Genomic DNA, 57,186 nt, shown 5'->3' on the forward strand with positions numbered 1-57,186 from the left:
GACCCAGATCCACCTCCCCGGCTTCCACGGCAGACACAATGGCCTGCGTAGGCAAGTCGATGACACGCACGACCATCCCCGGGTGGCTGCTGCGAAAGTCATGCACCAGCGATGGCAGCAAGGAGCCCGCCAGACCCGACGTCGCCGCCACAGTGATCTCGCCACGCCGCATGCCCTTGAAGTCGGCAATGCGCTCGCGCAGCGCTGCATGTTCGCGCAAGGTGCTTCGCACATGGGTCAGCACCATCTCACCCAGAGGCGTAAGACGCAGGCGGTTGTGGATGCGGTCGAACAGCGGCGCTCCCAGTTCGGCCTCCAGATCGAGAATCTGCCGGTTCACGGCCGTAGGAGCCACATGCAGGTGCTCGGCCGCCTTGCGGATGGAGCCGCGGCGAACCACTTCATCGAGATAGCGCAAAACTCTGGCGTGCATGCGCGCAGCCTACAGGGTTTGACTGGGCGCGCAAAGCGCCGGCACAGCACCTAGTTCTGGCGCAGCCTGTCCACCTCGGTGTGCAAGTCCTTGGCCCAGGCGCGGCGGTCGCGCCCTTGTGCGCTCTGCGCCTCGCCATAGTGCACCACGGCAATCAGCTGCTCCGAACAAAGCACGCGCCAGATGGAGCCCAGCAAGGTCTCGTCCCCGACATAGGTCGCAGCATAGCTGGTGCTGCCTGTCTTGCCATCGACAAAGCGCAGCCCCACGGGCTGTACCGGCGCATCGCATTGCACGGCGGCTTCGAGCAGATTGGAGTGAAACGAGAGCAGGCTGCGTCCATCGCCCGTCGTCCCTTCAGGAAAGACGGCAAGGATTTCGCCGCGCTTGAAGGCCTCTTCCATGGCTCCCACCATGCGCACCGCATCGCGGCGCGAGCTGCGCTGGATGTAGAGCGTGCCTGCAGCCGTCGCCAGCGTGCCGATGATGGGCCAGCCCTTGACGTCGGATTTGGAGATGAAGCGGCAATGGCGCGCCGCGTGGAGCAGCGGAATATCGAGCCAGGAGATATGGTTGCTGACCATGAGTACCGGCCCCTGGGCCGGTGGTTGCCCCTTGACCTGCAGTTGCACCCCGGCCCGCAGCAGCAGCGTTGCAGCCCAGGCCTGCACATGCTCGTGCTGCTGCAGGTAGTGCAGCTGCGGAAAGCGAAACGCCACGATCCAGGCGCCCTTGGCCACATGGGCCAGCAGACGCAGTCCGCGCCATACCGCACGCGAGCCGGTTTTGATTTTGTGCAAGCCGTTTGCCATGATTCTCAAACAGTGTAGCGGCTCGTTGTGACTCAGTTGCTGCAACTTGAAACCGGCAAGCGCCTAAGACTGGCGCAATGCAAAGTCAGAGGCACCTAGGAAGCGCCGCCGCGCACCGAGGGTGTCGTCCCCCTCCCGATGCAACGCATCGAGAGAGGGGGAAGCGGCAAAGCCGCTCAGGGGGAGCCTATCGTTGATAAGCGACAGCGCCGTCAACGATAGTCGTTACCACGCGCGCAGGCAGCTCATAGCCGTTGAATGGCGTGCTCTTGCCCTGGCTTTGCAGCGCCTTGGGATCGACCGTCCACTCCGCCTCGGGGTCGACGATGCACAGATCTGCCACGCCGCCCACCTTGAGCTGCCCCAGCAGGGACTGCTGCTCGCCCAGGGCGCTACCCAGCACGGCCACGGGAGCCGAAGTCACGACAGCCAGTGCGCGGTTCAGCGGCACCTTGTAGTCGCGGCTCCACTTCACGGCAATGGACAGCAGCAGCTCCACGCCGGTCGCACCGGGTTCGGCTTCGGCAAAAGGCAGCACCTTGGCGTCTTCGTCCACTGGGCAGTGATCGGAAACCAGCGCATCGATGGTGCCGTCAGCCAGCGCGGCAGACAGCGCATCGCGATCGCGCTGCTGGCGCAGCACGGGCACCACACGGGCACTGCTGTCGAAGTAGCCGATATCGTTCTCGGTCAGCAGCAGCGAGTTGATGGACACGTCGGCGGTCACATTCAGGCCTTCGGCCTTGGCTCGGCGCACCAGCTCCACGCCGGCGGCGCTGGAGATGCGGCACAGGTGAACCCGGGTCTGCGAGCCACGGATCAGCTCGAAGATGGTGTGCAACGCAATCGTCTCTGCCGCCACGGACACCCCGGCCAGACCCATGCGGGTGGCCAGCGCGCCGCTGGCGGCAACGCCCCTGCCCAGATCCTTGTCCTGCGGGCGCAGCCACACGGCATAGCCAAAGGTGTTGGCGTAGCTCAGTGCACGGCTCAGCGTGGTGATGCTGGACAGCGGCACATCCGCCTGGCCGAAGGCCACGCAGCCGGACTCGGTCAGCTCGGCCATCTCGGTCAGCGTTTCACCCTTGAGTCCCACGGTCAGCGCGCCCATGGGGAACAGACGCGACTTGTGCTGCTTCTCGGCACGGAACTTGAGCATTTCCAACAGGCCCTGCTCGTCGAGCACGGGCTCGGTATCGGGCGGGCAGACCAGGCTGGTCACGCCACCGGCCACGGCAGCCGCCATCTCGGACTGCAGCATGCCTTCATGCTCGTGACCGGGCTCGCGCAGGCGCACGGCCAGGTCCACCAGACCAGGCAGCACCCACTGGCCGGAGGCGTCGATTTCACGCTCGGCCACAAAACCATCGGGCACCGTGCCGATGGCGGCGATCACGCTGCCATCGATGGCGATATTGGCCTGCTGGTCGAAACCTCGTGCCGGGTCCATCACCCGGCCATTGCGAATCAGAATCTTCATGGTTTGGCACCAAATTGGCTTCCAGCCCTTGCCACACAAGCGCTAAAAGCTATAAAAATATCTCTAAAAACCGTCACCACCAGCAACTGCAGTTTGCTTCGTCGACTTTCGCATGGGACACCAAGCTAGGGCCGCCCCGACGCGAGGGTGTCGTCCCCCTCCCGCATCGCGAGAGAGGGGGAAGCGGCGCAGCCGCTCAGGGGGTGTTCAAGCCTCATTCCCCGCGACGATCGACATGACAGCCATGCGCACGGCGATACCGAAGGTCACCTGAGACAGGATCACGGCCTGCGGGCCGTCCACCACGGCGGAGTCGATCTCCACACCGCGGTTGATGGGGCCGGGGTGCATGACGATGGCATCGGGCTTGGCCAGTTCCAGGCGCTTTTCGGTCAGGCCGAAGCTCTTGAAGTATTCCTGGCTCGAAGGCAGCAGCGCGCCACTCATGCGCTCGTTCTGCAGACGCAGCATGATGATGACGTCGCAGTCCTTGATGCCTTCCTCCAGATTGTGGAAGACGCGTACGCCCATGCTGGCCATGTCCGAGGGCACCAGGGTACGCGGGCCGACCACGCGCACCTCGGCAGCGCCGAGTGTGGTCAGGGCGTGGATGTCCGAGCGCGCCACGCGCGAATGCAGCACGTCGCCCACGATGGCCACGCGCAGATTGGAGAAGTCCTGCTTGTAGTGGCGGATGGTGTACATGTCCAGCAGGCCCTGTGTGGGGTGGGCATGGCGACCGTCGCCGGCATTGACCACATGCACATGGGGCGCCACATGTTTGGCGATCAGATAGGGAGCCCCCGACTCGCTGTGGCGCACGACAAAGATGTCGGCCGCCATGGCCGAGAGGTTGTCGATGGTGTCCAGCAGGGTCTCGCCCTTGCTGGCCGAGCTGCGCGCGATGTCCAGGTTGAACACGTCGGCCGACAGGCGCTTGGCCGCAATCTCGAAGGTGGTGCGGGTGCGCGTGCTGTTCTCGAAGAACAGATTGAACACGCTCTTGCCGCGCAGCAGAGGCACCTTCTTGACTTCACGGTCGTTGACGCTGACGAAGTTGCTGGCCGTGTCGAGAATCTGGGTCAGGATGTCCTTGGACAGGCCTTCGGTGGAGAGCAGGTGGATCAGCTCGCCGTTCTTGTTGAGTTGGGGGTTGCGCTTGTACAGCACGATCAGGCCTCTTGAATGCGGAAGTGGAAAACACCGCCCTCGTCGCGCGCCAGCGCCAGGGAACGGTCGGCCGGCAGCGCCACGCGCGCTGCGGCAAAGTCGGCCTGGATGGGCAGCTCGCGCCCTCCCCGGTCCACCAGGACGGCCAGTCGCACGCTGGCGGGACGGCCGTAGTCATAGAGTTCGTTGAGCACGGCGCGCACGGTGCGGCCGGTGTAGAGCACATCGTCGAGCACCAGCACATCGGCGCCGTTCACATCGAAGGCGATCTGGGTCTGGGCGCTGGAAGCCATGCCGCGCTGGGCAAAATCGTCGCGGTGCAGCGAGGAGGACAGCACGCTGGGCTTGCCCTTGAGGTTCAGATCCTTGTGCAGGCGCTCGACCAGCCAGGCACCGCCCGAGGTGATGCCCGCCAGACGGGTATTGGGGCCCATGATGCGCTGCACGCCGCGCAGCAGCTCGCTATACAGGGCTTCGGCGTCCAGGATCAGGCTGCCTTGTCCCGGCTGGTTTCCTGCAATGGTTTCACTCATGGGAGACTCCTCAAAAACTGTTCAAGAATGATGCAGGCCGAAGCCGCGTCGGCGTCGCGTGCGCCACCCGCCAGGGCTTCGGTCGTGCTGTAGCGTTCGTCCACCTCGTACACCGGCAGCTTGAAGCGACTTCTGAGCTGGCGGCCGAATTTCAGGGCCCGGGCCGTGTTCTCGTGCGCCGCACCATCGGGGTGGTAGGGCACGCCTATCACCAGGGCATTGGGCTGCCACTCGCGGATCAGCTTTTCCACCGCGGCCAGGCGTGCATCCGCCGCTTCGGCCTTGATGGTGGGCAGCGGGTTGGCTCCGCCCAGCACGCGGTTGCCCGAGGCGCATCCCGTGCGCTTGATGCCGAAGTCAAAGCCCAGGAACTGCTGGAAATGGGCCGGCACCTCGGGCTTTTGCGGTGCGGGTGCCGCTGCAGGCTTGGCAGCCGCATTTTCGGCCGAGGAAAAAGTCGAGGAAAAGGCCGCATCGGCGGCCTTGTTGGAAGAGGAAATATCGTTCATGCGCGACCCGACTCTGGGGACAACATCCAGCGCTGCAGACCCAGCAGGCCCAAAGCGCGGTCATAGCGCTCGTCCACCGGGGTGCTGAAGATCACCTCGGGGTCGGCTTCCACGGTCAGCCAGGCGTTCTCGCCGATTTCGGATTCGAGCTGGCCTTCATCCCAGGAGGAATAGCCCAGCGTGACCAGCACGCGCCTGGGGCCGGCACCGTCAGACAGGGCTTCGAGCACATCCTTGGACGTGGTCATCTCCAGACCGCCTGGAATGGTCATGGTCGAGGCATAGGCCGATTCGTTCTCGGGTGCGCCTTCGATGACCATGGGCTCATGCAGCACAAAGCCGCGATCGGTCTGCACCGGGCCACCGGTAAAGACCTGCTGATCGCGCAAATCATCGCGCTTGAGACCCAAATCCACTTTTTGCAGCAGGCCTTGCAGGCTGAGCTTGGAGGGCTTGTTGATAATCAGACCGAGCGCGCCACGCTCGCTATGCTCGCACAGGTAGACAACGCTGCGCGAAAACGACTCATCTTCCAGGCCGGGCATGGCAATCAGGAAGTGGTGCGTCAAGTTGATAGGCGCAGATTCTGCAGACATGCAGCGATTTTAATGGCGATCCATGACTCCTTCTTACCCTGTGGGCTTGATCTGGCTGCGGCGCGACCTGCGTCTGGCCGATAACGCGGCCCTGTATCACGCATTGCAGCAATGTGAAGAGCTGTATTGCGTCTTTGTCTTCGACGACAGCATTCTTGCCGCCCTGCCCCGCGCCGACCGCCGCGTGGAATTCATCTGCCAGAGCCTGACCGAGCTGGATGCGGCCCTGCGCGAGACCGCGGGACGTCCGCAGACAGGGCTGATCACGCGGCGCGGCCTGCCCCAGGACCTCATCCCTGCCCTGGCCCGGCAGCTGGGCGCGGGCGCCGTCTTCTGCAACGACGACGACGAACCTGCGGCCATCGCCCGCGACGCCCAGGTGGCGCGCAGCCTCAAGAGCCAGGGGCAGTTGCTGCTGCGCTTCAAGGACCACCGCATCTTTGCGCGCGACGAGGTGCTGACCCAGAGCCTGTCGCCGTTTTCGGTCTTCACGCCCTACAAGAACGCCTGGCTGCGAAAGATCACGCCGTTCTATCTCTCGGCCTACCCCAGCGAGCGCAATCTAGCGAGCAAGCTGGCCGATCTGCCGGACACCGAGCGCTGCCCGATTCCCACGGCCGCCGAGCTAGGCTTTGCCCCGGACACGCTGGCCGGCCTGCGCCTGCCCACCGGCGTCAGCGGCGCACGCCAGCTGCTGGCCGATTTTCTGCCGCGCCTGCCGCAGTACAAGACGGCGCGCGACTTCCCGGCCCTCAAGGGGCCCAGCTATCTCAGCGTACATCTGCGCTTTGGCACCGTGTCGATACGCGAGCTGGCCCGCCTCGCCCATGAGGCGGCGCACAATGAGGACTGGTCTGCCGCGGCGCGCGAAGGGGCGGCCACCTGGCTCAGCGAGCTGATCTGGCGCGACTTCTACTTCCAGATCCTGGCCCACCAGCCCTATGTCGTGGAACGCAGCTTCAAGCCGGCGTATGACGCCATCGAATGGGAGACGGGAGCCGAAGCCGACACCCTCTTCGCCGCCTGGTGCGAGGGCCGCACCGGCTACCCGCTGGTCGATGCCGCCATGCGCCAGCTCAATTCCAGCGGCTATATGCACAACCGGCTGCGCATGGTCACGGCCAGCTTTCTGGTCAAGGACCTGGGCCTGGACTGGCGCCGGGGCGAAGCCTATTTCGCCGAAAAGCTCAATGACTTCGATCTGGCGGCCAATAACGGCGGCTGGCAATGGGCGGCCTCCACGGGCTGCGATGCCCAGCCCTGGTTCCGTATCTTCAACCCGGTGACCCAGAGCGAGAAGTTCGATCCGGACGGCAAGTTCATCGTGCGCTACGTCCCCGAGCTGACGCCCTTGCCGGCCAAACTGCGGCATGCCCCCTGGCTGGCCAAGCCGCTGGAACTGGCCGAAGCAGGCATCACACTGGGGCGCGACTATCCCTTGCCCGTCGTGGATCATGCGGCGGCGCGGGAGAAAACCCTGGCGCGCTACGGAATCCTCAAGAAAGAAGCTTGAGCTTTCCTGGCTCCAGGCCCTGTGGAGGTCCATATCCCCGAGTGCCTGGCTGCCAACCGTCCAATAGGCTGTCACTCAAAAAAAGAAGCGGCTTGCGCACGTTCTTCATACATTTCAGATCAATATCAGTCTGAAATGCAATCCAGATCGGCGCAAGCCGCTTTGTTATAAGGAGCAAACCTTATTCGACAGCCACTCCCGGCTCCTCGACCGCAAGCCCGTTGAGCGGGCTGCGCTCAGGCGCGGGGCCGCTGCGCTGCAAAGCGTAATGCTGGATCAGCCCCAGCAGTTCCTCATCGGAATAGGGCTTGCCCAGATAGTGATTGGCTCCCAGGTCGCGGGCCATTTCGCGATGCTTCTGGGCAATGCGCGAAGTGATCATGACCACCGGCATGCCTTCGAGCGTCTGATCGGCGCGGATATTGCGCAACAGGTCGAAGCCGTCCATGCGCGGCATTTCGATGTCCGACAGCACCAGGGTCGGGCGCTCGTCCTGCAGACGCTCCATGGCTTGCAGGCCGTCAGCGGCCAGCGTGACACGGTAGCCTTCGCGCTGCAGCAGACGCTGGGTGACGCGGCGCACGGTGATGGAGTCATCCACCACCAGCACCAGTGGCACCGTGGTCTGCGCAGCTTCGGCGCCCAGCAGATCGGCACCGCCTGAGAGAGCCTGCAGTTCGCCATCGACTGCGGCCTGCTCGGCCCTGGCCAGCATGGCACGCACCTGCTCGCCATGGACGTTGGCCAGCGCCACCGGGTTGTAGATCTGCACCACGGCCCCCGAGGGCAGCACGGACATGCCGGTAAGGCCTGGCAGACGCGACAACTGCGGGCCCAGGTTCTTGATCACCACTTCCTGGTTGCCCAGCACTTCGTCCACATGCAGCGCCACACGCTGCGAGGCACTGCGCACAATCACCACGGGGCGCGTGCGACCGAGGTTTTCCTCGCTACGCAGCGAGGTTTGCCACAGCGCGCCGGCCCAATAGAAAGGCATGACTTCGCTGCCGTCCTGGAACTCCTGCTTGCGGTAGCTTTCCTCCAGCACATCGACGGACACGCGGCGCACGATTTCCACCAGGTTGGCGGGCACGCCCATGGACACGGCGCCCATGCGCAGCATCACCACCTGGGTCACGGCCGTGGTCAACGGCACAACCAGACGGAAGGCGCTGCCGCGGCCTGGCTCGGTATGGGTTTCGATACGACCGCCCAGAGCATTCACTTCGGAACGCACCACATCCATGCCGATGCCGCGGCCGGCAACACCTGTCACCTCGGCGGCCGTGCTGAAGCCCGGCTCGAAGATCAGGCGCCCCGCATCTTCCAGCGTCATGGGACGCTCGTCGGTCCACAGCTTGAGGCTGATGGCCTTGGCGCGAATCCGCTCCAGGTCCAGACCGGCCCCGTCGTCTTCCACGGACAGTGCCACGTCGTTGCGCTCCTGACTCAGCACAATCTCGATGGTGCCGACAGCCGGCTTGCCCAGCTCCTGGCGCCGCTCGGGCGACTCGATGCCGTGAGCCACGCAGTTGCGCAGCAGATGCTCGAAGGCCGGCATCATGCGCTCCAGCATGCCTCGGTCCATTTCGATGGTGCCGCCCAGGATGTTCAGGCGCACCTGCTTGCCCATTTCCTTGGACGTCTGGCGCACCACGGCGTACAGACGCTCGGCAAAGGAGTCGAACTCCACCATGCGCGTGCGCAGCAGATCTCGCTGCAGATCACGTGCCTGCCGGCCCTGGGCCACCAGATCGTCTTCGGCAGCGGCCAGATCCCGCTGCAGATTGCGCTGCACGGTGGCCACGTCGTTGACCGATTCGGCCATCATGCGCGTGAGTTCCTGCACGCGGGTGAAGCGGTCGAACTCCAGCGGATCGAAACCGGCTGCCGTGTCCTTGGACAGGGCCAGACGCGACTGCATCTGACTTTCGGCCTGCACCTCGATGTCGCGCAGCTGCATGCGCAGGCGCTCCAGGTTGCCCGTCAAATCATTGAGCGCCGAACGCGCCTGCGACAGCCGCGCATCGACACGCGAGCGGGCAATCAGCACTTCACCGGTCTGGGAAATCAAGCGGTCCAGCAACTGCGCCCGCACACGCACGGTCTGCTGCGACGCAGGACGCGGCACCACCGGCGCCGGCAGCTCAATGGCCTGCTCAAAATCTGCGGCAGTCTTTTCTCCGGCTTGAGCATCCGCTGCTTGCTCTACAGCAGACTCCGCTGCACTCAGATGCAGAGGCGCCTGAGCAAGAAGATCGTCCAGTTGAGCCAGCGGCTGCTCGGGCTCCTGCTCACCGGCCATGCGCAGCACATCGAAGCTGGCTTGCAAAGCGTCAAAGCTGCTCAGCAGCGGCTCGATCGCTTCGGCTGCGGGACGCTCCTGGTCAATACGCTCCACCGCCGACTCCAGGCGGTGGGCCATCTCACCCATGCGCATGGCGCCCGCCAGGCGGGCACTGCCCTTGATGGTGTGCAAAGCGCGCAGAGCTTCGTTGCGAGCCTCATCCAGCGTCGGGCGCCCATGCCAGCGGCGCAGTGCAGCACCGAGCTTGGGCAGCAGGTCGATGGCCTCTTCCTCGAAAATGGGAAACAGGTCGGCATCGACCTGATCGAGCACATCGATATCGTCTTCATCGTCACCGGCATGCACCGCCAGCGCGATGGCTTCATCGATGCGGCGCTGCAGTTCGGCCTCATGCTCCACGCTGCCTGCGGCCGGCACCATGGAATACGGTGCCTGATCTGCGGCTTTTCCCACGGCATCCAGCAACGGGTCGGCTGCCGATGCTCCCGCGTCTTCCTCGGCCACATCCTTGAGTCCATCACCCGCAAGCTCGGGCAAGGCCCTATCCTGCGAAAGCTCTGCAGCAAAGTCCAGCGGCAAGTCCTTGGGATCTGCAGGCGGCTGCAGCGCCTGCACCTCGGGCCACTCGGCCTCATCCAGCTCTGCCAGATCGGACAACTCAAGATCGGCAGTTTCAGCTGCTGCACCGGCATCGATCGGAGTATTCAGGATTTCACGCAGCGCGTCTTCGACAGCGGGTAAAGCGTCCTTGAGGAAGCCTGCCGCAAACTGATGCAGCAAGCGGCGCACTTCATCGGATGCGGTCACGCATTGCTGCATCTGCAGCGCGCCTGCATAGCCCTGAGGCTGGAGATGCAGCAGTGCATGCTCGAGCAAACGCGCCAGCTCCGACAAGGCCTTGAAGCCCACGGTGCCGGAGCTGCCTGCCAGGGAATGCGCCAGCGCGATCGCGTCGTCGGGAATGACGGCAGCCGGCTCTTGCGACCACTGCTGCAACACCTCACCCAGTCGCTCTGACCACTCGTCTGCTTCGTTGAGATAGACGTTGTACAGCGCTGCGCTGATGCGCAGCCCGTCTATATTGCGATAGCCGTCGTCCGGCTCACCTGTCTGTTCGGTCTGTTCGGTCTGTTCGAGCACCGGCTCAATCGCCGAGACTTCGGGCTCCGGCAGCTGAGCGGGTTCTTCGGCCACGACGGGATCGGGCATGCCATCCAGCAAGGCTTCAATGGCCTCCAGCTCGATCGCAGCCTCTGCAGACGGCAGCTCGAGCGCCATCTCCACAGCGGCCGGCACCCCGGTAGCTGCGTCCATGGCGGGGGGCTCCACGGCAGTCTGCATGTCTATGGCAGCCTGCTCGCTTTCACGCATGGCCGCTTCGAAGGCGGCAAAATCCAGCTCCTGCACCTCTTCTGCCGCAGTGATTTCCTGCAGCGAAGGCTGAACCTCCCCGGCGCCCTCTTCTATCCACTCGGGCTCTGCCGCCGATTCCAGAGCTGGCAGCGCGGACACGTCAAGCGCATCGGGTGCCTGAAGCTGATGCAGCAGATCGTCAGGAATATCCAGTTCCGGCAAGGCAAAGTCGGCTGCTGCCGCCTCCAGCTCAGCCACCGGCTCCTGATCTGGCTGCGCAGACAGCTCTTCTTGCGGGAACTCCAGCTCCGGCATCGCAAATACGGGCTCTGCGGCCACGGTCTGTGGCTCCAGTGGCCACTGCGGCTCGGCGATCGGCTCGGGCGCTACAGGCAACTCCAGCACGGGTGCATCCGCGGCGGCGGCCGCCTCGGCCGTCTCCATGCGCTGGGCGCGCTCGCCGCGACGCGGAACCAGGGCCACCTCGGCACGCTCGCCCTGCAGACGCATGGCGTCTGCAGCGGCACGGAAGGCCGTGGCCGACCAGTTCTGCGCCTGCTGGTTCTCGATATCCTGTGCCCAGACGGCAAAGGCCTTCAGGGCATCCTGAGCCAGCTGCTGCATGGCCTGCGGCATGGGCCGCTGCTCTGCCAGCCATGCATTGAGCATCTGCTCCATGGCCCAGCCGGCTTCACCAAACTCATCCAGCCCCACCATGCGCGAGCTGCCTTTGAGCGTGTGGAACGCACGGCGCAGCGTGGTCTGCTCGCTCAGATTGCCGGGCTCGTCCGCCAAAGCCTTGAGGGCCTGCAAGCCGTTATCCACGACTTCGCGGGCTTCTTCCAGAAAGATGGACAGAAGCTCATCGTCGCCGTCCAGATCTACAGTGTTCAGTTCGGCTGCCGGCACCGTAGCAGCCGCAGGCACGCCCGCAGTAGCTGCGACTACCGCAGCCAGATCCCGAGCGACATCCGCCTCGTCAGTTGCCTGCTTGCCCGATTGCATGCCCGCAAACACCTGAGCCATGGCATCTGCCAGGGCATCGGAACCCACGCCGGCCGACTCTGCCACGGCTGGTGCGGGTGCTGCCTCAAACTCGGGCAAGGCACCTGGCTCGGTCACTGCCCACGGCGGGGTGTCCTCGTCCTCGATGTGCCTGACTTGCAGCTGCTCTGGCTGCGCCACAGCAACGGGAACTGGTCTCACTTCGACAGGCGGTGGCGGTGCGGCGACCGAGGGCTCCACTGCCGAAGCAGCAATCACGGCAGCCGACGCGACCGAAGTCTGTCCAGAAGACGGTACGCCATCCATGGGAATATCCACGGTGGGACGGAAGGCTTCGGGGCCGCGACTGCGGCTATGACCCATGACGATGCGCAGTTCGTCCTTTTCCTCGTCATAGACGAACAGCTTGCGCGCCATATTGCGCTGGTAGCTGAGCATGTCGATGAGAAATCCCATGGCGCCGAGACTGCTGCCCAGCTTCTCGAAGATGCGAGGCTGATTCTCGACCGTCACCTCACCGAGCATCAGGTGCTCGACGGTGTCACGCATGCGCTGCATGGCGGTCGCAGCCTGCTCGAATCCCAGCACCGACAGCACACCACGCATTTGCGCCATCTGGCCCGGTACCGAGGCCAGCACCGAGGTGTCCGCGGGATTGCGAAAGAACAGATCCAGCTGCTTCTCTGCCTCGCCAAGGGTGATGCGCAGCTCTCCAACCACCGATCCCATGGTCTGCTGGTCGCTGGCCTGACGGTAGAGCTCCTCCATCCAGATTTCCAGCGGCTCGGACTGCGCGCCATGCAAAGCCGCATCCAGACGCTGGACCAGCACGCTGGACTGGGCGGCCTGTATTTCGTCGTCATGCCCGGCGGTCATGAAGCTGGCCTGCAGATACAGCACCGCAGTCGCCACCTCCATGGCCAGCTCGGCTGGTGGCGGCTCGCCGATGCGCTCCACCGTCTCCGCCACACGAATCAGCGCGCGCGCCAGCCCGTGGCTGACAGGCTGCAGCTTGACCAGCGACTCGGACACCAGCCCGAACTGCTCGGCCATGGATCTGATCTTGCTGCGGTCGCCGCCGGCGACCGCTGACCAGGTCTCGGCGGCGGCCGCAATGCGCTTGCGCGCCTGCACCAGCACCGAGGGATCGAAGCGGCCATAGCGCGCCACGTGGTAGTCCACCACCGGCATCTGCTCCATGGCATAGGCCTCGTGTACGGCCTTCAGACTCTCACCGGCCTGCTCGCGTGGCTTGGCCTGCGCGCAAAAGAACATCAGGTCCTGCAGCAGGCGTGCGGGTGGCAGGCTGTCGCCCTTGGCCATGCTGGCGTACTGCATGAGCACGCGCGAAGCCATGCGCTTGACGTAGATATCGGCAGTGATGAGTCCACGTGCCATGCCGTCGAAGAAGGCCGCAGCAATCTTCCAGAAACTGCGCGCCGCCACATCTTCGGACTGAGCTGCCGCAAAGCGCCGGCAAAGCTCGCACATCTGGGCTGCCGCCTCGCGGTCGTCGCTTTTGACCATGCGCAGCACCACGCCGTCCAGCATGGCACGTGCATGTGGACCATAGGCCAGCGGCTCCGGCATGGTCCCGGTCCAGCGGGGCTCGCGTGCACGGCGCTCGGCAGGCCATAGGTCAGCCGGGTGGGCCTTGTCATTGCCGGCCAGCACCTGGGTCTCACGGTACTGAGGGAACAGGGCTACGGCCGAGACCTGCTGACCGGCCAGAACGGCCTCCAGGAATTCCATCAGCGCAAAGTGCGTGCGCTCCAGCGTGGTCGCGGCTTCCTGCGTGCAGTATTCGGGACGCTGTACAAAGCGGTTGACCGCAGCTTCCATGCTGCGCAGCACCTGAGCCGGGGCGGTGACCCCCACCATCTCCAGAGCGCCGCAGGCCTGATGCAGCTGCTGGCGTGCAATGCGCAGTGCAGATGTATCCAACTCCTCTAGATCAGACAAACGGGCCGCATCCGCATCGCGCATGAAACGGCTCACAGCCTTGGTCGCAGCCTCCAGCGACTTGCGCACTTCATCGAGCACCCAGGCCAGCGGGCCCAGATCCTGCTCTGCAGTTGCAGACATGGCTGTACGTATTGGCGAGTCGTCAACCACTGACATGCTCTAGTTCCTTAACCCTCAAGGGTTGTGCATTTTTATGAGAGAAAGAGCCAGTCAAATCAGGCAATCTTGAATCGGGAAACAGACTGACGCAGCTCTTCAGCCATGTGGGAGAGCTCTCGCACCTGCTGCGCAGTGGTGCGGGTTCCCTCACCGGTTTGCTCGGTCACTGCAAAAATGTGCTGAATGTTTTCCGCCACGCCGTTGGCCATATTGGCTTCACGTGATGTGGAGTTGGAAATCTGCTCGATCAGCTCGGCCAGTCGGCGCGACACGCTGTCGATTTCAGACAGTGCAGTACCAGCAGAGTCGGACAGACGAGCCCCTTCCACCACGCCCTGGGTAGAGCGCTCCATGGCGGCCACCGCATCCTGGGTGTCGGTCTGAATGGCCTTCACCAGCGCGGCAATCTGTCGCGTGGCGTCTGCGGAACGTTCGGCAAGGCGCTGCACTTCTTCCGCCACCACCGAGAAGCCGCGACCTGCTTCACCTGCAGACGCAGCCTGAATGGCGGCGTTCAATGCGAGCACGTTGGTCTGCTCGGTAATGTCCGAAATCAGTTCGGTAATTTCACCGATCTCCTGGGACGACTCACCGAGACGCTTGATTCGCTTGGAGGTATCCTGAATCTGGTCGCGGATGGAGTTCATACCGCCAATGGCGTTCTGCACCGCCTTGAGACCCGAGTCCGCAGCCTGCAGCGATTGACGGGCCACCTGGGCCGATTCCTGCGCCTGAGCCGAGACATTGTTGATACGGCCGGCCATGTCCAGAATCGACTTGCCGGTTTCGCGAATTTCATGCAGCTGCTCGTTCGATGCAGCCAGCAGTTCGGTCGAGGTGACGTCCACCTGCTCGGTGGTCTGGGCCACGCGGGTCACGGTGTTCTGCACCGATCCCACCAGAGCGCGCAGCTCTTCCACCGTGTAGTTCACCGAGTCGGCAATCGCGCCCGTGATGTCCTCGGTCACGGTGGCTTCCTGCGTCAGATCGCCCTCGGCCACCGATTGCAACTCGTTCATCAAACGCAAAATAGCCGCCTGGTTGGCGTCGTTGATGCGCTTGGCTTCCTGCTCCTGCAAACGGGCATCAACCTGGTGACGCTCGGCTTCCTGCTGGCGCGCCCGGCTGTCCAGCAGTTGCACGCGCGAGATGCCGATACCGCTCAGAACCGCGGTCAAAATGGCGATGGCCAGCAGCGCCAGCTGCAGCATGCTGGCCCCGCCCAGCCCCTGCAGCGCCGTCTGCAACTGCTCCAGCTGCTGACGCAGCGGTTCGCTGTCATTGTTGATGCTGGTCTGCGCTTCCCGAGCCGACACCAGCCCTTGCAGATTGCCCAGAATGGCACTGGCCTGGGTACGCGTATCGTCGTATTGCTTGATCAGCGTCTCCAGCTGTTCACGCACCTGAGGATCACGTGCAGCCGACAGCCGCATTTCAGCGCTGCCGTTGAGCAGACCTTCGGAGATTTCCTTGAAGGAATTCAAGTCCTTGCCCAGCAGGAAAACGGCCTCGGGACTCACGCCCTCCAGGGTCTGGAATTCGTTGGCAGACTTGGCAATACGCTGAGTCAACATCACCAGCTGACCGGCAGCAGAGATCTCGGCTGCGCCAGCGCCTTGCTGCAGCTTCAGCGAAGAAATGGTTTCCGCGGTTTCCAGCAGATCGGAGGACTGACGGTTGATGGTGCGCAGCGCGTCGCCCACTTGAGTCAGAGTCTTTTGCTGTCCGAGAATCAGCCCGGCGCTCTTTTCCGCTCGCTCCATCAGGGTGCTGATGGAGCTGAGCTCGTCCTGCAAACCACCACCCAGCGCGTTCACGCCCAGATCGGAATCGCCGGCAGCCAACGCTCGCACGTTACGCGCCAAAACACCGGCGCTGTCCTTGACGTCGGCAAACGCAGGAGCGGCTCCCGTCATGGCAATGGAGACCGACTTGGCCAGACGTTGCGACTGCATCAATGCCTGGCCGGTCGCCGCCAGTTGCTGGTTGGAGTTGCCTGCTTCGCGCAGCATCCATGCCGACAGCACCACCAGCACCAGCACCGAGCCACCCAGCAAGGTAAACAAGGTGCGCTGATGCTTGGCAGTCGTGGCCGTACCAAGAATAGGCAGGCTCACCAGTTCGTCCGCGCGGCTGGCCTCCTCGACGCCGAAGACGGAAGGGGCCCCCTGCACGCTATTGAGCGATCCGTCGTACATATCCTGTACGACCGTATCTCCCATCATGCCGCTATCACCACTGACGGTAGCCGCGATGGGCTTGCGTCGGAACAACTGATTTATTTTCTGTGCAAAGGACATAGCGCTGTATCCAGGAACCTCAAGCACGAATGCTCAAAAATTTGGCGGTTTGAGACAGGGACTGCAATTTCAGCTCCTGCCAGCGGCGGCCGCTCGCATCGATATGGACGGCTCCGAAGAAACTCGGGGAACGCTCAGGCGCAGGCTCGGCCTTGGAAAACGCGTCTGCGGCACGCAGGCCCAGCAGACGATCGGCCAGCAGGGCCGCGTTGACCTCCAAGGCAGGGTTGAAGGCCAGCAGGCTGCAGTCCATCAGTTCCTGCTCATTGCGGACACTTCCATGCCCCAGCAATTGAGCCAGGTCCACCACCCCCATCAAAGCACCGCGCAGATTGGCGATGCCCAGAAACCAGGCCTGTGTGTATGGGACGGGCTGAACGCCGGTCCAGGGAAAGATTTCTCCTGCCTGATTCAGCGGCAGCAAATAATCCCGCCCGCCAGCCTGCACTGCCAGCCAGGTAGCAACGCTGACGCCTTCGCTGCGTGCTGCCTGCAGGCGCCCGGCCAGACGGGATTGAAGATCTCGGAGGGCTTCACGGTTCGCCATAAGCAGCGCGGCTCGTTATAGCGCTGCGATCTTGGCTTGGAGCTCGGCGGCATCCACGGGCTTGGTGATATAGCCACGTGCGCCCTGACGCATGCCCCAGACCCGGTCGGTTTCCTGATTCTTGCTGGTGCACATGATGATGGGCACATCGGCATACAGGGGATCGCGAGAAATGGCGCGGGTCAGCTGAAAGCCGTTCTGTCCAGGCATGACCACATCCATCAGGATCAGGTCGGGTTTGTCTTCGGCCAGGCGCTTCATGGCTTCCTCGCCATTTTCCGCGGTACGCACCTGCATGCCCTGCTTTTGCAAAATATCGCTCAGAGCCATCAGCTCCGTCTTGGAATCGTCAACGACCAGAACTTTTTGAATTGTCATCATGCAGCTCCCACATCTGCAGCTTGCAGCGCGAATTGTTGTACGGCTTGCAGCAATTGATCTTTGGTAAACGGTTTGGTCAGATAGTCCTGGCAGCCCACCATGCGACCGCGAGCCTTGTCGAATACACCGTCCTTGGATGACAGCATCACGACGGGCGTATTGGCAAAGCGAGCATTGCGCTTGATGATGGCGCAGGTCTGATAGCCATCGAGTTTGGGCATCAGAATGTCGCAGAAGATGAGCTGGGGCTGGTAGTCATTGACCTTGGACAGGGCATCGAAGCCATCGTCGGCAAGAAGAACTTCGTGACCACCTTGCTTGAGGAAAATTTCAGCGCTGCGGCGGATGGTGTTGCTGTCATCCACGACCAGAACGCGCAAAGGCGCACCAGATGCTGTCACGGTGAAATTCCTCCCAATTCGGTCGTTGATGGAGTGAGCGACTCTTGCACTCAGATTTCCACCATTTCAAAATCTTCTTTGCGTGCACCGCATTCCGGGCATGTCCAGTTCATGGGCACATCTTCCCAGCGGGTGTTTGGAGCAATTCCATGTTCGGGGCAGCCTTGGGCTTCGTCATAAAGCCAGCCACAGGTCAAACACATCCAGGTTTTAGGGTCAGTCACAGCTTAAAGGGGCTTCACATAGAATGCAACGATTGTATCTAGTCACAACCCCGGCTCCCACCCTTGCATTCCCGGGTGCAAACTGGGGTGCGCCATGGCATTGAACCCCATCTCCTCCACTCCCCCTCGCCGCACCCGCCAGGAAGAAGCGACAGAATCAGCACCCGTCTGCGTGCTGTCTTTCAACAGCAGTGACCCCAGCGGAGCCAGCGGGCTCTCGGCCGACATCGCCACCATCTCCTCCATCGGCGGTCACGCACTGCCCGTGGCCTGCGGCGCCTACGCCAGAGACACGGCCCGCATCTACGAGCACTTTGCACTCGACGATGACGCGGTGACCGAGCAGGCGCGCATGGTGCTGGAGGACATTGCCGTCACCGCCATCAAGGTCGGCTTTGTAGGCAGCCCTGCCAACCTGGCCGCCATTGCCACTATCTCATCGGACTACCCCGACATTCCCATCATCAGCTACATGCCGGACCTGTCCTGGTGGGAGGACGACAAGCAGGATCAGTACCTGGATGCGTTCAAGGAGCTTGTCCTGCCTCAAACCTCGGTGTTGGTTGGAAACCACAACACGCTGTGGCGCTGGTTGCTGCCAGAATGGGAAAACAGCCGTGCGCCCACGGCGCGCGACATCGCCATGGCCGCCGAGGCGCTGGAAGTGCCTTATGTGCTGGTGACCGGCATCCCCCTGCCCGACCAGTTCGTGGACAACGTGCTGACCACGGCCCAGTCCGTATTGGGCAACAGCAAGTACGAGATGTTTGACGCCACGTTCACAGGTGCCGGTGATACGCTGTCCGCTGCGATTACGGCCCTGCTGGCCACCGGCAACGATCTGGGCGCCGCGACGCTGGAAGCGCTGGAATACCTGGACCACAGCCTGGATGCCGGCTTTCGCCCCGGCATGGGCCACTATCTGCCCGATCGCCTGTTCTGGGCCCAGCCCACCGAGGACGAGGAGTCCGAAGACGAGCAGGCCGAAGACGCCACCGATGACGAACCCGACTCCAAGCCGATTGAAGGCTTTGTGATTCCCTCTCATGACACAAAACACTGATCTGAATACTGCATTGTTCGAGCGCGCCAAGGGCGTGATCCCCGGCGGCGTGAACTCGCCCGTGCGCGCTTTCGCCGCCGTGGGCGGCACGCCCCGCTTCGTGAAACGTGCGCAAGGAGCTTATTTCTGGGACCAGAACGATCAGCAGTTCACCGACTACATCGGCAGCTGGGGCCCCATGATCCTGGGCCACGGCCACCCCGAAGTGGTCGAGGCCGTGCAGGCCGCCGTGCTCGAAGGCTTCAGCTTCGGCGCCCCCACCGAGCGCGAAGTCGTGCTGGCCGAGAAGATCCGCGCCCTCATGCCCAGCATGGACATGGTGCGCCTGGTCAGCTCCGGCACCGAAGCCGGCATGAGCGCGCTGCGCCTGGCGCGCGGCTACACGGGCCGCAACAAGATCATCAAGTTCAACGGCTGCTACCACGGCCATGCGGATGCCCTGCTGGTCAAGGCCGGCTCGGGTCTGGCCACCTTCGGCGCCTCTTCCTCGGCAGGCGTGCCTGCCGATGTGGCCAAGGACACCATCGTGCTGGAGTACAACGACGTTGCTCAGCTCGAAGAGGCCTTTGCCAAGATGGGCAGCGACATTGCCTGCGTCATCATGGAGCCGATTGCCGGCAATATGAACTTTGTGCGCGCCTCGGTGGACTTCACCCGTCGCATCTCCGAGCTGACCCGCGAGCATGGCGCGCTGCTGATCTATGACGAAGTCATGACGGGCTTCCGCGTCGCCCTGGGCAGCGCACAAAGCCTGTATGCCAAGGAAATCGAAGGCTTTGCGCCCGACATCACCGTGATGGGCAAGGTCATCGGCGGCGGCATGCCCATGGCTGCCTTCGGTGCCCGCCGCGAGATCATGGAAAAGCTCTCGCCGCTGGGCCCCGTCTACCAGGCCGGCACGCTGTCGGGCAACCCCATTGCCACGGCCTGCGGCCTGAAGACGCTGGAGCTGATCAGCCGCCCCGGCTTCCACGCCGAGCTGCACCTCAAGACCGGCCACCTGATGCAGGGCCTGAAGGCCGAAGCCAATGCCGCCGGCATTCCCTTCAGCGTGGACTGGCAAGGCGGACTGTTCGGCTTCTATTTCCTGCCCGAGCTGCCAACGCACTACGCCCAGGTCATGAAGACCGACGGCAAGGTCTTCAACAAGTTCTACCACGGCATGCTGGAGCGCGGTCATTACTTTGCCCCGGCGCTGTATGAGGCAGGCTTTGTCAGCGCGGCGCACAGCGACGAAGATATCGACCGCACCATAGAAGCGGCCCGCGAAGTGTTCAAGACACTGTAAATCCCTGCCCGCCCAACAGGCCCCGCAGACCATGTCTGCAGGGCTTTTTCATTGGTGGCGGCGGACTGCGCCTGCACCGGCTTCAGCCGCAGCGGCTCGGCGTTTCACAGCCACGTCATGGACGCTTGCCACGCTCGCGTTTTTGTCAGCAATGAAAGCACCATGACCGACGAATCCAGCAAGCCGACGCTGCACAACCTGCTCAAAGACACTGCCGCCGAAGCCAGTGACCTGAACCGCCGCCGCTTTGTGCGCCAGATGGCCTGGAGCGCCGGCGCTATGTCCGTTCTGCCGCTCGCGGCCTGCGGCGGCGGCGATGACAGCCAGACAGAGGCCAAGCCGGCCGACCCCGAAGTCCGCTTCGTCCATGGCCTGGCCAGCGGCGATCCGCTGTCCGACCGCGTGATGCTCTGGACCCGCGTCACCCCGCCCGCCGGCCACCAGGCAGACATTCCCGTGCAATGGGAGCTGGCCAGCGACGCGGCGTTCGTCTCCATCGTGGCGCGTGGCGAGAGCAGCGCCACCGCCGCCAGGGACTTCACGGTCAAGATCGATGCAGCCGGCCTCAAGCCAGCCACGGCCTACCACTTCCGCTTCCGCGCCTATGGCGTGACTTCGGCGGCAGCACGCACGCGCACCTTGCCCACCGGCTCGGTGGCCCAGGTCAGACTGGCTGTCTTCTCCTGCGCCAACTACCCGGCCGGCTACTTCAATGTATACGCCGATGCCGCCAGGCGCAGCGACCTGGACGCCACGGTACACCTGGGCGACTACATCTATGAATACGCGCGCGGCGGTTATGCCTCGGCCCAGGCCGAGGCTATGGGCCGCCTGGTCAATCCTGCCGGAGAAATTCTCTCGCTGGCCGACTACCGTGAGCGTCATGCCCAGTACAAGAGCGATGCCGACCTGCAGGCCCTGCATGCCGCCGCGCCCATGATTGCCATCTGGGACGACCACGAATTTGCCAACGACACCTGGAGTGCGGGAGCCGAGAATCACCAGCCCGGCGAGGGCGACTTCGCCATGCGCAAGGCGGCTGCCATGCAGGCCTACCACGAGTGGATGCCCACGCGTACCGCGAGCGCCGAGCTGATCTACCGCAGCTTCGACTTTGGCGATCTGGTCTCGCTGCACATGCTGGACACCCGCGTGATAGGCCGCGACAAGCAGCTGGACTATGCGGATTTCATGACCTCTGCCGGCATCGACTCGGCGGGCTTCGCCACGGCCATGGCCAACCCGTCGCGTCAGCTGCTGGGTCAGACCCAGACACAGTGGTTGCAGCAGCAGATGGCGGCCTCCCGTGCCATCTGGCAGGTGCTGGGCCAGCAGGTGCTGATGGGACGCATGAACATTCCCGCGCCCATACTCATGGAGACCATTCAAGCCGGTGCAGGCGTATCGGTCTCGCAGTACGCAGCGCTGGTTGCCAAGGCGCAGACCGCGCCGGCCACACTCACGCCTCAGGAGCAGGCCATCCTGGCCCAGCCCTCGATTCCCTACAACCTGGACGCCTGGGACGGATACCAGGCCGCGCGCGAGACCGTTCTGGGCTCCGCGCGTCAGCTCGGCAAGAAGCTGGTGGTGCTGGCCGGCGACACGCACAACGCCTGGGCCAGCGAGCTGCAGGACATGAACGGCAAGGCCGTGGGCGTGGAGTTTGCGACCTCCTCGGTCAGCTCGCCGGGCTTTGAGGAATACCTGCCGGGCGAAGACCCCGCTACGCTGGCCGCTGCGCTGCAGCAGCTCATCAAGCCGCTCAAATACTGCGACACCTCGCGCCGCGGCTATATGCTGGTGACGGCCACGGCAGATGCCTGCCGCGCCGACTGGGTATATGTGAACACCATCAGCAACCGCCAGTTCACCGCCAGCACCGAAGCCTCCATGAAAGTTCTGGCCAGCGCGCCGGGGCTGCTGGTCAAGGCCTGATCCCCGGGCCGGCAAGGCGGAACAAGCCCGCCCTCAGGGCCGCTGAAAAGCGGCTCTGGCGCGCTCCACTTCAGCTCTGGTGATGCAGCCCGGTGCATGGTCGTTGACCATGCCCATGGCCTGCATCAGCGCATACATGGTGGTCGGCCCGACAAACTTCCAGCCGCGCTTCTTGAGCTCCTTGGACAGGGTTTGCGACTCCGGCGTCTGGGCCTGAATGGTCGTGCCTGTCGATGGCACAGCAGGCTGATAGCGCCAGAAGAACGCGGCCAGAGAGCCTTCGGCCTGGACCATTTCGATGGCCCGCTGGGCGTTGTTGATCACGGCTTCGATCTTGCCGCGGTGGCGCACGATACCCGCGTCCTGCAACAGGCGCTGCACATCGGCCTCGCCGAACTGCGCCACGCGATGAAAATCGAAACCCGCAAAGGCCGCGCGAAAGTTCTCGCGCTTGTTGAGAATGGTCAGCCAGCTCAGGCCGGACTGAAAGCCTTCCAGACAGAGTTTCTCGAACAGGCGCTGATCGCTGCCCACCGGAAATCCCCATTCGCGGTCGTGATAGTGCACATAGCCCGGCGTGGCCAGACACCAGCGGCAGCGCTGCTGGCCGTCTTCGGCGGACTGGGTGGGGGAGCGGGTCGGCGTGGTCTCGATGGGTTCGGTACTCATGCCCAGCACTCTAACCAATGCAAAAGCCCTGCAGAGCGTTCCCTGCAGGGCTTTTATTTTGATAGCTTCTTGCGCTTGACATCAAATGATTTCAGATATTAAACATATTGAAATCAATGAATATCAAGCGCTAACAGCTCACTTTTTATCTGCCTGGGCCAGGCGCGAATGGCGCATGCCATAGGCCATATAGATCACCGCACCAAGCGCCATCCAGCCCACAAAGCGCAACCAGGTCAGCGTGGTCAGATTCAGCATCAGATAAAAGCACAGCAGAGCCGAGAGCACTGGCAGCACAGGCACAAAAGGCACGCGGTAGCCGGCTCCGGCGTCGGGACGCTTTTTGCGCAGCACCAGCACGCCGATGCTGACCAGCACAAAGGCCGACAGCGTGCCGATGTTGATCATCTCCTCCAGCAGCTCCACCTTGGTAAAGCCTGCCAGCAGCGCCACGATCACGCCCACAGCCAGTTGCAGGCGAACCGGCGTCTTGCGCCTGGCCGATGTCACACCCCAGCTGCGCGGCAGCAGGCCGTCGCGGCACAAGGCCAGCAAGACGCGCGAGCTGCCCATCAGCAGCACCATGACCACGGTGGTCATGCCGATCAGCACGCCGACCGAGATGACCTGCGCCGCCCAGCCGGCGCCCACGGCAATGAATGCAGTGGCCAGCGACGGGTTCTCGGCCCTGGCCAGCGCCGTATAGGGCACCATGCCGGTCAGCGCCAGCGTGACCAGGATGTAGAGTACCGTCACCAGCACCAGCCCGCCGAGAATGCCGCGTGGCAGCGTGCGCTGCGGGTCCTTGACCTCTTCGGCCGAGGTTGCCACCACATCAAAGCCCAGGAAGGCGAAGAACACCAGCGATGCGCCCGAGATCACACCCAGCCAGCCATACTGGCTGGGCTCGGCACCGAACAACCAGGCCAGCATGGGCTGCCCCCACAGGTCACCGCTTACGCCATGAGCCACCACGGGCGGCTGTGCACTGGGTACAAAAGGCCTGAAGTTGTCGGTGTTCATATAGGTGAAGCCGACGACGATCACAAACACGGTGATCGCCAGCTTGATGACGGTGAACAGGTTGTTGACCTTGGCCGAGACCTGGGTGCCTGCAATCAGCAGGGCCGTGAACACGGCCACGATGAAGAACGGCCCCCAGTTCAGCGAGAAGCCGCCGACCTCGACACTCTGCGCGATCTCCAGCCCTGCCGTGGAGAACACGGCCGACAGATAGATGCCCCAGTACTTGGCCAGCACGGCAGCAGCCGAGATCATCTCCAGCAGCAGATTCCAGCCAATGATCCAGGCCAGGCCCTCACCCAGCGTCAGATAGGTATAGGTATAGGCGCTACCCGTGACGGGCACGGTGGAGGCGAACTCCGCATAGCACATGATGGCCAGCGCGCAGGTCGCCGCCGCCAGAATGAAGGAGAAAATCACGGCCGGCCCGGCAAAGCTGCCGGCTGCGCGAGCCCCCACCGAGAAGATCCCCGCGCCCACGGCCACGGCCAGGCCCAGAATCATCAGATCGAAAACACCCAGCGTGCGCTGGAGCTGCCGGCCCGGCTCGTCGGAATCGGCCAGCGCCTGTTCAATGGTTTTGGTTTTCAGCCACTGCATGCATATCCCCGGGCTCTTAGCCACGCTTTTGGCGCGGCGTCTTCGGCCCGGTCCTTTTTGTCAAAAAGGCATCCTAGGGATTTCACCAATGATGCGCAGATTCCCTGCAGCATCACCAGTCCATCTGCATGTTTTGTGCAGGCCCGGCTGCACACCCATCTCAAAACAGACTAGTCAGGCCCGCGCTTCACGAAGCCTGCACCGCGCACAAAAATCGCGCTGCAGTCCTGCATGCAAGCGAGCACTGACGCAGGATTCAAAAAAGGCCCGAGGCAGAGCAATCCTGCCCGGCTCAGATGCGCGGAGGCTGCGGCGGCACATCGGCCGGGCGAATCAGCAGGCAGAGCACTGGCACCAGCAGCAGCGCAGTGACCACATCCAGCACATGGTGCTGATGCACCAGCATGGTTGAGGCACAGATTGCCGCGCTCCATAGCGCAATCAGCAGACACAGCCCCCAGCGACCACGCTGCCATTGCGCCTGGCAGATGGCCAGACAGGTCAGCGCCGTGTAGACGATGTGCAAAGAGGGCAGCAGGTTGTGCGGCTTGTCCACAAAGAACATGGTCGCAAAAATGCTGCGATAGGGCTCGAATTCGGGAATCGCGCGCTCGAAGGCCAAATTTGCCGGAAACAGCACGAAGATCAGACCGCAGATCAGCGTACCCAACACCTGGCGCTTGCCCAGCGCCGCCGTGCCGGGCTGCCCCACCAGCCAGAACGGCAGGGCCAGAAACGGGAAAAACGAGAAATAGACAAAGATGAATTCCGGCACCAGCGGAATCATGGCGTCCCAGCGCGTGATGAAGTCATAGCGCTGGTCGCGCAGGCTGGCCAGCCAGTTGGCCGTGGGATAGATCGCGTAGGTGGCGATATTCACCCATATGGCCCAGAAGACAAAGCCACGCTGGCGAGCCGGACCAGCCCCGGATCCGTGGACTGCCTGATCGGCGGGACGAAGAGCGGGAGCACGCGCGGGTTTTGCCATGAGCGGATTATGAAAGCAAGGCCGGCCACCCTGCGTAGGCTGCAAAACAAAAAAGGCTAGCAGCGCAAAGCGCTGGCAGCCTTGGAATTCACGAAGGATCTCAGCAACCGTGCTTATTGAGCCGCAGCCGATGGCACCTGAGCCGACAGCACCCAACGGGCCATCTGCATAGAATCGGCCTCGCTGATTTGCGGGTGGCGCGGCATGATCACATTGCCCCAGACACCCACGCTGCCGCTGCGAATCTTGTCTGCCAGATAGCTCTGGGCATCGGCTTGCGAGCCGTACTTCTGTGCGATCTCCGTAAAGCCCGGGCCCACAAATTTGCGGTCCAGACCATGGCAGCGCATGCAATCTGCGCCCTCCACCAGCTTTCGGGCCGCCGCCAGCTCGGGCTTGGCAGCCACCAGCGCATCCGCCGCCTTCTCGGCCGTGCTGACCCGCATGATGCGCCAGCCGATATTGGCCACGCCCAGGGCCGACGCCAGCATGACCAGCCCGATCAGCCAGCCAATCCAGCGCGGCCTGGGCGGATAGTTTTCTTCGTCGTCGATGGGATCTGTCATACCAAGCACCAGATTCAAAAAAAGAATGGCCAGCAAATGCCGGCCACAGAGCACAAAGCACAAAACTGGCGCACCCTAAAACCAGAGACACCAAGGAAGCGCCGTCGCGCACCGAGGGTGTCGTCCCCCTCCGGCGCAAAGCGAGAGAGGGGGAAGGCGCGATAGCGCCTCAGGGGGAGCAATTAGTGCCTGAAATGGCGCACGCCGGTGAACACCATGGCCACGCCACGCTCGTTGGCAGCATCGATCACTTCCTGATCGCGCATGGAGCCGCCAGGCTGGGCCACGCAGGTAGCGCCTGCATCGACCACCACGTCCAGGCCGTCGCGGAAGGGGAAGAAGGCATCCGACGCCACGACGGTGTTCTGCAGCGACAGCTTGGCGGCTTCGGCCTTGATGGAGGCAATGCGGGCCGAATCCAGGCGCGACATCTGACCTGCGCCCACGCCCATGGTCATGCCGTTCTTGCAGAAGACGATGGCATTGGACTTGACGAACTTGGCCACGTTCCAGGCGAACAGCAAGTCCTGAAGCTCTTCGGGGGTAGGCTGCTTGACGGTCACGACCTTGAGGTCGGCCAGCTTGAGCTCATGGTTGTCCGAGGTCTGCAGCAGCAGGCCCGAGCCGATGCGCTTGGACTCGATGGCGTTGCGGCCGTTGTCCCAGTCGGTTGCGCCGCCGGCGGGCAGAGCGATCTTCATCAGGCGCACATTGACCTTGGCCTTGAATATTTCCAGGGCTTCGGCGCTGAACTCGGGAGCCATCAGCACTTCGACGAACTGCTTGGACACGGCTTCGGCAGCAGCCTTGTCCACAGGGCGGTTGAAGGCGATGATGCCGCCAAACGCGCTGGTGGGGTCGGTCTGGAAGGCCTTGGAATAGGCTTCGAAGGCGTTGGCACCCACGGCCACGCCGCAGGGGTTGGCGTGCTTGACGATCACGCAGGCAGGGGTGTCAAAGCTCTTGACGCATTCCCAGGCCGCATCGGCGTCGGCGATATTGTTGTAGCTCAGCTCCTTGCCCTGCAGCTGCACGCCCGTGGCCAGCGAGCCGGGAGCGGGGTACAGGTCGCGGTACCAGGCGGCTTGCTGGTGGCTGTTTTCACCGTAGCGCAGATCCTGCACCTTGATGAAATGGCCGTTGGACTGGCCGCCGAACAAGGCGCGCTCGGGCACATATTCTTCGCTGAGCTTTTCGTCTTCGAACTTGACGCTAGACAGGTAGTCGCTGATCGCTCCGTCATACTGGGCAATGCGGTTGAAGGCCGCCACGGACAACGCAAAACGCAGCTTGTCGGACAGCTTGCCGTTCGCCTTGAGTTCGGCCAGCACGGCTTCGTACTGGTCGGCGGCGGTCAGAACGCCCACATCCTTCCAGTTCTTGGCAGCGGAACGCACCATGGCGGGGCCGCCGATATCGATGTTCTCGATGGCGTCGGCCAGGGTGCAGCCGGCCTTGGCCACGGTAGCTTCGAAGGGGTAGAGATTGACCACCAGCAGGTCGATGGTCTCGATGCCATGCTCCTTCAAAGCAGCCATGTGCTCGGGCAGTTCGCGGCGAGCCAGCAGACCACCGTGCACCATGGGGTGCAGGGTCTTGACGCGGCCGTCCAGCATCTCGGGGAACTTGGTGACTTCGGCGACTTCGGTCACGGGCAGGCCCTTGTCGGCCAGCAGCTTGGCGGTGCCACCGGTGGACAGCAGTTGCACGCCAAGAGCGTGCAGGGCTTGCGCAAATTCGACGATACCGGTCTTGTCAGAGACGGAGATCAGAGCTTTCATGGGCGTCAATTCAAAGTTTGGATAAAAACAAGCTGCAAGTGCAGATACATCAAGCGCTTGCAGCTATGGATTTGGTAGCTTCGTCGTTCAGAGCAATTCGTGATCGACGAGCTTTTTGCGCAGGGTGTTGCGATTCAGGCCCAGCCATTCGGCGGCGCGCGACTGGTTGTTGTCGGCCTGGCCCATCACCACTTCCAGCAGCGGTTTTTCGACAAGACGAATCACCATGTCGTAGACATTGGCCGGTGTTTCGCCCTCGAGATCGCGGAAATAGCCCTCCAGGCTATCGCGAACGACTTGTTCTAAATTCTGATTGCTCATGCAGCCATTTCTGCCGGTTCGTCCAGCTCGCTGCTTGCTTCAGCAGCGGCCGTGGCCGCCGGGATCCGCTCCATCTGCTGCCCCAAGGCATCCAGATAGTCGGCCACGGCCTGCCATTGCACCGCACAGTCCTCAATAGTGTTGATGTGTTTTCTGAACTCTTCCCCGCCCGGCAGAGCTCGCAGATACCACGCAATATGCTTGCGGGCGCTGCGCACGCCGACTCCCTCGCCATACAGGCTGTAGTGATCTTGCAAATGTTCGAGCAGCAGACGACGCAGCTCGGCCACCAGAGGAGGAGCCAGATGCTCGCCGGTGGCCAGAAAGTGCGCGATCTCGCGAAAGATCCACGGCCTGCCCTGGGCTGCACGGCCGACCATGATGGCGTCCGCCCCCGTATAGGCCAGCACATCGCGGGCCTTTTCGGGACTGTTGACATCGCCATTGGCCACCACGGGCACTTTGACGGCCTGCTTGACGGCCGCAATCGTGTCGTACTCGGCAAAGCCCTTGTAGCCCTGCTCGCGCGTGCGGCCGTGCACGGTCAGCATCTGGATGCCGACATCTTCAAACTGGCGCGCCAGCAGAACTGCGTTCTTGTGCGTATCGCACCAGCCTGTGCGCATCTTCAGGGTGACGGGCACGTTGTAGGGACGTGCGGCCTCCACCACGGCCTGGGCAATTTCCACGGCCAGCGGCTCGTTCTGCATCAGGGCGGAACCCGCCCATTTGTTGCAGACCTTCTTGGCCGGACAGCCCATGTTGATATCGATGATCTGCGCGCCGCGCTCGATGTTGTAGATGGCAGCCTCGGCCATCATGGGCGCTTCGGTGCCGGCAATCTGGACCGAGATCGGCCCAGGCTCGCCTTCATGGTTGGCACGGCGACTGGTCTTGAGACTGTTCCACAAATCCTTGCGGCTGGTCACCATCTCGCTGACCGCGTAACCGGCCCCCAGTGCCTTGCACAGCTGACGAAACGGCCGGTCCGTCACACCCGCCATGGGAGCGACAAACAGACGATTTGCCAATGGAATATGACCAATGTGCAGGGCGGGCATGGAGAGAATTTGGTTTCTGCGGCAGGCAATGTCTGGCACAGACCGGGCGCTGGAAAAGAGGGGGCAATTATACCTGCTCAAATTTTCAGCAAAACCAAACTCCATGCATCACCCTGCGAGGCGAGTCACTATCGGGCAATGCAGCACCGGCGTCTCAGTTTTTACGCACCGGCATGTCAAAGTACTGCTCGGGATAGGGCTCGCTGACCAGCGTGTAATGCCACCACTCCTCTGGCAGGTTCTTCCATCCGTTGCGCTGCATCAGGCTGCGCAGCCAGCGGCGGTTGTGCTGCACATCCGGCGATTGCTGGGCATTGTCGGTATGCGACTGCTCGTCAAATAGATCGAAGGGCGTTCCCATGTCCACTTCGATACCGTCGGCCAGCGGGCCACGCACCAGCTTTCTGGCGCGCTTGGCATCCACTACCAGCAGCGTCATGTCCACGGTGCTGGCACGGCTGTGACCCGATTTCTCGGCGATGTAGCCACGCTTGAAGAGCTCGCTCTTGGGCACGCGCGGGTAATACATGTCCTTGTTTTTCTGATCGGCCATATCGCGACCCCAGCGCACAAAGTCGTCGACGGCCGCCTGGGGTCGGTAACAGTCATAGACCTTCAGAGCCAGCCCCTGTCCAGCCAGTTCCTCTTGAACAGCTGCCAGAGATTCGGCAGCCACGCGGCTGAGCCAGCAAACCCCGGCTTCATAGCCAGCCACGGGGCGGCCCATGAAGTTGTGCTTGGAGACATAGCGCATGTCCTGCTTGATGCCGGGCGCCAGCGTCGCCAGCGGCACCAGATCGGCAGTCACGGTGACCGCTGGTCTGGCATCAGACGGCGCGATGGTCTTTATGTTCGGTGCGCAACCAGCTATCAAAAGCAAAGCGACTGCCAGGGCTGCTGCCTGACTCGATCGCATCATTTTTTTTTGAGGGCTGAAAGCCATTCCTACTCCCATTGATCTGGCGTTACCGGATAACACCTGTGTACGCATTTGGATAAGAAACCATATATCAACAGCCTGCAACTATGGCCGATGACCGAGAAATGACAGGATGCAAAGTTCAGGGAATTGAGCGACCCGCCTAAACTAGCCGCCCTATGGAAGCGTGGATACATCAGTTGCTGCAATGGCTGGCCCTGCCGGAGCTGGGCCTTAGCACCGTGTTTGTCGTGGCCCTGGTCTCGGCCACCCTGCTGCCGCTGGGCTCTGAGCCCGTGGTGGCCGCACTGGTCTCAGCCAACCCCGATCTGTTCTGGCCCGCCATTGTGGTCGCCACGGCGGGCAACACGCTGGGTGGGGCCATCAGCTGGTGGATGGGACTGGCCGCCAACCAGGCCTGGAACAAGGCCAAAAAGCTGCGCCGACATGGAGAGCCGCCGCCCCAGAACATGCACCACAAGTCACGCTGGAACCGCATCGCCCGTTACTGGCTGCGCAAATACGGCGCCAAGGCCTGCCTGCTGAGCTGGCTGCCCGTCGTCGGCGACCCGCTATGCGCGGTCGCCGGCTGGGTGCGCCTGCCTTTCTGGCCCTGCGTCGCCTATATGGCAGTTGGAAAATTCCTGCGCTATACCTTGATGACGGCAGGCCTGCACCAGATCATTCAGCGCTTTGTTTAGATCCATCTCAAGGCAGAAACGAGGGCGTCAGCAGACGCAATCCCAGCGAAAACCAGCGCTGATTGCCTTCGCCAATGCGGTTGCCGTATGTGGCATCAATCTGCACCCTGTCCGGCACGACCCAGTAACGCATGCCCACCTGCACCAAAGGCTTGCCCGAGCCCTGTCCATAAGTCTCGGCAATCAGCCAGGTGCGCTCCCGCAACTGGGTCTCGCTGCCCAAGCCCCAGGTCAGATGATTGCTGCGCGTACCCTGCTCGCGCAGCCAGCCCAAATTGGTGTGCAACACCACTTTGTCATCAGCCAGCGACCAGCTGACGGGCACATAGGCATACATATCGTGACCGCCACCCGCATCGCGACGCGGGTCGCGCGACATGCCTGCAGCCAGCCCCCAACCCCAGCCATTGGTCTCCAGCGTCTTGAACAGTGTCTTGCCCTGAAGCATCTGTGCGCTGCCACGCGTGCTGCCGCTTTCACGGCTCAAAGCCCCTCCCATGGTCAATTCCAGGTTGCCGGTGAAATTGCAGGCCGGCTGCGCCCAGAACTCGGTATGTCCTTTGGGGCTTTTGACCCAGCTCTCAAGCTGGCAGGCTTTGGCATCGACGATGCGCGCATCATCAGTATTCATAGGGCGGGCCGCGTAGGCCGCCGTGGCCAGAGTTGCAACCGCTACCGGCAGCAGCTTGTGTAAAAACATGAGTTCCCTCCCTGCTATGTGCTTTATTCAGAGGCGTGGCTCTGCGGCAATCAACCGCTTGGCAGAAGATTAGCGCAGCACTGTGACACAGCTTGGGCAGCCCGACAATCCAAGTGTTTTTCTGACTTAGTCCTTGTACGACAAGTACATGAAGCTATTGATTGATGAGCAACAAAAATAGCCCGCAGCATTCGCGCGCATTCCGATGACCGTTTCCGCGGTCTGCTCCACCGGCAGCCCCCTAAGACAGACATGCGGGCTCAATCCACCTTCAGACCAAGACTCCGGGTCACCACGGCATAGCGGTCCATGTCTGCAAGAATCTGTGCCCCGAATTGAGCTGGGGACTGCTGCACCAGCGTATAGCCCTGCTTCTGCAGAGACTCCTGCATCTGGGGATCGGCCTGAATCTGCACCAACACTGCGTGCAACTTTTTCACAATCGGCTCCGGCGTGGCTGCCGGCGCCAGCACTCCATGCCACTGCTCCACGGCAAAAGCCTTGACGCCTTGCTCCGCCACCGTGGGCACATCGGGCAGTTGAGCCACACGCTCCGGCGCAGTGACGGCAATGGCACGCACCCGCCCCGAGCCCATCAAAGCGACGGCACTGCTGGCCGTCACCACACCCAGCGAGACCTGATCGGCAGCCACTGCGGTAATGGCAGGACCGCAGCCCTTGAACGGAATATGCTGCAACCGCACGTGCGCTGCCTGCCCCAGCATCTCACCCGCCATATGCTGGGGCGTGCCATTGCCGCAACTGGCAAAGGCCAGAGGTCGCTCCTCCGATGCCTGCGCCAATGCATCCGCAAGGCTATGAATGCTGCTGTGCTCCGGCACCACAAGCACTGAAGCAATAGTGCCGGCATTGAAAACCGCCTTGAAGTCCTGGCGTGGATCAAAGTCCAGCTGCTGATACACACCGGGGTTGATGGCAAACGAGCTGTTGGCCATGAGCAGCGTGGCGCCGTCGGGTGCTGCCTCGGCCACTGCGCTCGCGCCGATATTGCCGCTGGCGCCGGGCCGGTTCTCCACCACCACGGACTGGCCCAAACGCTGCTGCATGGCCGCGCCCAGACGGCGCGCCAACAGGTCCGTGCCACCGCCTGGCGGAAAGGTCACAACAATGGTGATGGGCTTTTCAAAACGGACTACCGCCGTGCCCGCACGGGCATGCCAAACCCCCGCAGCCGTCACCGCCAGCGCTGCAGCAACCAGTACTGCCCGGCTGCGGCGCCACTTCAGCATGGCCTTCATCAATGCACCCCTAAAACAAGGGGCCGCAAGCAAGCGCCGCTGCGAAGCGAGGCTGTCCCTCTCCCATGGAGGGAAGCGGCAAAGCCGCTCAGGAGGTAGGCCATCAAGCGTCCAGACCTATATCGAGCACGCGCGCACTGTGCGTGAGCCAGCCCACGGCAATCTGATCCACGCCCGTGGCGGCCACGGCAGCTGCAGTTTCGGGGGTAATACGCCCCGAGGCTTCGGTGATGGCCCGGCCCTTGCACATACCGACCGCAGTGCGCAAATCATCCAAGCCCATATTGTCCAGCAGCACTACATCCACGCCCAGTTGCAGCGCAACATCCAGCTGGGCCAGCGTATCCACTTCCAGCTCGATCTTGACCATATGTCCCACGCCGGCACGAGCACGCCCCACAGCCGTGGCGACATCGCCGGCCAGTGCAATATGGTTGTCCTTGATGAGTACGGCGTCGTCCAGGCCAAAACGGTGGTTGCTGCCGCCACCGACACGCACGGCGTACTTCTGCAAGGCTCGCAGGCCCGGCATGGTCTTGCGCGTACAGGTCACTCGGGTGCCGAAGGGCTTGATGGCCTCGGCAATCGAATGCGTGGCGCTGGCCACGCCGCTGAGATGGCAAAGGTAGTTGAGCGCCGTACGCTCGGCCGTGAGAATGGCTCGGCTTTTGCCACGAATGCGAGCGATCTCCATGCCTGGCTGCAGCAGCGTGCCGTCTGCGCAGCGGACGTCAAACTCCATGCGAGCATCCATCAGCACAAAGGCCAGACGTGCCAGATCAAGGCCGGCCAAGATGCCATCCTGCCTGGCCACCAGACGCAACTCGCCCATCGCATCGGCAGGAACAATGGTGTCGGTGGTCAAGTCTGCGGCGCGTCCCAGATCTTCCAGCAAGGCCATGCGTACCAGCGGCTCCAGCATTACATCGGGCAGGGATGGGACGGGCAAGGCTGCAATTTTATTAATGCTCATTTTGAGTATTTTTAGTTCAATAAAAAACGCAAAGACTTCCAGATCGCTTTCAGGCCTTACGCAAACGGACTTATGCTAAATCTGAGCATTATTTAAGTCAAGCCGCTCCTGCAGTTAAAACAGTACTCCATCCAAAGAGTGGTTCAGGGGCTAATGACTTCTTGCCAGCGGCAGCTTGTTGCCAGCAATGGCGCGCTCCAGCATTACATTGCGTCGGAAGCGGAACAGCTTGGCCGGGCGGCCCGCACCTACGGCCGTCATCTGGCCTGTTTCCTCAACCAGCGCCTGCTGCTCGATCAGGCGCCGGAAGTTCTGCTTGTGCAAGCCGCGCCCCGCCAACGCCTCCACCGTCTGTTGCAACTGCAGCAACGAGAATTCCTCGGGCATCAGTTCAAACACCACGGGCCGATATTTGATCTTGGCGCGCAAACGGGCCATGCCGGTAGCCAGAATGCGGCGGTGATCATTACTCATGGCGGCACCGGGCAGCAATTCGGCCGCGCGTGCCTCATCACCCTCGCCCCAGGCTTCGGGCACCACACCTGCCTCAAACAGAAGCTCGTAGCGCTGCAGAACCAGCTCCTCGTTCCATTCGTGCTCATCCAGGCCAAAAGTCATTGAAGCTCTTTGCCAGCGTGCGCTTCTAGCTACACTATCTGAAGCAGCTTCGCTCCAGACATGCAGCGCTGGCGCAATGCGCTCGGCAATCACGCCGGGCATCCCGTCGCGCCAGTCCTCCCAGGGAAAGTAGCGGTACCAGTCCTGCCAGCCCGGCTGTGCGGCACCGGCCTCATCCAGTTCCTGAGTCAGCGCCAGATAGCTGATGGAGATGACATGCATGCCCAGCTGCTGCGAGCGCTCCCGGTCTGCGAAGGTGTAGAGCTGCTCCACAAAGCCCAGAGGATGGTGGGTCTGCTTCTCCACCCAGGCACGCAAGCTGGCCTGCAGCGAGCGGTGATTGCTGGTAAAAGGCCCGGCAGGCAAGGCTTGCCCGGACCCGGTGGTCAGGATACGGGGCTGGCCACCCGTGACGGCAACCAGCACTGCCACCAGATCGGCCTGCACGGAATGCAGTTCGGAATTGTTCAAACCACTCAAAAGCTATGAAGACGAGGACAGGGAGGAAGAGCAAATTCTACGGTGAGGCAGCCCCTGTCCACGGCTTATCCGGGCTCTTCCCCGAAAAGGTCAAGGAATCGCCCTGCGAGAGCAACTCGGGCGCTTGCACCAAAGGCATGTTCATCGACCCCGTGGCGATGGCCACCTGATTGCGCCCCCTATGCTTGGCCCTGTAGAGCGCCGCATCTGCGCGCTTGAGCAGATCGTCCTCGGTTTCCCCTGGCTCCCAGAGCCCGACCCCTAAAGAAATGGTGAAACGCCCCACCTCGGGATCGGCGCATTCCGCCACGGCACAGCGAATGCGCTCTGCCAATCCTGCGGCCACACCGAGGCTGGCATCCGAGAGGACGATCAGGAACTCCTCCCCGCCCCAGCGCACGGCATGGTCATAGCGACGAACCTTGCCGGAAAGCACATGTGCCACCATCTTGAGCACGCGATCTCCGGCGACATGGCCAAAGCGGTCGTTGACCTGCTTGAAAAGATCAATATCGCCCAATATCACGCCATAAGGCCGCAGCTGATTCTGAGCCTGAAGCTGGTTGCGCTTGAGCTCGGTCTCGCCTGCATGGCGGTTGAGCAAGCCCGTCAGCTTGTCGCGGTTTGCGCGCTCGCGCAGCTCCATCTCTCGCTGCACCATGCGGCTGATGTCCTTGGATGCCCCTACATAGTGGCTGATCTGCCCTGACTCGTCGCGCAGAGCTGCAATGCTTTGCTCGGCGTAGTACACGCCGCCGCTTTTGTGACGGTTGATGAAGGTGGCGCGAAAATTGTGGCCAAGACTCAATGCTTCCTGCAACTGGGCATAGAACTCCGGCTCATGCAGGCCCGAGCGCAGCATCTCGGTGGGTTGGCCCAGCAGTTCCGCCGCGCTATAGCCCGTGAGAGCTTCAAAAGCCTGGTTGACAAAGACGATGGTGGAGTCGCGATCCGTGATCAAGATGCCGTCATTGGCCGCATTCAATGCCCTGGCGAGCAGCGCGCGCTCCTGCTCGGCCCGCACACGCTCCGAAATATCGCGCTGCACCGCCACAAAATGCCGAATGACGCCCTTCTCATCACGCACGGGGGAAATATTCCACTCCACGTGGTAGGTGCTGCCGTCCTTGCGGTAGTTCACCACACTGCCCTGAAATGGCAGGCCTTGCTCCAGAGACTCATGCAAACGCAGCAACACCAGTTGATCCGTCAACGGCCCCTGCAACATGCGCGGCGAGCGGCCCAGAAGCTCTGCTTCGGTGTATCCGGTCATCTCGCACATGGCCGCATTGCAGTACTCGATGACAGCCCCCTCTCCATCCAATCTGGCATCGGTAATCATCACTGCGCAAAAGGACTGAGCCATGGCGATCTCCAGCAACTGGCCGGTGATCGTTCGCTTTGCGATGGCATTGGCACGAATCATGTTTGAACCTCGAGCGCGCTTGCAGTCGTGAAGGCTCATTATTCGTTACTTTGCGTCACTTGCGTATACCAAAAACACAGCATCTCAGCTTGTCCACGCCGAGCTGCCCTCAGCGGTGCAGCCACCAGGTCATAAACCGGAAATTTCCGGGCTTTTCCCGCGGGCTGAGCTGCCCGCGCCCGCCCCCCCGCGCATCACCCATGGTCAGGGACATCAGTAGCTCAAACTGCAATCAGATGGCAACTGTCAGCCTCGGGCCGACCGCAATGGGTACACGGGGCTGTCCCTTACCAGCCGGTATTGCATTGCCGAAGCCGCCGAGCGGCGAAACCGGAAAAGGCAGCCGCCTCAGCGGCGTGCCGCAGCCATTTCCATGATTCCTAAAAGCAAGCATCAATGGAAAGAAAGCACGGTGGCCGACTTCAAGGACAAGACCGTTCTGGTGTCCCGCAGTGGCTCCGGCATGGGCCGGGGCACGCATCGTGATTGCCGAAATCAAGCCTAGCAGGCCATTGCCGCCGGCGAGTCCATGCATAGTGCCGGAATCGAGGCTCTGGTTACCCAGGGCGATTGAGCCACGAGATCCATGGGCACGCTCGTGCCACCTGGCCTGCGTGGGGATGCCCATCCAAGCAAAAGCACCTCGTGCACCAGGCTGAAAAAAGGCGCAACGTCCCGGCCTCTGACAGGGAAGGCGCGCCACTGGACTCTCTGTCAGGCTGCTTTCCAGAAAATATAGTCGGCCTGATACGGCACGACCTGCTTGCTGCCCAGATTCGCTGCTCCGCAGGCCATGCTCGGCGCGACGCCCCCCTTGGTTGCCACACGCTGGATATAGGTCACCCCCTGCATGGCTCCCATGCCGGTGGCAGGATTGGCCTTGACCAGTTGCAAAGGGATATTGCCCGCTCCGGCAGGAGCCACGGCAAGCTGCGTGGCAGTGACCTTGGAGCCGTCGTTATTCTCCCAAGTCGCTGGCGGCCCCCAGTATTTGCCGATGACCATACCGCTTCGCGTTTGCAGCTTGGCATCGGGGCCTACAAACACCCATTCGTGCTCGGTTGCCATGTCCTTTTTGGCTCGGCACTCATAGGTGATCTGGCCGATACCCACGGTCTCCATGACCACTTTGTGTCCCGCGGGCACTTGCACGGAAGCCGGAAGTTCGGCTTGTGAATACATGGAGTGCGAGCCCATGGATGAGCAAGCGCTCAGGCCAAGCGCGGATAGGCACAGAGCAGTCAGCGAAAGTGTGTGTCGGTGCGTCATGATAATTCCCTCAAACAAGGTGAGAAATGCACTGGGCAGACTTGCCCGGTACTCGGGGCTGCGGCTTGTCAGCCGCCAAACGTCAAGGCGTTGCCAGGCAGCGGACGACCCAGAGCCGAGCTCAGTGCTGTGTAATGCATGGTTTCATCAGCCGCCAGGCGTCCCGCGACCTTGGCCAGATCGCGGCTCTCAAAGGCGGGAATGACGCCCAGGTAGGCGTTGGTCGCCCCAAGCTCCAGTCTTGCGGCGAGAGCCAGTACATCAGCCTGGCTTTTCAGGGTTGCAGCCTTCAGCGATTCGGCATAAGTCTGCATCGGGGCCTCGGCTACCGGTTTGCCACCCATTTTCTGAATGGTTGCAATCAAGGCATCACGGTGGGCCTTGTGATGGCTTTGGAACAGCAGGGCGACATCCAGCACGGGCTTTTGCAGCAGACCGCTACCGGCTCCCAGCTGGTATGCATTGATAGCCTCATGTTCCAGCCCCAGGGCCACATTGAGGATGGATACATCCTTGGCTGGGTCATTGCCCATGCCTTGAGCCAGAGCTTCGCTGCCTGCCAGCATGGCGACGGCCACCGCTGACAAAGTGCCGGTAGTACCCAGAAATCCGCGTCGCGATGCCATGAGTGAGGGATGGCCTTCAAACAGATTGATCTTCATGATGACTCCTAGTTGGCTGTGGGGCTGTGTCGAGCAATTTCGATGTCCGACCCTTGGAATACGCAGGCTGTGGATCGGTGGATTCAAGTTTTTGAAAATATTTTTGAGCCAATTCATGCGTTGCCCACATCCGGCAGCCGAGATGCTGCGTATAGGTAAACAGGCAAGGTCGGCAATACGCCTTGGCAGTTATCCAACAGCGCCGCATTAAAGAGGCGCTTCTGTTCACAATGGCTGCATGAGCGCCAAAACATCGGACAACGAATTGATGGACTTACTCGACCGCGTCGCAACCCGGGATGAGCGTGCTCTCAAGCTGCTGTACGACCTGACCGCCTCGCGGCTGTATGGGCTGGCTCTGCGCATCGTCGCCAACAAAGAGTGGGCCGAGGATGTATTGCAAGAGAGCTTTCTGGGCATCTGGCGCAGTGCGGAGACCTACCGAGACTCGCTCAGCCCGCCTCTGGCCTGGATGGGCATGCTGGTGCGCAGCCGGGCTTTGGACTTTTTGCGCCGGCGCAGGGCCGAGCGCCTGCATCTCAATGTCTCGATCGAGAGCGTGGAAGATCTGTTGCAGGACCAGGATGCGCAAGCGCCCATGCAGCTGATCGAGGCTAGCGAACAGGCCGCGGCATTGCATCAGTGCCTGCAGCAACTGGCGCAGCCCCAGCGCCAAGTGGTGAGCTTGGCCTATCTGAGGGATTTAAGTCATAGCGAGCTGGCCAGCAGCCTGAAGCTGCCGCTGGGCACCGTCAAGACATGGATGCGCCGCAGCCTGGAGCAACTGCGCAAATGCATGGCCCGCCATGTCTGAGCGTCAGGAGTCCACATCATGAATCTGACTCGAAACCCCGAATTGCTCGACCGCCTGGCTGCCTCCTATTCATTGGGAACCTTGCACGGGGGGGCACGCCGACGCTTTGAGCAACTGGCACGTGAATATCCGCAGGTACGGGCGGCAGCATTGCTGTGGCAAGGTCGCTGGTCGGCCTTCTCCGAGGTTCAGACTCCAATACAGCCCGATGCAGTGGTCTGGACACGCATAGTCAATTTGCTGCAAGCCGAAAATGCCAGCATCAGACTGGCTCGCCAACATGAAGCTGCTGTATCGAAGCCGCCAGTGCCATCACTCGCTTGGTGGCGTGGGCTGGCCCTGGCAGGCGGATTGGCCACTGTGGCGGCTGTCTCGGTGGGACTTTGGTTTCAGCGGGGGCTCGAAGACGCCTCACAGCAACAACTGTCTGCGCTGCAAGCTCAGCTCCAGATGACACAGGCCGCATTGCAGGCTGCGCCCCAGATTCAGTATGTGGCGGTGCTGGCCGACGGCAAGGCCGATGCATCCATGCTGGTGACGTTCGATCCTCGACATAGGCAATTGGTGTTGCAGCGTGTGAGCGGCTTTAAAGAAGCGGACAACCAGTCTTTGCAACTGTGGGCCTTGCCCCAGCAAGGCGCTCCGCGTTCTTTGGGCGTCATGGGTGAGGGAAAGCTTGAGCAGCTCACTGCTCAGGAGAGCGATGTGAACGCAATCCCGGCCCTGGCCATCAGCCTGGAGCCGAAAGGCGGCGTCCCCAGCTCAACGGGGCCGACTGGCCCGGTTCTTTTCAAGGGCGCACTCATTCGCCGAGATCTCTGATTCGCGTCTCCATTGACACTGCAGCGAACTGTGCCCGATTTATCCAGAACCATTGAGGTTCAACAGCTGCCATAAGTGGCAAGTCCTGTCGCTGCTTTCTGCTGCAAAAACGGTGTATCAGCGGGCTCTCCCGAGTGAGCGCTTTTAATTGCTTGGCAAACGCGCAGCCATCATTCAGGTCTCCCGGAGGCGCAACGCAAGTTGCGACATCGCTGTATGACCATGGTCAGGTCATGCTGACGTGGCCGCCTGGATGGATGTGCGGCTACAGCCCTGATCGCCTGAATCACCAGTAAGAATGCTGGTGATGATTGGCACCTGCTACGGCTAGTACAGATGCCGGCCCTCGAACTTCGGACTCCAGCCCTCCAGCGCATGAACGAGCTGGCTATCTTTCAGGACAGCACGGCTCGTCTTCCGGCCGCGTCGTGACAGCCCAGCCCTGCCAGGGCGGCCCGGCCAGGGTGGCCCGGACCGGGTGGCCCGCGCGTTGTGATTGCAGGAACAAAATGAGCTTGATGCTGTGTCAGCAGCGGACGCAGCACCTGCAGCTCAATCTACAAAAATCGAGCATGGTGGGGCGTCGGGAGCGACAAGACGTCGAGATGGCTATTGCCGCTGCCTTGCTTGCTATTTGCCCATGGCGCCTTTCGACATTCCTTCCTTATCCATGGCGTCCTTGCTCATCTTGTCCTTGCCCATGTGGTCCCTGGAGGATTCTCCATGCTTCAGGGCAGTTGCAGCACAGCCAAGACCATAGGCTTTCAGCCTGTTTCTCGAGGGTTCACAGTCCCTCTTCTTGAACGACAAGACTGTCGAGGATTCACAACTGAACAAAGCTGCAGCTTCCAAGCCTGCGAAGGCTGACTGGCCGGCCACTCTGCTTCCAGCAACTGGGCTCGCTTAGACGACGGCATCAGAAACGCCTGGTTAGGCGAGCGCTTCAGGCTTGAGCGGGTAAAGGCGGATTGTTCAGATTGCCATCTGCTTCGCAATCAATGACTACCCGACAACCGTGGTGCAGACATGTATCGCTTTTGGGGCGATGCAGCTCTTCCATAAGCCGCTTGGCCTGGCTGCGCACTGATTTTCATCGACAACCGCGAGCCGCAGAGATCGGCCCCAGAGACATGTCTATTGGGTGACGCGGCCTGAGCTACGCATGGCCGGCATCGTTGACATCAATAGAGATTGAAAACCACGTAGTTACAGCTCTGCTTGGAATAAACCGCTTCGTTGAACTGTTTACAGCAAGTCAACCAAAAGGAGATTCCATGACCCGCCTCGTTTTCCTTGCCGCCCTGAACTCGGTGCTGCTGGCGGCCTGTGCCATGACATCCGGGACCCAGGCACAGATGCCAGCCTCCGCCATCAATGGTGTGCTCGCTGGCCCCAATCAGATGACGCTCTATGTCTTCGACAAGGATGCCGCAGGTTCCGGAAAAAGCGTGTGCAACGGCGTCTGCGCCACGAACTGGCCTCCGTTGATGGTGGCCTCAGGCAGCGCTGCTAGTGGCGACTGGAGCGTCGTGATCCGCGACAGCGGCGACAAACAATGGGCCTACAAAGGCCGTCCGCTCTACTACTGGTCCAAAGATGCCAAGCCAGGAGACAAGACGGGAGATGGCTTTCTCAACAACGCCTGGCACACAGCCCGACCCTAAGAGTCCAAGGTCCGAGCATTGAAAGGAAGAAACAATGAACCGCAGAAAAATAAAGCTCGCAGCGGCTTGCATCATGGCGCTGCCCCCGGTGTTCCTCCAGGCTGCAGAACCTGAAGTGACGGCACCCGAGGTGGTCCAGGCTCTGGAGGGCACCTTTGGCGTGCACCAGGGACAGCGCCGCAATCACATCAAAGGAAGCTGCGCGATCGGCGAATTCGTCGGCACCTCTGAGGCGGCCGGCTACTCGCGCTCCATCTTGTTCACAGGCAAAGTCGTTCCGGTAATCGCCCGCTTCTCTCTGGCAGGCGGCAATCCCAAGGCCCCTGATGCCGCCAGGAGCGCACGTGGCATGGCGCTGCAATTCAAGCTACCGCAGGGGCAGTTGCAGCAGATGTCCATGTTGAACACCCCCATGTTCGGTGCATCCAGCCCCAGGACTTTCCTGGATCTGACTTTGGCCCAGCGCCCGGATCCCGCCACCGGCAAGCCAGATCCGGAAACGCTCAGCGCATTCAAGGCTTCCCATCCCGACAATCATGCCCAGGCGCAATATTTGGCCAGCCACAACCCGCCGGATAGCTACACCCACAGCGCATTCTTTGGAATTCACACCTTCAAGTTCATCAACGCACAAGACAAGGTGACGCCGGTGCGCTGGCGCTTCGTGCCGCAGGAGGGTGAGAAGTCTCTGAGCAACGAAGCATTGAAGACGGCAGATGCCGACTTCCTGGAGAAAGCCTTGATCGACAGCACGGCGCAAAAGCCGGCTCGCTGGGACATGCTGGTGACTATAGGGCAGCCTGGCGATCCACAGGACGACCCTACGCAGCCCTGGCCCGCACAGCGGCCCGAGTTCAAGGCCGGTACATTGACGATCACCAGTGCTTCGTCCCAAAAAGCATCCATGTGCGAGTCGATCAACTTTGACCCGATGGTCATGGCCGACGGCATTGCGCCGACCAATGATCCCGTGCTCCGCTTTCGCTCCCAGGCCTATGCTGTGTCATTTGGCAAGCGCTTGAGCGGTCAATGAATTCCAGGATCACCTCGGACGGATCAAGACATCCGGGCATCCGAGACTGCGGCCGGCAGACCTTGCAGTTCGCGGCCGAACCAGCCTGTGTGCTCTGCGCTGCGTACATCCGGCAGAGTGCATAGGGCGAATGCTCGTCTCCTTGCCTCCCTGGCTTTTCAGCATGCGACGACCGAGAACATATGGGTCTTTATAGAATCGGGCATGGATATCGACAAGATCAAGGGCCGTCTGGCCTTTCTGCAAGAAGCGGAAAAGCTCAAGAGCGTGCTCCGAAGCGCGCACACATCGACAGGCAGGACGGAGAGCACCGCCGAACATACTTGGCATCTGTGCCTGATGGCGATGACATTCGAGGACGAACTGGCCGGCATGGACATGCTCAAGCTGCTGAAAATGTGCCTTGTGCATGATTTGGGCGAAGCGATTCACGGAGACATTCCTGCCATCGAGAAAGACCAGCATCCTGACAAAAGCGAGCAGGAAAAGGCCGATCTGCTGCATCTCACACGCTCGCTCGATAAGTCGCACCAAGCCGAGATCCTTGCGCTTTGGCAGGAGTATGAGGATGCCGCATCGCCCGAAGCCAAAGCCGTGAAGGCACTGGACAAGCTGGAGACCATTCTTCAGCACAACCAGGGAGCCAACCCGGCCGACTTCGACTACGGGTTCAATCTGACCTACGGTCAGAAGCACACCAGCGCCGAACCTCTGTTTTCATTGATGCGCAAAATCCTCGACGAAGGCACACGCCAGAGAATGGCCGAAGCCTCCCGCAATCCTGGCCAGTCGCTCTAGGCCACCGTCAAGCGACTGCCAGCAAGGCATTTCGTGTCTGAGAGTGAGTGTTGCAAAGCAGCCCTTGCTCGTCGCAATCGAGCTGCTGCATCGTGCCCGGATGAGCAGCAGCGTACGGGAATCGACGATCACAGAAGTTGGAATGGTTTGACTGCTCCCCAAAACCTGACTCTTTGATTTTTCATGCGACGTCGGTCGAGCACAGCCGCGGCTTTGAGCCAGAAGTTTGCGGCCGCAAACCTCAGCCTCTGGACAGATATGCAGCGGCACCATCGAATCGAAACGTCAGCAGCACTCCTACCTGGCAAACGCATGATCTTTGGGGGCTTCGAGCCGTCCGTCGAAGTGAAGACCTGACGCCAGCCTTCGGGCCTCGCTGCCCGTGACCCGCTCAAGCATGCCGGTCATCTCCTTGCTCAAACTTGGCCAGACAAGAGCAGCGCTCGCAGCTTGCCTGCAGAAAGCATGCCGCCTGCGTCTGGCGAAGATGTCGCATAACTTAGCGGGGAACCTGTGATTCGGAGATTGCATTGCTGGCCGCCGAATCAAGGCAGACTTGGCTTTTCGCAGGAGTCTCAACACTCGGCTCACCGGAATGCCAGAAGGCTCTCACAGTATCGAGCATGGCGGGCTTTCGCTGCGGCGGCGCTGCCGTGATGCTGCCAAGGCTGATGAATCCGGCCAGATACTCGGTGGACTCTATCCCCAGTTCAGCACAAAGTAAAACGTCGAAGCAGCGCTCTCCGCTGAGCATGATGGCAAGCCGAGTTGATGCGCGGCATTCAGCAGGTTGCCCAGTGCTGAGCCGGCTGCCAGCCATTGTTCACGCTCCGGCACCCGCATGCGCAGCTTGGGCGACATGATGAAAGCGAGCAAAGTCGGGCTGCGTGTGGCGTGCTCACGCGCACGCCTGAGGTCCTCAGTGGAGGCTAGAGGGTCGCGGCGCAATTTCTCCTGTTCGAATAAATCTGCCAGCCGCGCTCGAGAATCCGCGGGAAACACCAGCACACGCCAAGGATGTAGACCACCATGATCTGGTGCGCTCAACGCCGCCTCGATCATCAGGTCGATCTCCTGGCTGTCCGCTCCCGGAGCCTCAAGTCGCTTCGGTGAGACGGAGCGTCGATCCAGAAGAGGGGCAATCGCCTTTCTGCTGTTCGAAACCGCAAATACATGCTTGAGGGTGGAAATGGCCTCCGACAAGCCTTGGGCCCAGACAACGACCTTCTCGCCTTCAGTCGTGAACCCCCGAAAGACTGTCCCGGTTTTCACCAGGGAACAGCCGTACTCGCGTTCGGCTTCTGCCACAGCTTTCTTCAGCTGCGCTTGAGAGATTTGACATGCAATTGCTGCTGCCGCCCAGTCCTGCTCCCGATGGAGGGCCAACAGGTAGGAAATGTGATCTTGCTTCACTAAAGCCCTCTACTAAACATGATCGTCGCGAAGTACGAACAAGGCATTGATTATTCGAACCAGCTTATGAGCGGTGATCTGGGCGAGCCGTGTTCGTCATGTCTTTGCACATAGAGCGCACACCTTCTTGAATCGATGTCTGTCCTTGCAAAGCCGCGCCTGCTTGCGCAAATCTTTGAGGGGAAGATGGGACGTTCAGTCTGCAGCCCCTGAATATCGAACCAAGGGACGCAGCATGGGTTTGAGCGGATCAGGCGTGTTGTCCAATTCGGACAGCGCATCCGCCTGTTCATACAAAGCAGCAGTCACGCCCGGTGAGTACGCCTGGTGCAGGTTGGCCACTTCAAGGCGGGTATACAGAGCAGACGCGATGGCCTTGCGGTGCTCTGGCCGCTCGAGATGGAGCCCCCAGATTGACTCCTCCAACAGTATTTCCAGCACTTGCAGCCGCTCTTCAACGTTGAGCTTTTCGCTTCCCATATAGGTCTCAATTCACATAAGCACAAGAGTTCGGGAGACAGTGGCAGATGGAAGCAGGAGGAGCCGCTGCGCGCCAACTAGACGAAGTCTGCCATGCCAGCCTTCGTTATATTTAAGTATATATTACGAAGAGATGAGCCACCCACTGAATATGGTGGGTGAGAATTGGGCAGCACTGCTTGCTCATGGTTTGCGAGAAGCAGGCCAGCGTTTCTGACGGAATTGATGCGATGCCTTCAGCGCCCTGCCCTCGTGGTGACGGGGAGGCGATGAGCGTTAAGCGATGAAACTCGTACTTGAGCCGCAGCACGAAGCTCAATGCCATGAGAGATTCTTTGCACTACGCCACTGCGTGCAAGTGCCTGTGCCGTCAGCCTACCTAGCTGCTATGGACCAAGGCGACCAGCTTGTCCAGATCGGCTTGACATGCCCGAAGAGCATGTTGCTCGATACGCCTATACAGAGCAATCACCAGATGCCCCGTTTCAGTGAGCTCCGTACCACCTCCATGAGAGCCGCCCGTCGATGTGATCACCGCCGGCTTATTCAGCGCATGATTGATGCCATCGACCAGCAACCAGGCCCGGCGGTAGGACATGCCCAGGGATTTGGCTGCCGCAGCAATGGATTTGGTTTCGTTAATGGTCTCCAGGAGTTCGATTTTCCCAGGGCCGATGGCAATGATGTCACCGGCCATAACACGCATGCGCAGCTTCACTTGTGGTGAAGCGAGATTGGAGCGTGAAGGTGTATTGGACATGTGGTTTGAAAACGCAAGATGTGAAGTTACTGAAGGCTCAGCGTAACCACGTCGCCCTGGGCGGAACTATTTCGGCACAGCACGGATTATGACGATGGCTGAAGCCTCAAGTCCGAAGCATCAGCGTAGTCAACAGGCTCGGTTCATATGGTCGGAGTGCCAGAACCGCTGAACATCGAGGCTGAATGCGCGGCAATAGGCCTTCAGCTCTTTTGCGTGAGCCCTGACCGCGGACTTTGCCGTGAATCATTTGCTCGCTCGTGACTGCGCAGCCCCCGGAGCCGTGGCTCAGCTGAGCGCTGTGAAATGATGGCCGACAGGCCGCGACGTGACCATGAGCAGCTCCAATCGCGGCAAAGCCGTCTCCTGGCACAGGACTGCATTGTGTCGATATGCGACAGCCGCAAAACCAGCCCTTGTTGCCAATCGACTCTGCGATCTGCTGATTCCAGCGCTTCACTCCATATCGGAGCCTGTGACGCCGCATACTGGAGCAAATTGCAGGCTCTGCAACCTCGAGCTTGGCAAACGTGCCTCCCTGGCGCCTTTTGGCTCCAGGTTGTCGAGAACCGGCAGCTACCATGAGCTGCGCACACAGACATTAGCTTTAGCATTGGCATGGCTTGTAAACCCAATCTGCCTGCAATAGGCTTTGATACCTCCTGTCAACATCTGTGAAGTGCGCATGGTGGATCATCACAGCCCAATTCAGGAGGCTCGTCCCTGATGACGCGTGCGATGTCAGCGGCGGTGTGTAAGGGTCGCGCGCAAGGAGACTCTGATGTCTCATTTCTCGTTCGCTCGTTCGGCCAGCCTCGTCGCGCTGGCAGTGATTCCTATGGCATCCTGGGCCATCCACGGCACCGAAGGTGTCGAGTGGGGAGCACCGCCTCCGGTTCTCGCCAAAGGAGCCAAGTTCGCGGTACTCCTAGGTGATCCCAATCAACCCGGCCCCTATGTGGTGCGTCTGTCCGTGCCCGCCGGCTATCGCGTCTTGCCGCATTGGCACAGTCAAGCCGAGAACGTGACCGTCATTTCGGGCACGGTCATGATCGGGATGGGCGACAAGTGGGACTCGAAGGCACTCAAAGTCCAAAAAGCCGGCAGCTTCGGTTCGATTCCGGCCAAGGCCAATCACTTCGCCATGTTCAAGGTTCCAACAGTGATCCAGATCCACGGGGAAGGCCCATTCGACCTGAACTACGTCGACCCGGCAGATGATCCGCAGAAGGCGCACAAGTAAATCCAGGTTGCACACCCAGCGTGCTCTCGGCGGAGCCGCTGGCGTGCCCCCTCGCACAGGGCAAGCGCATCAGGAACAGGTTGGCAGATGCCATCGCCCCCGGTCAGCATCGTAGATACAAGGCATTTGACATTCTCATGATGTCAGGGTTGAGACTTGACTCACAACCTTGAAAGGAGCATGCAATGACTGCTTTTCGTGTGACCGACATGACATGCGGTGGCTGCGCGGGGCGCATCAAACGATCAATTGTGGCCATGGATGACAAGGCCTGCATCGAGTTTGAGCTCAAGGAGCGAACCGTGCTTATCTCGGGAACCGCATCTGACGCCGAGTTTGCAGAGGCCATCCAGGATGCGGGTTATACGCCTGAGCTGATTGAACCGCCCCCCGCCCTGGCAGGCAATGCAGGCCCAGATACTGCTCGATGCAAATGTCGGGCGCCACATCCCGGTGTTTCATGCTGCGGTGGCGATGATGCACCCTCATGAGCGGCTCGGGTAACGAGGAGACCGATTGAGCCAGGGATCTCGCCAGAGCGATCGGTTCACCCTCCTGAAGTGCTGGTGCATCCAGCGTGCTCGTCATTTGCTGGAACTCCCGGCGCTTCACACTGCGATTGCAACCCCGGTGATCTCCGATGGATGCAATGAAAGCGGCCTGAAAGCCAGGCTTTCATTTTAGGAAGCAGGCGACAGCACGATCTGGGCATGGATACGGAATGCCACGAGCAGCATTCCGACCCATTGCCCAGTTTTTCCTCAAGGCGCCAGAACCAGATCCTTGGTGGTCACACTGTTGGCGGTTGTCAGCGTCACTGCTGGCGCAGTGGTCTGAGTGGTGTAGCCGGCAGTGCTACCCAAGATGTTGTACTTGCCAGCGGCAGCGGTGTCTGCAGTGAAAACCAAAGGTCCGCTTGCGACGTAAGGCGCCTTGTTGGGCGCCAGCAATGGCAGATTCAGGTTGTAGTTTGCATTGGCGGGATCAACCAAAGTCCATGCGACATCAAGCCTCTGACCTGCACTCAGCACTTGCTGGGCATTCACATCAGCATCTGTCAAAGGCGTATTGGATGTGTTTGTCACCTTGCCCGCAACAGTCGCCGAAGCAGATGCAGGCAGCGGAATGGGGGCCGTCGATGCGTTGAGCGTGGTAGTGCCTGCAGCGATAGAGACAGGAACGCCAGTCACTGCGGCGGTGGTCAGGTTCTGGCCTGCAACGACGACGGTGTAGTTGGTGTTCTCCGGCAGGTAGGCCAGTACGAACTTGCCTGTGGTGGCGTTGGGCACGGTGGCGCGCAGGTTGTTGTCCGGGTCACGTGTGGACACCACGACGCTGGAGGCCAGAGCGGGATCCACATAGCCCACAATTGCTGTAGTCAACCGCTTGATGACGGCCACCACGGGTTTGAGGTTGTAGTTGCCGGAGTTACCTGCCTTGACAATGGACTTGCAGGCATCGAAGTCCAGAACCATATCGGCGACCTGGCCGCCGGTGACATTGAAGTTGGCCTTCAGCTTGAAGCCGCTTTGTTGGCCGCTGGGAGTGGTCAGCGCGATCTCGTTGGTCGAACCCGACAGCACCAGTGCATTGGCCAGCGGATTGGCAGATGTTGGGTTGGAAGGATTGTCAGCCAGCACCAAGCGGACCTGCTGGTAGTTGCCGGCTGGTAGCGGAAGCGAGCCCAACTCTTGCAGTACACCATTGGTCAAACCGAGCAGGTCAATGCGCTGGGCAGGAATCGTCAACTCGCTCCAGCCAGAATCGGTGGTACCTGCCGTGGCGCTCTGATGCACGCGGATTTTGGTGACAGTGACATAGACATGGTCATAGCCACACGCCGGAGCGTCGGTCATGGCCAGCTTGAGCGTGCCTTGCTGTGGGGTGCTATCGCCACCACCACCGCCGCCACATGCTGCCAGGCCGGCAGCAATCAAACCCAAACCCGTCCAGCACAAGGCCTTGGCAGATCGGAATCCATGCAAGTTGCTCATACCTTACCTTTTTGAAAATAAAGACAGCGCAATGCTAGGAGTACCCTTGGATACAGTGTTACGACTCGTAGACCCCGCATTCGAGCCAATCTCTGAGCAGATCCAATCATGCTCTACCTTCGGTAACAATGCCATTGAAACCTGCCTCCATATGCCACAGCCATCGCCGAAAATAGGACATGGCTGAGGTGATCCAGGTATGGGGTCCATGAAGGCTCGGATACCAAGCCTGTATTGCTGCCATCGAGCAATCATTGATAGAGAAGTACAGACAAAAGCCATGCTGCGCAGCAAATTGGGAACACTGCTAGTGATCAGTGCGGCACTTTCTTGTGCGGCAGGATTTGCTCTGGATGCCCAGGGCAGCATCGCGAACCTTGAGCTTTGGATAGCTTTGGCAGTCCTGCTGCTCCTCAGCGGTGCAGTCCTGATCGTCCTGGGACAGAACGACTAGCCCTTTGAGGCCGAACGACGCTGTTGCCGGCATTAATCGCGACCGCCAGTTCCAGGCCCTGGGCAAAAGAAATAGTGACGTCACCGAGATCCTCCCGATCATTCTCAGGGCCTCGCTGCAGCTCACGGTGACATGCGTCAGATCGAAAGGATTTCTATGAAAAAAGTGCTAGCGCTGGTCGCCACAGCTTTGCTGCTCAGCGGCTGTGTCGTGTATCCGAACGGCTACTACGACGACGGATACAGAAAACCCCACCCTCATGGGTGCCCACCTGGGCAAGCCAAGAAAGGCAACTGCTAGCACTGAACCTCGCTGTGCTCAGCCCATAAGCACTTGCAGGCATGAATCCATCTGATTGACTGTCATTGGCCCACCATGGAGCCACCGTCGACACAGGCTGACTGCCGGCACAGACCGGGACCAGGCGGTCACCAACTAAGGCAAATTTTCTAGACGACGCAGAGCCACCAGTTGCCATATCGACAGAATGAATGTTGCCAGCATCAACGCAATCGACATGGGCTGAATGAACGACTCGCTGCCTTGGAAGAAGAAAAACGCGTGAATGCCTACGGTTAAAAGGCCGAGACAGGCCAAGAGCTTGTAGTAAGGCAAGCCGGTTTTCAGGTTGGCGACAACCCGGCTGTGCGAGTACATGACCAATCCAATGATTGGAATATTGAGGAGCAGGTTGATTTGATTGCCGCCAGGAATGAGGAACAGCTCCCATTCATGCCAGTAGGCTGCGTCAATTTGATGCGTGATCAGGATGGTGGCATTTGCCAGAAAAAGAAGGCGAAGGCGGTCATGCATGGGCATTGACAGTGCTTCTGTCTATTTTGCGGACATAAAGACTACCCTGGCCGGACTCTTCAACCAATTCAATCGGGGATAGCCTCTCACGACCAAGAGCGATCGGTCATGAGCATTTGCGGACCGCTCGGGCTGAACTTGAGCAAGTGACTTTGACGCCTTGACGCAGGCTGCTCCTCATGCAGCCAACGTGCCCCCCAAACCAGCCGTTGCCCCCAACCCGTCAGATCCGGCCACGGGAAGACTGCACAGGCCAAGCATTCACTGCCGCAACCAATCCGCAAGAATTCGATTGCCGATGCCTGCTTGGTATCCACTTTCACCAGTCAAGCATCGCCGGTTGGCTGAATGCGTCAGCTCGTCGCGAATGCAGACAGTCTGTTGCCTCGGCCGACTCCATGTAGATATGGACTCAACGCACGATCAAAACCGGCATCCGTGCCAAACGCAAGACTTTGCAAGTCACAGACCCGAGCAGTACGGCTTCTGTTGCCGTTAGCCCGTGGGAGCCGATGCAAATACCGAAGCAGCCAAGAGATTCAGCCAAACCCACGATAGCGATTGCATCATCACCCATGACGACATGAAGATGCCAGGGGACAAGGGTAGCTGATTCTGCGAGCGCTCGACGCGCCCGGGCCGTGGCTGCCCAGCCGTATCGACCCAACTCGGTCTCCGCAGCCTCTTTGCTCAACCAGGGCTGCACATTCACGAGGTCAAGCATGCTGCCTTGCCCCATTGCCACCAAACGGGCACCAACGGCAACAGCACGCGAAGAGCATGCAGAGCCGTCCACTGCCACCAGCCAACGTTCGCCACCGGTATTTGCACAACTGCACTTGCCTTTCCACGTCAATGAAATCAGCCTGCCAAGGCTATCGCGCCGCTCGAGATCAGGCGCAGGCATGAGTGCAGGCATCGCTGCATCGCTCATAGAACACTCCTTGAAGATTTTCGGCCTGAGAGCTTCAAGCTAAGCAGCACGGAAATCAGGACAATCGAGCCAACAATGAGTAGCGACCAATGCACGGGCATATGAAACCAGGGCATCATCAGCATCTTGCCCCCGATATAGATCAGTACCAGAGCAAGGCCGTACTTGAGCAGATGGAAGCGTTCGGCCATGTCGGCCAGCAGGAAGTACAGCGCCCTCAAACCCAGTATCGCGAAGATATTGGATGTAAAAACGATAAATGGGTCGGTGGTGACAGCGAAGATGGCCGGAATACTATCCACGGCAAAGACCAGGTCACTCGCCTCAATCATCAGAAGCACCAAGAACATCGGTGTTGCATGAAGCAATCCATCGATGCGTACGAAAAACGACTGGCCGTGAAAGCCTGGCGCTATACGCATGTGGCAGCGCAACCAGCGTAGCAGTGGATTCTTTTCCAGATCGGGCTTTTGCTCAGCCATGATCAACATCTTGCCGCCCGTGACCACGAGCAGCAGCCCAAAAACGTAGAGCACCCACTCAAACTCGGAAACGAGCCAGATTCCGCCAAGAATCATTGCTGCCCGCATCACGATCGCTCCAAGAACCCCATACAGCAGCACGCGTCGCTGCAACTCTGGCGGGACAGCGAAGTAGGTAAAGATCATCACGAAGACGAACATGTTGTCTACCGACAATGCCTGCTCGATGAGGTAGCCGGTAAAGAATTCAAGTGCCTTGCGATTGGCAATTTCACGACCTGCGGTAGCGTCCAAATACCACCATAACAACGCGCCGAATGTGGTGGCAAGAGCCACCCAGGTGGCAGTCCAGCTTGCAGCTTCCTTGGCCGACACGCGGTGAGCCTTGTTTCCTCCGAGGACAAATAGATCCAGGCCCAGCATGATGAGCACAAAGACAATGAAGCCGATCCACATCGGGCCGGTTGCCAAAGTTTCGATGTTGTGCATGAAATGGCCCCAAGCGTTTGCTTCTTTGCCTTGAGATACTGCTTGCACCATGGGCCGCTGACATGCCCCGGCCAACTGCAGAGACAAGGCGAAACAACGGCGTAGCGAGGGCAGTGCGAGCGGCTCTCAACGTCGCTGTCGAGCTCTTAACTGGAAGCCATCCATAGAGCCACAATGCCCGCTCCGGCACCGACTCCCGCTGGAATACCAATGCGCTCCAGCTTCGAGGCAGGCTCGCCCGGGATCACCTCTACAGGCACGCTGGTTCGCTCCAGCACCTGATTCGTCACTGAATTCTCGATAAGACGCACCAAGGAACTCTTTCGCGCCGTGCTCATGACAATCAGGTCGCAATGAAGCCTGCGCGCGACATCCACAATGCAGTCAACCTTGTTGCCGACTTCCGAGTGGACAGCATATGGAATCCCGGCGGCATCCAGCATTTGCCGAGCAGTCAAGAGCGCCGACTCCGTCTGCTCATGATGAAACTCCATCCGGTCACTCCTGCTTGAGTAATCGGTGATGAGTTTCGAGAATGGCGGCTGCACGTTCAGGAGATGAATCTCCAGATCTTCGCTCTTCCTGAACTCGTCGATCACGTGACGTATTGCAAACAACGAATTGGCTGATCCGTCTGACGGGACAAGAACTCTCAGCATGGTGCTTCTCCTTTGAGGTGAGCTGCTTGGTGCAGTGACTCACCTGAGTGGATCCTCGTTCAAAGACTGCTTGCGCCTTCTGATTCGAAGGTTCTCCGCCGAGCACTTCTCCTGGCCCTGGACAACACCAACAATAGCGATGCAGCAATTTAATAAAAGCAGATAATTTGGAAGCAATAGCTCCGAAAAGCCGAACAATGAGCCCTGGCTTCAGTTACAGGCACCTTTACTATTTTTGGGTTGTCGCCAAAGAAGGAGGCATGGCCCGTGCTGCCGAGCGCCTGGGCATGGCTGTACAAACTGTTAGCACCCAAGTTCGTGAGCTGGAGCGGTCACTGGGCTATGCACTGCTCAAACCTGCAGGGCGAGGCGTTGTCCTGACAGACGCAGGACTTGCCGCCATGCGGCAGGCAGAGCAAATCTTCCAGCTAGGGGAGCAGCTGCCTGCGGTAGTGCGTGACGCAGTGGGCATGCCGACCATGCGTTTGATCGTCGGCATCGCCGACGAGTTGCCCGAACTGGCGGTGCGAAGCCTGATGCAACCTGTGATGCAGGAACCCCATCTTCGACTTTTGTGCTTGGTTGACGAATTCGAGGATTTGCTGGGTGACCTGGCTTTGCATCGACTTGATGTCGTTCTGGCCGACCGTGCCGCTCCTCCAAATCCCAACCTCAAGGTCTATAGCCACTCTCTGGGCTCATCCCCATTGGCCTGGTATGCACCTGCATCCTTGTTTGCAGCAGCTCGGCAAGACTTTCCGCAGTCTCTGGCCAAAGTCCCCGTGCTTCTGCCAACGGCCCATGCAGCAGTGCGCGCAAGGCTTGATCAGTGGTTTGAACGAGAGTCCATCAAACCGCATGTCATAGGCGAGTTCGAGGACAGTGCATTGCTGAAGACGTTTGGAGCAGCTGGCATGGGTGTCTTTCCAATGGCCAGCTTGGTTCACGAAGACTTGACGACCCGATATGAGGTGAAGCGTTTGGGCGATTGCGAGGGTGTGGAGGAACACTTCTTCGCGATTGGTGCAAGCAGGAAGGTGCTACATCCTCTGGTGCAAAAGCTATTTTCGACAAGAGGCTAGATTTCCTCGTAAAGCAAGCGCTCAGCACTGTCGGCGAATCGAGGTGTAGTGAAGTTCGCGCCTGCGATCAAAAACCGTCTATGGCCGAAATCCCCAAGAGCCATCAAAGCAGACTGTTGTGAAATGTGAAGAAAGCGCTGTGCTGACTTATTCAAGCACAATCTTTACAAGTTCGGTATCACCAGTGCAGGTGCTTAGACAATATGAAATCAACTCATTGGTTTGCTATTGATCGCAGTCACTTCTCCAGCATTTCCTATGCAATGCTCTTCGTGGCTGGAGCAATTGCGCTCTCGATGGCGGCGATCTGTGCGGCAGCTCTTTATCAAAGTCGGCTGGACACAATGAAGCACGCGGTGGAAACATCGCGTAATGTGGCTCTTCTCGCCGAAAATGATGTGGTTCGAAATCTCGAACTCTATGCGCTGTCATTGCAGGCCGTGATTGATGGATTGAACGATCCCGAAGTGATGGCTGCATCGCCGCACCTGCGCGAAGTTGCCTTGTTCGACAAAGCTGCGACTGCATCCTATTTGGGATCAATTCTGGTCTTGGATACCGAGGGGAACATTGCCATCGATGCACGAAAAGTCAAGCCAGGCAATGTCAACTTCTCCGGCCATGATTTCTTCACCGTGCATCGAGAAAATTCCGGCAAGGGGCTCTATGTGGGAGACCCATACGCATCACCGCTGCATGGCGGCGCCTTGAGCATTCCCCTGAGCCGTCGGCTTTCTCATGCAGACGGCTCTTTCGCAGGCATAGTGCTGATCGATGTCCAGCTTGAATATTTCAGAAAACTATTTTCTGGGCTGTCGCTGGGTGAGAATGGATCGCTTGCATTGATAAGAAAAGATGGCGCGATGATGATGCGCCAACCCTTTGATGCCAAGGTCATAGGGCGCAATATACGAAACGCAAGCACATTCAAGCGGTTCACTGCTGAGCCTGAGGGCAGCTTTTCAGATATTTCCTACCTTGATGGCACTCATCGCCTGTACTATTTCAAGAATCTTCCGAGCTTGCCGTTCATTATCATGGTCGCGAAAGCGCACTCCGATATTTTCACGGCTTGGCGACAACGTGCACTGATCATTGCCTGTCTGATGGGGGTGCTCACAGCAGCCTTTATCGGCTTGTCCTTTGCTTTCGTGACACAGCTCAAGCGACGAATACGCGCCGAGTCGGAGTTGGCCTTGCTAGCTCGTACTGATGGGCTGACGGGCTTGAACAACCGCCGCAGACTCGACGAAATGCTGGATCAGGAATGGCACCGGGCAAGACGAAACCATAGTATTTTTTCATTGCTATTCGTCGACATTGACAGGTTCAAGGTCTACAACGACACATACGGACACCAAGCTGGGGATGACGTCATCGCAACCATAGCCAAATGCATTGGTGACAGTATTCGCAGGCCAGGAGATATCGCAGCTCGTTATGGAGGCGAGGAGTTCATCATTGTTTTGCCGGATACATCTCTAGAGGGCGCGTCATGCATTGCGGAAAACATCCGCGCCGCCGTTTCGCAACTCTCTATCGAGCACTCAGGAAGCGAATTCGGCTACATCACAGTCAGCATCGGTTGTGCGGCATGGGAGCCAGAACACGATGCAGATGTAGCCTCGGTGATCCGTTCGGCCGATGAGGCGCTATACAAGGCCAAGACGACAGGTCGCAACAAAGTTGTTGTATTCACCAAAACTCCAACACAACGAGCAGCAGACTTTCGGGACACAACGCAAAGCCATAGCCAGTCCCTGATCTGAATCCGTCATGGAGGCGGCACCGGTGCTGATGCTCGATGAATCTAAGAAAGAATGACGAAAGGTTGCAATGCCGCTCGACAATGTCTGCTTGCCCTGGCTGCAGCAAAGGCTGCAACGGCTCTTGCCGACGGCCAGAAGCTGTCTGTCACAAACTTCAGCTTCTGCGCTGGTGAGCTGCATTACGATCAACGCGAAAACTGCCACTACATTCCCAGCGAACCACTCGACTGACATCGAGTTGAAGAGCAGGATGCATGCGCATTGGCTGCTCAGGTTCCAGGTAACTACAGACAATGTTGAAAGGCCATGCTCAGCCTGGATTGCTGGAGCGTGATCTGCGAGCTCAAGGGGCCCAGGCTGAGAGCACTGCAGCCACCGGCCCTGCGGGCATTGTGAATGCGGCGCCAGCTCCGCATCTAACGGTCAATTCAGCAGGAGTGAAGAGATGTCATATATCGATGGTTTCGTGATCGCTGTCCCCACCGCCAACAAGCAGAAGTTCATCGAGCACGCGCGCAAGCTCGACCCGATATTCATCGAGCTCGGCGCAATCAGGGTGATCGAGGCTTGGGGAGATGACGTCCCCGATGGCAAGGTCACCGACTTCCGCCGCTCGGTTCAGGCCACGGCCGAGGAGACAGTGGCTTTTTCATGGGTCGAATGGCCGGACAAGGCCACGCGCGACGCAGCCATGAAGAAGATGATGGAAGACCCGCGCATGGACCCATCCGCCCCCAGCAATCCGCCCATGCCCTTCGACGGCAAGCGCATGATCTTTGGGGGTTTCGAACAAGTCGTCGAAGTGAAGCCCTGAAGTCTGATGTTCAGCTCATTGAGCTGTCAGGTTCAAGCCCAGGCGACATCCCCCTCTCACCAGTTGCTTGATGCAATGCAGCCTGGTCTCCACCTAGCTGCGCCGGTGATCCCTGCGGCAGTCTCCTCATTGCGATGCACAAAGACATCGCCCTTGCGCATCCGGGCATTCTCTCTAGGGGGAGTGATGGGTGTGGCGGGGCGACATGCAGGGGGCTGTGCGTCATGAACTCCAAGAGCCGTGACGATCAACCGCAACTCATCGCCGTGGGTTGCGCCTGCAATTGCGGCAGTACCGCCACCCCGGGAATTTGAGTCCGGTGGGCTCAGCAAGCAGAAGCAGCCCGCCCTCACTGGATTGATGCGCCACTTGCCGATACCGGCTATCGCCACCTCCGGCACAAAGCCGGCAGCTGAGCGCTGCCTTGTACTGCGCCCAGTTGGTGCTCGATAGCGGGGCTGGACTGCTGCGGCGACACTGATTGATTCAACAATGCCGCCGCAAGCATCTGCCAGATGCGCCCTTCAATGACGGAAGCACCTGGGCACACATGGGCATCCATATGTGGCCGGGTGCATGCCAATCGTGCTTATTTGGGAGAGAACAGGAAGTTCATCACATCGCCGTCCCTGACGATGTACTCCTTGCCTTCGGCGCGCATCTTGCCGGCGTCCTTGG

General features: G+C 60.5%; 54 protein-coding genes (2 of these 54 cut by a window edge). 16 read left to right on the top strand and 38 right to left on the bottom strand.

All coding sequences use genetic code 11. From position 1 onward, the window contains the following. The 7 genes from Cth01_RS04800 to Cth01_RS04830 all read right to left on the bottom strand — a co-directional run. Positions 1–433, bottom strand: the beginning of a protein-coding gene (locus Cth01_RS04800; RefSeq protein WP_045838635.1) for a LysR family transcriptional regulator. The gene continues 476 nt to the left of window position 1, outside the view; 433 of the gene's 909 nt are visible here — the first part of the coding sequence; the start codon lies at positions 431–433; its stop codon lies beyond the left edge, outside the window. 50 nt (positions 434–483) lie between these two features. Further along, a complete protein-coding gene (locus tag Cth01_RS04805) occupies positions 484–1,245 on the bottom strand; it encodes a lysophospholipid acyltransferase family protein (RefSeq protein ID WP_045838636.1) in 762 nt (253 codons plus the stop codon). A 187-nt stretch (positions 1,246–1,432) separates the two neighbouring features. Next, positions 1,433–2,725: a dihydroorotase gene (locus tag Cth01_RS04810; protein ID WP_045838637.1), complete on the bottom strand. Its 1,293-nt coding sequence runs from the start codon at positions 2,723–2,725 to the stop codon at positions 1,433–1,435. 207 nt (positions 2,726–2,932) lie between these two features. Further along, on the bottom strand, positions 2,933–3,895 hold the full coding sequence (locus tag Cth01_RS04815; RefSeq protein ID WP_003051536.1) for an aspartate carbamoyltransferase catalytic subunit: 963 nt from the start codon (positions 3,893–3,895) through the stop codon (positions 2,933–2,935). 2 nt (positions 3,896–3,897) lie between these two features. After that, complete coding sequence (pyrR, locus tag Cth01_RS04820; RefSeq protein WP_003071172.1) at positions 3,898–4,428, bottom strand: bifunctional pyr operon transcriptional regulator/uracil phosphoribosyltransferase PyrR; 531 nt, start codon at positions 4,426–4,428, stop codon at positions 3,898–3,900. Continuing rightward, entirely contained in the window at positions 4,425–4,937 is a 513-nt protein-coding gene (gene ruvX / locus Cth01_RS04825) for a Holliday junction resolvase RuvX (protein ID WP_034353930.1), read from the bottom strand. The genes pyrR and ruvX overlap by 4 nt, the downstream gene beginning before the upstream one ends. Continuing rightward, a complete protein-coding gene (locus tag Cth01_RS04830) occupies positions 4,934–5,533 on the bottom strand; it encodes a YqgE/AlgH family protein (RefSeq protein WP_003071169.1) in 600 nt (199 codons plus the stop codon). Before Cth01_RS04830 ends, ruvX begins: the two co-directional genes overlap by 4 nt. A gap of 22 nt (positions 5,534–5,555) precedes the next feature. On the opposite strand from Cth01_RS04830, the gene Cth01_RS04835 reads away from it, so the two are divergent. Continuing rightward, entirely contained in the window at positions 5,556–7,046 is a 1,491-nt protein-coding gene (locus Cth01_RS04835) for a cryptochrome/photolyase family protein (RefSeq protein WP_045838638.1), read from the top strand. Positions 7,047–7,227: 181 nt separating this feature from the next. Here Cth01_RS04835 and Cth01_RS04840 read toward each other — a convergent pair whose 3' ends face one another. The 6 genes from Cth01_RS04840 to Cth01_RS04865 are packed head-to-tail and all read right to left on the bottom strand — an operon-like array spanning position 7,228 to position 17,668. Further along, positions 7,228–13,833, bottom strand: a complete 6,606-nt coding sequence (locus Cth01_RS04840) for a hybrid sensor histidine kinase/response regulator (protein ID WP_045838639.1) — start codon at positions 13,831–13,833, stop codon at positions 7,228–7,230. 59 nt (positions 13,834–13,892) lie between these two features. Further along, a complete protein-coding gene (locus tag Cth01_RS04845) occupies positions 13,893–16,136 on the bottom strand; it encodes a methyl-accepting chemotaxis protein (RefSeq protein ID WP_045838640.1) in 2,244 nt (747 codons plus the stop codon). A 19-nt stretch (positions 16,137–16,155) separates the two neighbouring features. Further along, positions 16,156–16,683, bottom strand: a complete 528-nt coding sequence (locus tag Cth01_RS04850) for a chemotaxis protein CheW (protein WP_034353942.1) — start codon at positions 16,681–16,683, stop codon at positions 16,156–16,158. 15 nt (positions 16,684–16,698) lie between these two features. Further along, a complete protein-coding gene (locus tag Cth01_RS04855) occupies positions 16,699–17,061 on the bottom strand; it encodes a response regulator (protein WP_003071159.1) in 363 nt (120 codons plus the stop codon). Next, the gene (locus tag Cth01_RS04860; RefSeq protein WP_003071158.1) at positions 17,061–17,465 is read right to left on the bottom strand and encodes a response regulator; all 405 of its coding nucleotides are present in this window, start codon (positions 17,463–17,465) and stop codon (positions 17,061–17,063) included. Before Cth01_RS04860 ends, Cth01_RS04855 begins: the two co-directional genes overlap by 1 nt. A 50-nt stretch (positions 17,466–17,515) precedes the next feature. Next, positions 17,516–17,668, bottom strand: a complete 153-nt coding sequence (locus Cth01_RS04865) for a rubredoxin (protein ID WP_034399566.1) — start codon at positions 17,666–17,668, stop codon at positions 17,516–17,518. A gap of 115 nt (positions 17,669–17,783) precedes the next feature. Between Cth01_RS04865 and thiD the strand changes: the two genes are divergently transcribed. From thiD to Cth01_RS04880, 3 genes are all read left to right on the top strand, one after another. After that, on the top strand, positions 17,784–18,752 hold the full coding sequence (thiD, locus tag Cth01_RS04870) for a bifunctional hydroxymethylpyrimidine kinase/phosphomethylpyrimidine kinase (RefSeq protein ID WP_012839730.1): 969 nt from the start codon (positions 17,784–17,786) through the stop codon (positions 18,750–18,752). Further along, entirely contained in the window at positions 18,736–20,040 is a 1,305-nt protein-coding gene (gene hemL, locus Cth01_RS04875; RefSeq protein ID WP_034353945.1) for a glutamate-1-semialdehyde 2,1-aminomutase, read from the top strand. Before thiD ends, hemL begins: the two co-directional genes overlap by 17 nt. 162 nt (positions 20,041–20,202) lie before the next feature. Further along, positions 20,203–21,975 carry an alkaline phosphatase D family protein gene (locus tag Cth01_RS04880; protein WP_045838679.1) on the top strand — a complete coding sequence of 591 codons (1,773 nt, stop codon included), beginning with the start codon at positions 20,203–20,205 and terminating at the stop codon, positions 21,973–21,975. A 33-nt stretch (positions 21,976–22,008) separates the two neighbouring features. On the opposite strand, the gene Cth01_RS04885 is transcribed toward Cth01_RS04880, so the two are convergent. From Cth01_RS04885 to Cth01_RS04920, 8 genes are all read right to left on the bottom strand, one after another. Further along, positions 22,009–22,644, bottom strand: coding sequence for a DNA-3-methyladenine glycosylase I (locus tag Cth01_RS04885; RefSeq protein WP_034378230.1), 636 nt, complete (start codon positions 22,642–22,644; stop codon positions 22,009–22,011). A gap of 138 nt (positions 22,645–22,782) precedes the next feature. Then, complete coding sequence (locus Cth01_RS04890; protein WP_045838641.1) at positions 22,783–24,267, bottom strand: amino acid permease; 1,485 nt, start codon at positions 24,265–24,267, stop codon at positions 22,783–22,785. A gap of 292 nt (positions 24,268–24,559) precedes the next feature. Then, positions 24,560–25,255, bottom strand: coding sequence for a phosphatase PAP2 family protein (locus tag Cth01_RS04895; RefSeq protein WP_233425105.1), 696 nt, complete (start codon positions 25,253–25,255; stop codon positions 24,560–24,562). 113 nt (positions 25,256–25,368) lie between these two features. Then, complete coding sequence (locus Cth01_RS04900; protein ID WP_045838680.1) at positions 25,369–25,821, bottom strand: c-type cytochrome; 453 nt, start codon at positions 25,819–25,821, stop codon at positions 25,369–25,371. 182 nt (positions 25,822–26,003) lie between these two features. Then, the gene (purH, locus tag Cth01_RS04905) at positions 26,004–27,602 is read right to left on the bottom strand and encodes a bifunctional phosphoribosylaminoimidazolecarboxamide formyltransferase/IMP cyclohydrolase (protein ID WP_045838643.1); all 1,599 of its coding nucleotides are present in this window, start codon (positions 27,600–27,602) and stop codon (positions 26,004–26,006) included. 87 nt (positions 27,603–27,689) lie between these two features. Then, the gene (locus Cth01_RS04910) at positions 27,690–27,923 is read right to left on the bottom strand and encodes a Fis family transcriptional regulator (RefSeq protein ID WP_003071135.1); all 234 of its coding nucleotides are present in this window, start codon (positions 27,921–27,923) and stop codon (positions 27,690–27,692) included. Beyond that, positions 27,920–28,984 (bottom strand): tRNA dihydrouridine synthase DusB, encoded by a 1,065-nt coding sequence (gene dusB / locus Cth01_RS04915; protein ID WP_003071134.1) that lies wholly within the window; start codon positions 28,982–28,984, stop codon positions 27,920–27,922. Before dusB ends, Cth01_RS04910 begins: the two co-directional genes overlap by 4 nt. A 154-nt stretch (positions 28,985–29,138) precedes the next feature. Next, entirely contained in the window at positions 29,139–29,792 is a 654-nt protein-coding gene (locus Cth01_RS04920) for a M15 family metallopeptidase (protein WP_034353957.1), read from the bottom strand. 290 nt (positions 29,793–30,082) lie between these two features. Here Cth01_RS04920 and Cth01_RS04925 point away from each other — a divergent pair, with 290 nt between their 5' ends. Next, positions 30,083–30,604, top strand: a complete 522-nt coding sequence (locus tag Cth01_RS04925) for a YqaA family protein (RefSeq protein ID WP_045838644.1) — start codon at positions 30,083–30,085, stop codon at positions 30,602–30,604. Positions 30,605–30,611: 7 nt separating this feature from the next. Here Cth01_RS04925 and Cth01_RS04930 read toward each other — a convergent pair whose 3' ends face one another. The 7 genes from Cth01_RS04930 to Cth01_RS04960 all read right to left on the bottom strand — a co-directional run bounded on the left by Cth01_RS04930 (position 30,612) and on the right by Cth01_RS04960 (position 37,991). Continuing rightward, complete coding sequence (locus tag Cth01_RS04930) at positions 30,612–31,304, bottom strand: PA4824 family protein (protein WP_045838645.1); 693 nt, start codon at positions 31,302–31,304, stop codon at positions 30,612–30,614. Between the two features lie 260 nt (positions 31,305–31,564). Beyond that, complete coding sequence (locus Cth01_RS04935; protein WP_139032052.1) at positions 31,565–32,563, bottom strand: tripartite tricarboxylate transporter substrate binding protein; 999 nt, start codon at positions 32,561–32,563, stop codon at positions 31,565–31,567. Between the two features lie 103 nt (positions 32,564–32,666). After that, a complete protein-coding gene (nadC, locus tag Cth01_RS04940; RefSeq protein ID WP_034378190.1) occupies positions 32,667–33,536 on the bottom strand; it encodes a carboxylating nicotinate-nucleotide diphosphorylase in 870 nt (289 codons plus the stop codon). A gap of 150 nt (positions 33,537–33,686) precedes the next feature. Continuing rightward, the gene (locus Cth01_RS04945; RefSeq protein ID WP_034396481.1) at positions 33,687–34,625 is read right to left on the bottom strand and encodes an NUDIX hydrolase; all 939 of its coding nucleotides are present in this window, start codon (positions 34,623–34,625) and stop codon (positions 33,687–33,689) included. 46 nt (positions 34,626–34,671) lie between these two features. Further along, positions 34,672–36,060 (bottom strand): sensor domain-containing diguanylate cyclase, encoded by a 1,389-nt coding sequence (locus Cth01_RS04950; RefSeq protein ID WP_034378193.1) that lies wholly within the window; start codon positions 36,058–36,060, stop codon positions 34,672–34,674. Positions 36,061–36,774: 714 nt separating this feature from the next. Continuing rightward, a complete protein-coding gene (locus Cth01_RS04955) occupies positions 36,775–37,329 on the bottom strand; it encodes a DUF3455 domain-containing protein (protein WP_045838647.1) in 555 nt (184 codons plus the stop codon). 68 nt (positions 37,330–37,397) lie between these two features. Further along, entirely contained in the window at positions 37,398–37,991 is a 594-nt protein-coding gene (locus Cth01_RS04960) for a ferritin-like domain-containing protein (protein ID WP_034378194.1), read from the bottom strand. Between the two features lie 238 nt (positions 37,992–38,229). Here Cth01_RS04960 and Cth01_RS04965 point away from each other — a divergent pair, with 238 nt between their 5' ends. From Cth01_RS04965 to Cth01_RS04985, 5 genes are all read left to right on the top strand, one after another. After that, a complete protein-coding gene (locus Cth01_RS04965; protein WP_034404898.1) occupies positions 38,230–38,805 on the top strand; it encodes an RNA polymerase sigma factor in 576 nt (191 codons plus the stop codon). Positions 38,806–38,823: 18 nt separating this feature from the next. Then, the gene (locus Cth01_RS04970) at positions 38,824–39,627 is read left to right on the top strand and encodes an anti-sigma factor (RefSeq protein WP_034404901.1); all 804 of its coding nucleotides are present in this window, start codon (positions 38,824–38,826) and stop codon (positions 39,625–39,627) included. A 1,274-nt stretch (positions 39,628–40,901) separates the two neighbouring features. After that, positions 40,902–41,291, top strand: a complete 390-nt coding sequence (locus Cth01_RS04975) for a COG4315 family predicted lipoprotein (RefSeq protein WP_045838649.1) — start codon at positions 40,902–40,904, stop codon at positions 41,289–41,291. Positions 41,292–41,325: 34 nt separating this feature from the next. After that, positions 41,326–42,324: a catalase family peroxidase gene (locus tag Cth01_RS04980; RefSeq protein WP_233425106.1), complete on the top strand. Its 999-nt coding sequence runs from the start codon at positions 41,326–41,328 to the stop codon at positions 42,322–42,324. A 204-nt stretch (positions 42,325–42,528) separates the two neighbouring features. Next, positions 42,529–43,122 (top strand): HD domain-containing protein, encoded by a 594-nt coding sequence (locus tag Cth01_RS04985; RefSeq protein WP_045838651.1) that lies wholly within the window; start codon positions 42,529–42,531, stop codon positions 43,120–43,122. 699 nt (positions 43,123–43,821) lie between these two features. Here Cth01_RS04985 and Cth01_RS04990 read toward each other — a convergent pair. The 4 genes from Cth01_RS04990 to Cth01_RS05005 all read right to left on the bottom strand — a co-directional run bounded on the left by Cth01_RS04990 (position 43,822) and on the right by Cth01_RS05005 (position 45,712). Further along, complete coding sequence (locus tag Cth01_RS04990; protein WP_233425107.1) at positions 43,822–44,535, bottom strand: nitroreductase family protein; 714 nt, start codon at positions 44,533–44,535, stop codon at positions 43,822–43,824. A gap of 195 nt (positions 44,536–44,730) precedes the next feature. Continuing rightward, entirely contained in the window at positions 44,731–45,015 is a 285-nt protein-coding gene (locus Cth01_RS04995; RefSeq protein ID WP_012839761.1) for a hypothetical protein, read from the bottom strand. A gap of 112 nt (positions 45,016–45,127) precedes the next feature. Continuing rightward, positions 45,128–45,340: a hypothetical protein gene (locus Cth01_RS05000; protein WP_034357745.1), complete on the bottom strand. Its 213-nt coding sequence runs from the start codon at positions 45,338–45,340 to the stop codon at positions 45,128–45,130. A 54-nt stretch (positions 45,341–45,394) separates the two neighbouring features. Further along, positions 45,395–45,712, bottom strand: a complete 318-nt coding sequence (locus tag Cth01_RS05005; RefSeq protein WP_003071090.1) for a winged helix-turn-helix domain-containing protein — start codon at positions 45,710–45,712, stop codon at positions 45,395–45,397. An 844-nt stretch (positions 45,713–46,556) separates the two neighbouring features. Between Cth01_RS05005 and Cth01_RS05010 the strand changes: the two genes are divergently transcribed. Both Cth01_RS05010 and Cth01_RS05015 read left to right on the top strand, forming a co-directional pair. Further along, the gene (locus Cth01_RS05010) at positions 46,557–47,018 is read left to right on the top strand and encodes a cupin domain-containing protein (protein ID WP_034378205.1); all 462 of its coding nucleotides are present in this window, start codon (positions 46,557–46,559) and stop codon (positions 47,016–47,018) included. Between the two features lie 185 nt (positions 47,019–47,203). Continuing rightward, a complete protein-coding gene (locus Cth01_RS05015; RefSeq protein ID WP_072248220.1) occupies positions 47,204–47,509 on the top strand; it encodes a heavy-metal-associated domain-containing protein in 306 nt (101 codons plus the stop codon). A 270-nt stretch (positions 47,510–47,779) separates the two neighbouring features. On the opposite strand, the gene Cth01_RS05020 is transcribed toward Cth01_RS05015, so the two are convergent. After that, on the bottom strand, positions 47,780–49,012 hold the full coding sequence (locus tag Cth01_RS05020; RefSeq protein ID WP_034404913.1) for a DUF4382 domain-containing protein: 1,233 nt from the start codon (positions 49,010–49,012) through the stop codon (positions 47,780–47,782). A 280-nt stretch (positions 49,013–49,292) separates the two neighbouring features. On the opposite strand from Cth01_RS05020, the gene Cth01_RS23935 reads away from it, so the two are divergent. Then, the gene (locus tag Cth01_RS23935) at positions 49,293–49,466 is read left to right on the top strand and encodes a hypothetical protein (protein WP_169749760.1); all 174 of its coding nucleotides are present in this window, start codon (positions 49,293–49,295) and stop codon (positions 49,464–49,466) included. Between the two features lie 435 nt (positions 49,467–49,901). Here Cth01_RS23935 and Cth01_RS05030 read toward each other — a convergent pair whose 3' ends face one another. The 4 genes from Cth01_RS05030 to Cth01_RS05045 form a co-directional block, all read right to left on the bottom strand. Next, a complete protein-coding gene (locus Cth01_RS05030) occupies positions 49,902–50,285 on the bottom strand; it encodes a DUF6713 family protein (RefSeq protein WP_045838652.1) in 384 nt (127 codons plus the stop codon). Between the two features lie 406 nt (positions 50,286–50,691). Beyond that, positions 50,692–51,213 (bottom strand): universal stress protein, encoded by a 522-nt coding sequence (locus tag Cth01_RS05035; protein WP_034357756.1) that lies wholly within the window; start codon positions 51,211–51,213, stop codon positions 50,692–50,694. Then, positions 51,210–52,184, bottom strand: coding sequence for a TerC family protein (locus Cth01_RS05040; RefSeq protein ID WP_045838682.1), 975 nt, complete (start codon positions 52,182–52,184; stop codon positions 51,210–51,212). Before Cth01_RS05040 ends, Cth01_RS05035 begins: the two co-directional genes overlap by 4 nt. 146 nt (positions 52,185–52,330) lie before the next feature. Continuing rightward, a complete protein-coding gene (locus Cth01_RS05045; RefSeq protein ID WP_045838653.1) occupies positions 52,331–52,843 on the bottom strand; it encodes a universal stress protein in 513 nt (170 codons plus the stop codon). A 197-nt stretch (positions 52,844–53,040) separates the two neighbouring features. On the opposite strand from Cth01_RS05045, the gene Cth01_RS05050 reads away from it, so the two are divergent. From Cth01_RS05050 to Cth01_RS05060, 3 genes are all read left to right on the top strand, one after another. Beyond that, positions 53,041–53,925, top strand: coding sequence for a LysR family transcriptional regulator (locus Cth01_RS05050; RefSeq protein WP_034357761.1), 885 nt, complete (start codon positions 53,041–53,043; stop codon positions 53,923–53,925). Positions 53,926–54,128: 203 nt separating this feature from the next. After that, positions 54,129–55,694: a sensor domain-containing diguanylate cyclase gene (locus Cth01_RS05055; RefSeq protein ID WP_045838654.1), complete on the top strand. Its 1,566-nt coding sequence runs from the start codon at positions 54,129–54,131 to the stop codon at positions 55,692–55,694. Positions 55,695–56,139: 445 nt separating this feature from the next. After that, positions 56,140–56,508, top strand: coding sequence for a DUF1428 domain-containing protein (locus Cth01_RS05060; protein WP_045838655.1), 369 nt, complete (start codon positions 56,140–56,142; stop codon positions 56,506–56,508). Positions 56,509–57,097: 589 nt separating this feature from the next. Here the strand turns inward: Cth01_RS05060 and ychF are convergent. Further along, a protein-coding gene (ychF, locus tag Cth01_RS05065) for a redox-regulated ATPase YchF (RefSeq protein ID WP_003071057.1) crosses the window boundary here: on the bottom strand, positions 57,098–57,186 show its 3' end. The gene runs 1,009 nt beyond the window's last position; the window shows 89 of its 1,098 coding nt (coding positions 1,010–1,098); its start codon lies off the right edge, out of view; the stop codon is at positions 57,098–57,100.

The organism is Comamonas thiooxydans (assembly GCF_000964545.1).
Taxonomy (GTDB): domain Bacteria; phylum Pseudomonadota; class Gammaproteobacteria; order Burkholderiales; family Burkholderiaceae_C; genus Comamonas; species Comamonas thiooxydans.

Coding starts and splice junctions, on each gene's coding strand:
- Cth01_RS05055 (WP_045838654.1), top strand. CDS start 54,129: ATGAAATCAACTCATTGGTTTGCTATTGATCGCAGTCACTTCTCCAGC.
- Cth01_RS05005 (WP_003071090.1), bottom strand. CDS start 45,712: ATGGCCGGTGACATCATTGCCATCGGCCCTGGGAAAATCGAACTCCTG.
- Cth01_RS04975 (WP_045838649.1), top strand. CDS start 40,902: ATGACCCGCCTCGTTTTCCTTGCCGCCCTGAACTCGGTGCTGCTGGCG.
- Cth01_RS04960 (WP_034378194.1), bottom strand. CDS start 37,991: ATGAAGATCAATCTGTTTGAAGGCCATCCCTCACTCATGGCATCGCGA.
- purH (WP_045838643.1), bottom strand. CDS start 27,602: ATGAAAGCTCTGATCTCCGTCTCTGACAAGACCGGTATCGTCGAATTT.
- ruvX (WP_034353930.1), bottom strand. CDS start 4,937: ATGAACGATATTTCCTCTTCCAACAAGGCCGCCGATGCGGCCTTTTCC.
- Cth01_RS04950 (WP_034378193.1), bottom strand. CDS start 36,060: ATGATTCGTGCCAATGCCATCGCAAAGCGAACGATCACCGGCCAGTTG.
- Cth01_RS04895 (WP_233425105.1), bottom strand. CDS start 25,255: ATGGCAAAACCCGCGCGTGCTCCCGCTCTTCGTCCCGCCGATCAGGCA.
- thiD (WP_012839730.1), top strand. CDS start 17,784: ATGGCATTGAACCCCATCTCCTCCACTCCCCCTCGCCGCACCCGCCAG.
- Cth01_RS05040 (WP_045838682.1), bottom strand. CDS start 52,184: ATGCACAACATCGAAACTTTGGCAACCGGCCCGATGTGGATCGGCTTC.
- Cth01_RS04885 (WP_034378230.1), bottom strand. CDS start 22,644: ATGAGTACCGAACCCATCGAGACCACGCCGACCCGCTCCCCCACCCAG.
- Cth01_RS04865 (WP_034399566.1), bottom strand. CDS start 17,668: ATGTGTTTGACCTGTGGCTGGCTTTATGACGAAGCCCAAGGCTGCCCC.
- Cth01_RS05045 (WP_045838653.1), bottom strand. CDS start 52,843: ATGCTGAGAGTTCTTGTCCCGTCAGACGGATCAGCCAATTCGTTGTTT.
- Cth01_RS04935 (WP_139032052.1), bottom strand. CDS start 32,563: ATGAAGGCCATGCTGAAGTGGCGCCGCAGCCGGGCAGTACTGGTTGCT.
- Cth01_RS05020 (WP_034404913.1), bottom strand. CDS start 49,012: ATGAGCAACTTGCATGGATTCCGATCTGCCAAGGCCTTGTGCTGGACG.
- Cth01_RS04830 (WP_003071169.1), bottom strand. CDS start 5,533: ATGTCTGCAGAATCTGCGCCTATCAACTTGACGCACCACTTCCTGATT.
- Cth01_RS05050 (WP_034357761.1), top strand. CDS start 53,041: ATGAGCCCTGGCTTCAGTTACAGGCACCTTTACTATTTTTGGGTTGTC.
- Cth01_RS23935 (WP_169749760.1), top strand. CDS start 49,293: ATGCTGCGCAGCAAATTGGGAACACTGCTAGTGATCAGTGCGGCACTT.
- Cth01_RS04845 (WP_045838640.1), bottom strand. CDS start 16,136: ATGTCCTTTGCACAGAAAATAAATCAGTTGTTCCGACGCAAGCCCATC.
- Cth01_RS04840 (WP_045838639.1), bottom strand. CDS start 13,833: ATGTCAGTGGTTGACGACTCGCCAATACGTACAGCCATGTCTGCAACT.
- Cth01_RS04850 (WP_034353942.1), bottom strand. CDS start 16,683: ATGGCGAACCGTGAAGCCCTCCGAGATCTTCAATCCCGTCTGGCCGGG.
- hemL (WP_034353945.1), top strand. CDS start 18,736: ATGACACAAAACACTGATCTGAATACTGCATTGTTCGAGCGCGCCAAG.
- Cth01_RS04995 (WP_012839761.1), bottom strand. CDS start 45,015: ATGGGAAGCGAAAAGCTCAACGTTGAAGAGCGGCTGCAAGTGCTGGAA.
- Cth01_RS04970 (WP_034404901.1), top strand. CDS start 38,824: ATGAATCTGACTCGAAACCCCGAATTGCTCGACCGCCTGGCTGCCTCC.
- Cth01_RS04890 (WP_045838641.1), bottom strand. CDS start 24,267: ATGCAGTGGCTGAAAACCAAAACCATTGAACAGGCGCTGGCCGATTCC.
- nadC (WP_034378190.1), bottom strand. CDS start 33,536: ATGAGCATTAATAAAATTGCAGCCTTGCCCGTCCCATCCCTGCCCGAT.
- Cth01_RS04910 (WP_003071135.1), bottom strand. CDS start 27,923: ATGAGCAATCAGAATTTAGAACAAGTCGTTCGCGATAGCCTGGAGGGC.
- Cth01_RS04810 (WP_045838637.1), bottom strand. CDS start 2,725: ATGAAGATTCTGATTCGCAATGGCCGGGTGATGGACCCGGCACGAGGT.
- Cth01_RS04925 (WP_045838644.1), top strand. CDS start 30,083: ATGGAAGCGTGGATACATCAGTTGCTGCAATGGCTGGCCCTGCCGGAG.
- Cth01_RS04835 (WP_045838638.1), top strand. CDS start 5,556: ATGACTCCTTCTTACCCTGTGGGCTTGATCTGGCTGCGGCGCGACCTG.
- Cth01_RS04855 (WP_003071159.1), bottom strand. CDS start 17,061: ATGACAATTCAAAAAGTTCTGGTCGTTGACGATTCCAAGACGGAGCTG.
- Cth01_RS04880 (WP_045838679.1), top strand. CDS start 20,203: ATGACCGACGAATCCAGCAAGCCGACGCTGCACAACCTGCTCAAAGAC.
- Cth01_RS05000 (WP_034357745.1), bottom strand. CDS start 45,340: ATGGCATTGAGCTTCGTGCTGCGGCTCAAGTACGAGTTTCATCGCTTA.
- Cth01_RS04980 (WP_233425106.1), top strand. CDS start 41,326: ATGAACCGCAGAAAAATAAAGCTCGCAGCGGCTTGCATCATGGCGCTG.
- Cth01_RS05010 (WP_034378205.1), top strand. CDS start 46,557: ATGTCTCATTTCTCGTTCGCTCGTTCGGCCAGCCTCGTCGCGCTGGCA.
- Cth01_RS04805 (WP_045838636.1), bottom strand. CDS start 1,245: ATGGCAAACGGCTTGCACAAAATCAAAACCGGCTCGCGTGCGGTATGG.
- Cth01_RS05015 (WP_072248220.1), top strand. CDS start 47,204: ATGACTGCTTTTCGTGTGACCGACATGACATGCGGTGGCTGCGCGGGG.
- Cth01_RS04930 (WP_045838645.1), bottom strand. CDS start 31,304: ATGTTTTTACACAAGCTGCTGCCGGTAGCGGTTGCAACTCTGGCCACG.
- dusB (WP_003071134.1), bottom strand. CDS start 28,984: ATGCCCGCCCTGCACATTGGTCATATTCCATTGGCAAATCGTCTGTTT.
- Cth01_RS04900 (WP_045838680.1), bottom strand. CDS start 25,821: ATGACAGATCCCATCGACGACGAAGAAAACTATCCGCCCAGGCCGCGC.
- Cth01_RS04955 (WP_045838647.1), bottom strand. CDS start 37,329: ATGACGCACCGACACACACTTTCGCTGACTGCTCTGTGCCTATCCGCG.
- Cth01_RS04965 (WP_034404898.1), top strand. CDS start 38,230: ATGAGCGCCAAAACATCGGACAACGAATTGATGGACTTACTCGACCGC.
- Cth01_RS04985 (WP_045838651.1), top strand. CDS start 42,529: ATGGATATCGACAAGATCAAGGGCCGTCTGGCCTTTCTGCAAGAAGCG.
- Cth01_RS05035 (WP_034357756.1), bottom strand. CDS start 51,213: ATGAGCGATGCAGCGATGCCTGCACTCATGCCTGCGCCTGATCTCGAG.
- pyrR (WP_003071172.1), bottom strand. CDS start 4,428: ATGAGTGAAACCATTGCAGGAAACCAGCCGGGACAAGGCAGCCTGATC.
- Cth01_RS05060 (WP_045838655.1), top strand. CDS start 56,140: ATGTCATATATCGATGGTTTCGTGATCGCTGTCCCCACCGCCAACAAG.
- Cth01_RS05030 (WP_045838652.1), bottom strand. CDS start 50,285: ATGCCCATGCATGACCGCCTTCGCCTTCTTTTTCTGGCAAATGCCACC.